This window comes from Iodobacter fluviatilis, assembly GCF_004194535.1.
GTDB lineage: Bacteria > Pseudomonadota > Gammaproteobacteria > Burkholderiales > Chitinibacteraceae > Iodobacter > Iodobacter fluviatilis_A.
The window spans coordinates 2,302,816-2,360,486 of record NZ_CP025781.1 but is presented as its reverse complement, the minus strand read 5'-3'; the positions used below and the strand labels follow the sequence as shown (position 1 = coordinate 2,360,486).

Below are 57,671 nucleotides of genomic sequence, written 5' to 3'. Positions count from 1 at the left end.
CTTATTAGCAAGTATTGGTTTTAAATTTGTAGAGATCCATTCTAAGGATAAAGTACTTAAGGTATTTTCTATTGATTTATAAAAAAATTCGCCAGAAAACGGAGTAAAATATTTACTGCTAAAAATATAAAGGCGCTGTTTGCTCACCCCCTAAAAAAACAATGGTTTTGCATAAAAAACGGGCCAGCTGGCCCGTTTTTTATGCGGCAATCAATTAAGCAATAATTACTTTCGCTTTTGCCACTACATTTTCTACAGTAAAGCCAAAGTGTTTAAACAATTGGCCCGCCGGTGCAGATTCACCAAAAGTATCCATGCCCACAACATCACCTTCTAGGCCAACATATTTGCGCCAGAAATCTGAAGTACCCGCTTCAATCGCTAAACGTGCCACACCGCGTGGTAATACTGCGGCTTTGTAAGCGGCATCTTGCCCATCAAATACATTGGTCGATGGCATAGACACCACGCGAGCAGCAATGCCCTCTGCCGCCAAGGCTTCAGCGGCTTTTATCGCCAGCTCAACTTCAGAGCCGGTAGCAATCAAGATAACAGCAGGATTTGCTACGTCTTTTAATACATAGCCGCCTTTCTTGATATTGGCGATGGTGGCTTCATCACGCGCCATAAACATTAAGTTTTGACGGCTGAAGATCAAGGACGAAGGCGTTGATTTTTGTTCAATCGCATGAGCCCAAGCCACCATCGATTCTACGGTATCGCATGGACGCCATACATGGTGGTTAGGGATGCAACGCAGAGTTTGCAATTGCTCTACCGGCTGATGCGTTGGGCCATCTTCGCCCAGGCCAATCGAATCGTGGGTATAAACGAAGAGGTTGTTGGTCTTCATTAGGGAAGCCATACGCAGCGCGTTCAGCGCGTATTCGCAGAACATCAGGAAGGTTGCGCCGTAAGGACGGAAACCGCCGTGCAACACCACACCATTCATAATGGCGCTCATACCAAATTCACGCACGCCGTAGCTGATATGGTTGCCGATCAGCTCATTGCCTTCACGCTTCAGTGAAACGCAGCCTTTCCAGTTAGTCAGGTTAGAGCCAGTCAAGTCAGCCGAGCCGCCTAAGAGTTCCGGCACTTGTGGCGCAAAAGCATTCAGCGCGTTTTGTGATGCTTTACGTGAGGCGATGGTTTCTGCCTTAGTATTTGCATCGCTTACTGCAGCTTTTACTACATCTTGCCAATTAGCTGGCAATTCATTACTCATACGGCGCTTGAATTCTGCGGCTTCCGCTGGGTAGGCTGCTGCGTACTTAGCAAACAAGACATCCCAATCGGATTCTAAACGAGCACCAGATTCTTTTTTGTCCCAGCCTGCGTAAACATCAGCAGGGATTTCAAACGGGCCGTGGTTCCAGCCAATGGCGGCGCGAGTCGCGGCAATTTCAGCATCGCCAAGTGGCGCGCCGTGGCAATCGTGGCTGGCCGCTTTATTTGGCGAACCTTTACCGATAATGGTTTTGCAGCAGATCAGTGTTGGCTTGTCGGTTACTGCTTTAGCAGCAACGATGGCTGCATCGAGCGCATCGACATCGTGGCCGTCTACAGAAATCACATGCCAGTTGTAAGCTTCAAAACGCTTAGGGGTATCGTCGGTAAACCAGCCTTCTACATGGCCGTCGATCGAGATACCGTTGTCGTCCCAGAATGCAATCAGCTTACCGAGGCCCCATGTGCCAGCCAAAGCGCATGCTTCATGGCTAATGCCTTCCATCAGGCAACCATCGCCAAGGAATACATAGGTGTAGTGATCAACGATATCCAGACCCGGCTTGTTGAAATCGCGAGCGAGGAGTTTTTCTGCCAGCGCAAAACCTACACCATTGGTAATACCTTGGCCCAGCGGGCCGGTCGTGGTTTCTACACCAGGGGTGTAATGCAGCTCTGGGTGGCCAGGGGTTTTGGAGTGGAACTGACGGAATGCTTTGAGATCATCCATCGATACATCGTAGCCAGTCAGGTGCAGCAAGGCGTATTGCAACATTGAGCCGTGACCGTTAGACAAGATAAAACGGTCGCGATCGGCCCAATGTGGATTCACTGGGTTAAAGCGCATGTGGTTGCCCCACAGCGACAAGCCAATTTCCGCCATGCCCATCGGCATGCCTGGGTGGCCTGAATTAGCCTTCTGAACTGCATCCATTGCTAAAGCGCGGATTGCATTTGCTAGATCGTTACGCGTTGCCATATCTTTTCCTTGTGTGTATTAAGCCAATCATCATCAAGTTTTTTTAGCGGCCGCTGGGGCCAAGCCTAAATCGCTGCCCCCATTATCACTGAGGGACTGTGTCCGCAACAATATCAAAATACCATATCATTTTTAACACGAGATAACGCGGGTAGCGTTGAGCTGACTCAAAGTGTTAAGGCGGGCTTTCGCCCGCCTTAGAATAAATTAAAACCCGTAGTGGTTTTTGCTTAACTGGTGTTACGTAGCGCCCCTCTTTTTAGTGCCTTCGGCACGTTGATTTAGGAGCGGGAATCCCCCGCGTGGGACTTCCTTTCTTAAACGGCCAAGAAAGGAAGCAAAACCGCAACCTCAAAAACACGAAAGCCCCTCGCTGCGGATAATCGGCTCGGCGAAAAAGGCTGCTCGGGAGCAAGCTCGCTACCCCTTTTCCGAAACCCCGTGCCGCTTATTCCTCGTGTCGCGGCTTCAAGGGGTGATTTAAGCCCCGTGCCATGAGCTGCGATATGAATCCAGACTTTTATGATTCAAAAATTCTTAAGTCAAAACCTGTTTTTCTCCGTGAACCACCGTATCCTCTGAAGACGAAGTGGTTCAAGATTTAGGTTTTAAGCCACTACTCCAAAACATAAGTCCCCGGGGCCGCCCCTTGTTGTGGATGAACACGACTAGATAACTTAGGTTTGACTTGCTCGCCGCACTGCGGCTTAAGCCACTCTACCCAATTGGGCCACCAAGAGCCTGCTACCTTTTTTTGCCGCGCTAAAAAGTTTTCGGCGCTTTCACCCGCTTTGGGCACGCCTTGCCAGTAGCTGCGTTTGGATGTGGGGCTAGGTGGATTGACGATGCCGATAATATGGCCCGATGTAGAGAGGGTAAACGTGACATCACCGCCGCTGCGATCAGCCAAGGTGTAGGTTTGCCGCCAAGGTGCAATGTGGTCTTCTTCTGCGCTCACCATAAACAGCGGCTGTTTGATTTGGCCTAAGTCGATTTTTTGCCCTGCTAGCTCTAAAGCATCGGGCTGAACGAGTTTGTTTTTCCAATATAATTCGCGCAAATAGGTGCGGTGCATTTTCATTGGCATACGGGTGGAATCCATATTCCAATATAAAACATCGAATTCACTTGGCGTTTGGCCTAGCAAATAATTATCAACCCAGTAATTCCAAATCAGGCTATTAGAGCGCAGCATTCTGAATGAGGCGGCCATATCTTTGCCGTCCAGATAGCCTTTTTTCTCCATCACGCTATCAATAAAATCAAGGCCTTCTTCATCCAAAAAGACTTCGATATCGCCGGGGTATTCAAAATCGGTGAGCGTAGTGAGTAAGGTTGCGGAAACCACTGGCACTTTGCCAGGCATCTGCCGATTTGCCCAAGCAAGGTACGTCGCAGCCAGCGTGCCACCAAGGCAATAGCCAAGCAAATGCACCTGCTCGCTGCCGCTGATTTCTTGTGCCACTTTAATAATTTGCGCTACACCATCGCTTAGATAATCATCGAAAGCCACATCGCGCATGCTGCTATCGGGGTTTTTCCAGCTGGTGATAAACACCGAGAAACCTTGGTCAACCAGATACTTCACCAAGCTTTTTTTCTCGTTAATATCGAGGATGTAATACTTATTAATCCATGGGGAGACCAGCACCAGCGGCACGCTATGCACCGTAGGCGTAGTCGCTTCGTAATGCAGCACTTCAAGCAAACGCCCGCGATACACTACCGAGCCTGCGGTCGTCGCCAGATTTTCACCCACTTTAAACGCGTTCATATCGGTCATGCTGATATCGCCACGCGCTTTGTCTGCCTTAAAGTTTTTATAGCCTGCAACGAGGCTTTCGCCATTGGTGCTTAATGCTCTGGCAATCGCTACAGGATTAGTCAGCAAAAAGTTAGTTGGGGCCGCTGCGTTAAGCACTTGCCTCAGCCAAAATGCACTGCGGTTACGCTCGTGCTCGCCCATATCTGGCGTAGCGTATAGCGCATCTTGCAACCAATGGGTATTCAGCAAATACCATTCTTTAATACCATCCCAATAGGGGCTGTCGCTCCAGATTGGGTCGGCAAAGCGCACGTCTTCTGGGTGAGGCGGGAAAACATCGCTATCTGCCTCGCCCCAGAAACGCCGAGCCATAAAGTTTTGCCACTTCGTTACATCATTCACATAACGAAACAAGACATTAGATAAGGCGTGTGGATTTTGTAACCATGCTTGCTGCGCTTTCACGGAACTTGCCATCAAGCCAAAGGGATCGGTCGATTGTCTTAATTTATGCTGTAAATCGGCGTAGCGCTTTGATTGTTCAGTAAAAAACGTTAACTCAGACATTGCCATCCCCTTGAGATCGTTCCTCTAGCTTAGGTTGCGCTGCAGCAGAACTCAATGTGTAAGATCAAACAACCAGCTGTTTTTTTAAGCTAAAAGCATGCATACCCATGCTTTGATGAAAGCTCGCCTCCGCCAGCCTGACACATGCCATGCCCGTCATTCCCAAGAGCCTCTGTCGGGAATCCAGTGGCTCTGCTGGATCCCCGGTAAATACACTCGGGGATGACGATCTTATTAATGATGCAATTTCGAGCCTAAGCCCATACAAAAAACAACAACACCCAAGCCCAGCCGTATACAGCCAAGCCTAAGCTGGCCAATGCCAACGCACCTAAACGCGGCCACCATTGCATGGTGCGCTGACTAGCCAAGCGCCAAAACAATCTGAGCGACCACAATAGCGCCAAGCTCAAAAGAACCGCTCTTACCGCAGGTGCCCAAGCGGTTGCCACGCCTTCATGCTTTAGTAAATTAACCGTCAGTGCCGACAAGCCCAAGAACACACCACAGGCTGCGGCAGGGATAAAGGATTGCGTCAGCTTATGCACGCTTAAAGCATCACGCTTAGGCAACATCCAATCAGCCAGTTTTAAGCACAGATAAAGACTACCGCCCAGAAACAACATGCTACAGCCGATATAGGCCACGATCAGGCCACCATCTAGCCAAGAGAAGCTATCGTTCACCTCGGGGTAATGCGTCAGAATCCACCAAGGCGCATTGTCTTGCAGTGGCCAGAAGATCTCGCGATTCACCAGCCACTCGGCCATCATCTGCTTGGCATCCACCAGCCACGGGCTGGCCGTCCACTGAAAAGCACCAACGGCAAGCCCCATCAGGCCAAATAAAATCAGCACCGTTTCCCAGCCACTGCCTTTGGAAAACTGGGTAATTTCAGCTTCAGGCGAGCGCACGCTCAAAGTAATTGCACCGCGATAATCGCTGCAACGCCCGCACATATGGCATTCAGTTGCGCCCTGCATATTGCGCATAGGCACCAAGGGTGCACAGTTAACTGGAATCACCTTCTGCTGCGGCGCTTTCCAAGCATCCACGTCCACCTTGTAATGCCAAGGAGCCAGCTTTGCCAACAAATTAAACACGCCATTCACAGGGCAAAGATAGCGGCACCACACCCGCTTGCTGCGCCCATACCAATAGCCTACGCCCACCGCCGCCACGGTTGAGCCACCCAATACCAACATCGCAGCCAAGGGATATTGGTAGACACTCAGCAGCTGGCCGTAGACGGTGGTACAGGCGAAAGCCACAAAGGGCCAACCCTGCCAGCGCATCCAGCGAGGAATCGGATGATTGCGCCCGCGCTCACTGGCCCATTCTGTCAGCATTCCTTCTGGGCAGAACCAGCCACACCAAACACGGCCCATCAGCAGCATGGAGATCAGTACAAACGGCCACCAGATTCCCCAAAATGCAAACTGTGCAAAGATCACCAGATGATTAAAAACCCGCGCGCTTTCATCAGGCAGGCTGACCAAAGTAGGAATAATCAGCAAAAATAAATAGAAGAAAACCACCACCCATTGCAGCTTGCGCAGCCAATGAGCGTGGTCCCGTAAAAAATTGCCGAACTGAGCGGTACGCGAATTCAAAATAGTCATTGCCCTGTACGACTCACGCGGCGCAGCAGCCAAGTGCTTGCAATCCAATAACCACTCCAAATCACCAGCAAAGATAAAGCGGGATGCGAGCGATAGCCTGCAAAATCAGCCAGCAATTTGCCGATACCCATACTTTCATCTAGCCAAGCCGAGCTATCCCAAAGCGGATCAATAATCGCTGGCAAAACATCCATACCAATCAAATGCTCTACGCCGGAGTTCAACATCGCGCCGGCCAAGAGCAGCAGCAAGATTTCGGTTACCTTAAAAAACCAGCGCCAAGAAATATATTTACCGCCCAATTGCAAGAGCTGAAATGTCGCCAGCGCAGCCACAAAGCCGCCTAAACCCGCCAGTGCTAACGCTCCGCCATTACTACTGCCTGCCACACTGCCGTATAAAAATACCACGGTTTCACTGCCTTCACGCGCCACCGCGAGCGCCACTAAAAACAACAAGCCCCACCAGTTTTTCTCTGCCGCATTACTGGCAAGGCCACCTTCTAATTCACGCTTAAGACTGCGACCATTTTTACGCATCCACACCACCATCTGCACTATCAGCGCAGCGGCCACGAGCGGCATTGCGGCCTGAAAATACTCCTGCGCCGTATCATCCAGCCAGCTAGAAACGCCCAATAAAGTCAGCGCCAGCAAGCCCGACAGCACCAAACCGAGGCCCACACCACCCCAGAGGTAAGCCATGCCACGCTTTCCCGCCACCGGATTGGCACGCAGCCAAGCGTATAAAATCCCCACTACCAGCAGCGCCTCTACGCTTTCACGCCAGACAATAAATGCGACTTGTTCCATAGTCTTTAACCTTTAAAAATTGCAACAACATATAAGACAAAAACCTAAATCTTGAACCACGGAGGACACAGAGAACACGGAGTTTCACGGAGAAAGACAGGCTTTGAATTAAGACGTTTTTCTAAGGTTTTGAGCATCCTCAAACCCTTAAGTAACCTCTAGTTTTACCTCTATCGTGACATAGGGCTTTACCCCCCCTTGAAGCCGCGACACGAGGAACAAGCGGGGCGGGATTTCGGCAAGGGAGCGAGGAACGAGCCAATCCCGCCCGCCGCCGACCCGATTGTCCGCAGCGGAGGGGCCTTTGTGCTTCGTGGGGTCGCCTTCTTTGCTTACTTTCTTGGCGAAGCAGAAATCACATACTTCGCGGGGATCCCGCACCTAAATCAACGTGCCGAAGGCACTAAAATAAAGCCCCCTTACTTCACCACAATCACGCCCCGCGCCTGCGGGTGGAAATCATCAAAGAAAATATATTCGCCAGCCGATGCGCCTTGAATCACCACAAAAGATTCCACGCCGGGGGCGAGGACTTTTTCTTTGCGCAGCGGCAGGCTTTCAAATTCGGCAGGTGACTTACCCTTATTCACTAAAATCAGCTTAAATTTAGTTTTGGCTGGCGCTTCGATGCGCGTTGGCGTGACCTTGCCATCATTGAGCTCCACCCTAAAAGTCAGTAAATCATCCGCACTCGCCATTAAGCTGCATGTGCTTAATAAAGCCACCACAATACGTCGCATAAAACCCCATCCAATAAACCAACAATATTTAAACCACAAGAAAGCACAAAGCCCCCAGCCAGCAGCCTGTTGGACTGAGCATCAGTCGGCGGCAAAGCTGAGGGCCTTGATCAGGCGATATTAATAACCACCCTTCTTGCCTGTTCCGGCATAGGTAAATTCATAGTTCAAATCAAAAGGCTTAAACCAAGGCGCAACGCCGGTTTCCTTATCCACATGGCGACCAAAGTGCGCGTGTGGGTTTTCGGATGGCGGCAAAATGGTGTATTTCAGCTTGTATTTGCCAGGGCCTTCCAGCTTGATATTGTCGCCATAATGCGGGCCATCGCTCGCCACCATGGCCATAAAATCGCCCTTGATGACATTCTTGCTGCCCACTTTTTGTAGCTCGTACTTAATCAATAAATACGGCATCCATTCGCCTTCACCAAAACCATTAGGATTGCCTTTGGCGGCGTGGATGTCGGCTTCAAGGTGGATATCCGAAGCTTCCGCCTTACGCATCATGCCATCCGGTTCCATTTTGACCGGCTGCAGATAAACCGCCGCCAGCTCCATACCATTTTTAATCGTCGGCTTACCAATTGGATATTCAGCAGCGTAGGCTTGAGCAGAGAGTGCCAGCGCAATCGCAGGGACCAGATATTTCATAAACACACCTTTATACTAAGGAAAAACAGCGATATATGTCGTATCCATCCTTGAATACGAACCACTATCAATCTTATTCCTATTGTACTAACTTAAAAAGGTTCTATTTACGATGTAAGTGGGTAACTACGTTTTTTTAATCTAAACCACAAAAACGCACAGCGATTACAGCCCGGTAACGCCCCGTAAGCAAGGCTAAATTAAATACACGGGGCGGGAGTATCCGTTAGGCCAACCCCGCCTTAAGCATGGCATCTAGCTGATTCAGCCTTTCTACCGTCCCCACATCCAGCCACAGCCCAGAAAATGACTCAGCCTGCAGCTGCGATTTCTCCATACTGCGCAGAAACGAAGGAAGCAGTGCTGCGGCTTGCCCTGCTGCGATATCTGCAAAAAACGCAGGGCGATAAACTGCCACACCTGCAAACGTCATGGCCTGATCACCCTCTTCGCACCGCTTTGCCTTGCCATGGGCATTAATCGTTAAATCACGGCCAGTAGGGTAATCCGCTTTTTTTACCATGACTAAATGCCCTAAGTTTTCACCTAGGTTTTGAGCAATCGTTGGCAAACTAGCAAAGTCATAATCAGTAAAAATATCCCCATTGATCACGGCAAACGGCTCATCCCCCAATAGCGGCAAAGCGTTGGCAATCCCGCCCGCTGTTTCCAGCGCGGTTTCTTCGGCTGAATACCGAATATTTACGCCGTAGCAGCTGCCGTCCCCTAAGCGCTCTTCTATCATGGCCCCCAGCCAAGCGTGGTTGATCACTACATCGGTAATCCCTGCCTCAGCAAGGCGGCGTAAATGCCAGCCAATTAATGGCGTGCCTCCAACTTCTAACAGCGGCTTAGGACAGGTATCGGTGAGGGGCGCATGCGCTCGCCGCGCCCTGCAGCAAGAATCATGGCCCTCATCAGAAGGTGAACCCGGTTGCAACAGGCTCGCCATGCAGGTTTAAAAGTAAGCGGCCCAGCGGCGTTAGCTCGCTGTAACGCAGGCAAACTTTGCGTACATATTCAAATACGCGGGGGATATCCGCCTGATACTGCTCTTTACCATCACGCGCTTTTAGTCTGGCAAACAAGCCCAGAATTTTGAGGTGGCGCTGTAAGCCTTGCCATTCAAAAGCGCGGTAAAAATCGCCAAAGTCTTCGTGCACCGGCAGGCCGGCAGCACGGGCTTGCTCCCAGTAGCGAATAGCCAAATCGAGCACAAAGCTCTCATCCCAAGCGAGATAAGCGTCTTTCAGTAGCGAAACTAAATCGTAAGTAATAGGGCCAAGTACCGCATCCTGAAAGTCAATCAGACGCAGCACAGCGTCTTGCACCATTAAATTTCTGGAATGAAAATCGCGGTGCATAAATAAGGTCGGTTGACTCAGATTGTTCGCTACAATCAGCGCACAGCTGCGCTCCCAAACCGCCAAATCCTTACCTTCCAGCACCACGCCATACTGATGGCCAAAATACCATTCACGGCAAATATCCATTTCGCGTTGCATAAACGCACCATCAAATGGTACCAATCCGGTGCTAGGGGTGTTGACCTGCATTTTCACCAGTAGCGCAATCGCTTGGCGGTAATAATTGGCGGCATTATCCGCATCGATCAAACTGGCAAGCGTTTGATAGCCTAAGTCCTCCAGCAGTACCCAGCCTTGTTCTAGGTTTTGCGCCAGCACAGCAGGCACCGGCAAGCCAGCAGTGGCAAGGCGTTGCTGCTGTTGCAAGAAAGGCTGACAATCAAAAACATCGGGCAAAGCATCCATAATAATCAGGCTACGATCGCTAAAAATAGCGCGCCAATAAAAGCGAACGCTCGCGTCAACAGCGGCCGTTTCTAAGGAAAGCGGAGCCTCGCCCATGGTTTCGGTCAACCAGCAATTGAGTGAATCTGTTCTAGTCATAGTCGTAAGTGCCAGCAATGCAGTAGAATCTGCGGATTCTATCAGCTCCTGATGGCCGCATGTCCGCGCCCCACATACCATTTCATTTTCGTCTTACCGTTATCGCCACGGCACTCTATTGTGCAATGGCGCATTCGGCCGAGCCTCTGCCTATTCAAGTCGAGGCCGACAACGTCGTCGGCACAGCCCAAGGGCAGACTGAGGCCAAAGGCAATGTTCAATTCCACCGAGGCGATCTTGATGTAAACGCTGAATGGGCCAAATTCGATCAAAAGACCAATCGCGTCACTGCGGGCGATCAAGTCAAAATGACGCGCCAAGGAGACGTGCTTAAAGGTAATCAGCTTGATTACTTGCTTGATAGCAAGCATGGCTCGCTAACCCAGCCTGATTACGCAATGGCGCAAGGCTTAGGCCGTGGTGATGCCGTAAAATTATTATTTGAAGGCGACGATAAATATCGCCTATCAGATGGCCGTTTTACCACTTGCCAACCTGGGGATAATGCGTGGTTTTTACACGCGAATGAGCTAGAGCTGGATTACACCACCAATAAGGGCGTTGCCCACAATGCGTGGTTAGAATTCAAAGGCGCGCCAATTATGTATATGCCGTGGATGAATTTTCCACTCAATAGCAATCGGCAAACCGGCTTTTTAGCGCCCTCATTTAGCACCAATAACCGTAATGGTTTTGAGTTTTCCACGCCGCTTTACTGGAATATCGCGCCCAATTACGATTTCACGCTCACGCCGCGCTATATGTCGCGCCGTGGGGTGATGCTGGGCGGCGATTTCCGCTATATGCAGCCTGATTACGCTGGCACATTAAGAGTGGAAGGGCTGAGCAATGATGACGTCTCTGGCTCTGATCGCAGCAGTATTGTATTTCAGCACCAGCACGCGCTAACTGATCGCCTAACGTTGAATTTAAATCTACAAAAAGTATCAGATGACGATTACTTTAATGATTTTGGTGACCGCTTAAGTGTAGCCTCTCAAACCAATTTACCGCGTGAAGCCGTGCTGAGTTATCGCGGCGACAACTGGCAGGCATTTGGTCGCTGGCAGCGTTTCCAGACCATCCAAAGCACCACCAATCCAGTTGATGAGCCTTACGCCCGCGTGCCGCAACTGGGGTTTTCGGCCAATCCGGAGTGGATACCTGGCCTGCAGCTTAGTATTGCAGGGGAAGCTACCGAGTTTAATCACTCGACCAAAATCAATGGTACCCGCGTTTGGGCCAAGCCTGAAATAAGCATGCCGTTTAATAATTCTTATGGATTTATTAAACCCAAGGTTAGCGTGCACGCAACGAGTTATCAATTACGCGCCAATGGCAACGATCAGCTCGACAGCACAGAAAACCGCGTTGTGCCAATTTTTAGCGTTGATAGCGGCCTGTATTTTGAAAAAGAAAACCAACTATGGGGCGAGGACTATACGCAAACCTTAGAGCCACGCGCTTACTATGCCTATGTGCCTTATAGGGACCAATCTAAGCTCCCTAACTTTGACTCGGCCATTACTGATTTTTCATTTGCGCAGATGTTTTCGGAAAACCAGTTTTCGGGTAACGATCGCATTAACGATGCAAATCAACTGACTTTAGCCGTTTCATCTCGGCTCTATGAATCCTCCACAGGGATTGAGCGGGTTCGAGCCACCATAGGCCAGCGTTTTTATTTTACCGATCAAAAAGTCACCTTAGATGCGCCTGGCCGGCTAGATGAGACGACCACTTCAGATTTATTACTTTCGGTAAGCGGCCAAGTTTGGCGTGATTTTATGGTGGGTTATAGCCTGCAATACAACGCCAAAGACAACCGCACGATTCGCTCCGATGTGAATTTTGGCTGGAGCCCAGGTGCTTTCCGTGCTCTCAATATGCGCTATGTACTCAATAGTAATAGCAATATTGAGCAACTGGATTTCTCCGGCCAATGGCCACTTGGGGGTGGATGGTATGCCATTGGCCGTGCCAACTATTCCCTACGTGACAACAAGGCTTTGGAAACTCTAGGCGGAGTTGAATATAATGCGGGCTGCTGGGCCTTACGTTTTGCTGCCCAACGCTACATTACCAATGACGGTACATTCAACACCAATTTCTTTGCCCTACTCGAATTGGGCGGGCTAGGTGGTTTAGGCAGCAATCCAATCGATGTGCTTCGCCAAACTATTCCCGGCTACACCGATACCTACAGCAAGGTCTACTGATTATATGAAGCTGCGCCACGTTTCCCGCGCTTTAGCGCTCGTTGCCCTGATTGGCACCGCCCATATTGCCTCGGCATCCATTCAAACCATTGACCGTATTGTTGCCGTAGTCAATAAAAGTGCGATTACCCAGCAAGAATTGGATGCGCGGATTAGCAGTATTCAAAAAAACATGGCCAGCCAACAAATCACGCCACCCTCGCCTAGCGTGCTGAAACAGCAGGTTTTAGATCGGATGATTTTAGAGCTGGTACAAGTTCAATACGCCGACCAAATCGGCATTCGTATTGATGATAGCCAACTAGAACGTGCGATTGGCCGTATGGCTGAGCAAAACAAAATGTCCTTGCCCCAGTTTCGTGAAACACTGGCCAAACAAGGCACAAGCTGGAAATCATTCCGCGAAGATATTCGCCGTGAAATCACCCTTAGCCGCTTAAGAGAGCGCGAAATCGATAACCGTATTGTTATCGGTGACAGCGAAATCGACGAATACCTCAAACTGAATCACGGCAAAGAGCAGCAAGAATTTCGCTTAGCGCATATTTTAATTCCACTACCAGAAAACGCGAGCCCTGAGCAAATTGCTGCCAAGCGCACCCGTGCACTCGCTGCAGTCAAAGAAATTGAATCAGGTAAAGATTTTGCCTCCATCGCGGCGGTTTACTCTAGCGCACCGGATGCCACCAGTGGTGGTAACTTAGGCTGGCGCGCGGCAGGCTCACTACCTCCAGCCTTTACCCAGCTACTAGAAAAATTAAAACCGGGTGAAATCACCGACTTAGTGCGCAGCCCAGGCGGCTTTCATATTGTGAAGCTGTTAGAAAAACGCAGCCAAGAACAAAAAACAATTGTGGAGCAAACGCACGCGCGGCACATCTTGATTCGCACCAATGAACTTGTTTCTGAAAACGACGCACGCCAGCGCCTAAACCAGCTAGTCGATCGCCTAAAAAACGGCAGCAAGTTTGAAGAGCTCGCCCGCCTCTATTCCGATGATGGCAGCGCCAGCAAGGGCGGCGATTTAGGCTGGCTCACCCCAGGCGAAACCGTGCCAGAGTTTGAAAGCGCGATGAATGCACTCAAGCCCAATGAAACCAGCGGCGTGATTCAATCCCCGTTTGGCTTGCATATCATTCAAGTGTTGGAACGCCGTTCTAAAGACATGACCGTAGAGCGTGAGCGTTTCCGTGTGCGAAATGAATTAAAACAGCGCAAGAGCGAAGAACAATTTGAAGACTGGATCCGCCAGCAACGCGACCGTGCCTTTGTGGATCTTCGTTTAAAGGATGAGTAAGCCCTTACGCATTGCTATTACCAGCGGCGAGCCCGCTGGTATTGGCCCAGAAATCTCCGCCATGCTGGCAGCTGGCGCGCCACTTGCTTGCCAGCTGGTGATTCTTTGCGATAAAGATCTACTCCAGCAAAGAGCAAATCAGTGCCATATCGCCGCCAACTGGCCAGATTACTCGCCAGATAGCAAGGCAGCAGTCTGTGTTTTACACATTCCACTGCGCACAGAATGCCACGCAGGCCAACTCAATCTGGGGAATGCTCGCTATGTACTGGATATTCTGGATAGAGCCAGCTCTGGCTGCCTAAGTGGTGAATTTGCCGCTATAGCGACCGCCCCTATTCACAAAGGGGTGATCAATGAAGGCGCTGCCTTGGGGCGTTTTTTCTATGGCCATACCGAGTACCTTGCCGAGCTATGCCACACCCCTCAAGTAGTGATGATGTTGGCCTGTAGCGAGATGCGCGTAGCACTCGCCACCTCGCATTTACCGCTTAAAGACGTGGCCGCCGCCATCACCGCCGAATCGCTCAGCACCACATTGCGTATTTTGCATAGCGATCTACAAACTAAATTTGGCATCGCTAAGCCGCGTATTATTGTGGCGGGGCTCAATCCGCATGCGGGTGAATCTGGGCATTTAGGCATGGAAGAGATAGAAATCATCTCTCCAGTATTGGAAGCGCTAAGGCTTGAGGGCATGACGCTAATCGGGCCATTACCCGCAGATACCCTATTTAATCGTAATATCCTCGCCTCTGGCGATGCCGTGCTGGCGATGTACCACGATCAAGGGCTACCCGTACTCAAATACGCGAGCTTTGGGTCTGGCATCAATATCACTCTTGGCCTACCGATAATTCGCACCTCAGTCGATCATGGCACAGCCCTTGATTTAGCTGGCAAAGGCAGTGCCGATGCAGGCAGCTTAATCGCCGCCACCCAGTTGGCGATCGAGCTGGCAACAGCCAGCCAAGGCTAAATATTATTATTTTATTGGGCGGCTAAAACCACCCCTCATGCTTTTACTTCGGCGGCTTATCCCGCCAAACCCACCAAACTATGCGTTCACGTTTTATGATTTGAGCGCTGCTGGAACTAATTAATGGCTTCTTCACATATTCCCCGTAAACGTTTCGGGCAAAATTTTTTACAAGACCAAAGCGTAATCAACGACATCATCAACTCCGTCAGCCCAAAAAAAGGCGATGTACTGGTTGAGATTGGCCCCGGCCTTGCCGCACTCACCATGCCACTAATGGATCGCACCGATACCCTACATGTAGTGGAAATCGACCGCGATATCGTGGCGCATTTATCAGAAAAGTTTTCCCCAGAAAAACTAGTTATCCACAATGTGGATGCGCTGAACTTTGACTTTGGTGCTTTAGCGGCAGAAATCGCCCTTGGTAGCAAAATCCGCCTGATCGGCAACTTGCCTTACAATATTTCCACCCCACTACTGTTTCATCTGGCTAGCTTCGGTGAATCTATTTTTGACATGCATTTTATGCTGCAAAAAGAAGTCGTTGATCGCATGGTGGCAGAGCCTTCCACCTCCGACTATGGCCGCCTTAGCATTATGTTGCAGTACCGTTTTAATATGGAACGCGTATTCGACGTGCCACCAGAAGCCTTCTTCCCTCCACCCAAAGTTGATTCATCCATCGTGCGTATGGTGCCTTGGGCTGAGCTGCCAAGTATGGCTAGCAGCTATGAGCACCTGCAAAAATTGGTGGCGCAAAGCTTTGGTCAGCGCCGAAAAACCCTACGCAACAACGTAAAAGGCATTGCCACCGATGCCGAGCTAGAAGCCCTTGCGATTCCTCCAAGCTGCCGCCCTGAAAACGTGACGCTTGCGCAATACGTAGCGCTCAGCAACTACCTAATTGCAGCGGGCCGATAAATTGTAAGGCGGGTTTAACTCGCCCCAAACATCGGCCTAGGGTCTGTCGGACTTAAGCGATCGTAGCGAGGGAAAGACCGGTTTGAGACAGATTTCGTGGGTTTTTGAGGCGAATAGCTGGCTATTCAACGAGAAAATGCGTGAAATATGGCCAAATCCGGCTTTTCCGTAGTAGATCAGTCTTAAGTCCGACAGGCTGCTAGGGTTTCCCCGCCTAGCCAACACCACCTCATATTTAACAGAATCAGGCCTCTTGCCATGACCCAATCCAAGCCGATGATCAAATTTAATCATGTAAATAAATGGTATGGCCGTGACCACCACGTGCTCAAAAATATCAGCCTAGAAGTGAAACAAGGCGAGGTCGTCGTGGTTTGCGGCCCATCTGGCTCAGGTAAATCCACCCTTATTCGCACGATCAATCAACTAGAGCCCATCAACGATGGCGAAATCTGGGTTGGTGATGTACAAGTCACTAGCCCTAAAACCGATATCAATAAGCTACGTGCCGAAGTTGGATTTGTATTTCAGCACTTTAATCTCTACCCACATTTATCTGTGCTAGAAAACATCACGCTTGCCCCAATTCAAGTAAAAGGCATGAGCAAGGCTGACGCCGAGGCACAGGCACTCACCCTACTCGAACGCGTGGGCCTTTCGGATAAAAAAGACGCCTATCCATCTAATTTATCGGGTGGGCAGCAGCAACGGGTGGCGATTGCCCGTGGACTCGCCATGAACCCCAAAGTCATGCTGTTTGACGAGCCTACCTCTGCACTTGATCCAGAAATGATCGGTGAAGTATTGCAAGTGATGAAAACTTTGGCCGAATCTGGCATGACGATGATGGTAGTGACCCACGAAATGGGCTTTGCCCGCGAAGTGGCAGACCGCGTATTATTCCTCGATCAAGGCGTGGTTTTAGAAGATGCTCATCCAGAAACCTTCTTTACCAACCCGCAGCACGACAGGGCTAAACAATTTCTACGTCAGATTTTAGCGCCTATGCAGCAGTAATATTTGTAAGTCATAATAAAAACGGCCCCATGTGGGCCGTTTTGTTTGAAACACTAGGGAGTATCCCCACAGGTCATATTCTTTCAGCATGCCTATACTGAAAACAATACAGATCCCCGCTATTGATGGAGAACACTCATGAAGAAATTGTTGCTTGTTTTGGCTGTAGCTACTCTTTTTACCGCAACAGCGCAAGCTGAAGAATTAACCGGTACTTTAAAAAAGATTAAAGAAACAAAAACGTTGGTGCTAGGCCATCGCGACTCATCCATTCCCTTCTCCTATCTAGACAATAGCCAACGCCCAATTGGGTACTCGGTTGAAGTAGCAAATCACATTGCAGAAGCCATCAAGAAAAAACTCAATATGCCATTTATTGAAGTTCGCTATAACCTAGTGACTTCACAAACCCGTATTCCATTAGTACAAAATGGTACGGTTGATTTGGAATGTGGCTCCACAACTAATAATGTAGAACGCCAAAAGCAAGTTGCCTTCTCTAATGGGATTTTTGAAATTGGCACGCGCTTACTAACCAATAAAAAAACCGGCATTAAAGAATTCACTGATTTAGCGGGTAAGAATGTGGTAACCACCGCAGGTACTACTTCAGAACGTCTAATTAAAAAGATGAATGAAGAAAAGAAAATGAATATGAATATCATCAGTGCTAAGGATCACGGTGAATCCTTCCTGATGCTGGAATCAAACCGTGCAGCGGCCTTTATGATGGACGATGCGCTGTTGGCAGGTGAAATTGCTAAAGCAAAATCACCAACAGATTGGGCGATTGTAGGCACCGCCCAATCCAATGAAATCTATGGCTGCATGCTACGTAAAGATGATCCACAGTTTAAAAAACTGGTTGATGAGTCCATCGTTGATCTTTATAAGAGCGGCCGAATCAAAGCCGTTTATGCGCGCTGGTTTACCCAACCCATTCCGCCAAAAAACTTAAATCTTAATTTCCCAATGAGCGAAGATCTGAAAAAATTGATCGCCAACCCAACAGATAAATCCGCAGAACAGATGTAAAAGGCCGGTTTTATTTAGCCAAAAACATCAGGGAGGCTTTAGGGCCTCCCTGATTCCTTCGGAGACAGCGTATGAATTACAACTGGGATTGGGGCGTTTTTTTTAAGCCCACCGGTATCGGTAGTGAAGTTTATTTAGATTGGTTTGTTTCTGGTCTTGGCTGGACACTTGCACTGGCTTTATCCGCGTGGATTATTGCGCTGATTTTAGGCACAGTAATGGGCGTAGCACGCACGCTGCCAAATCGCTGGATTTCTGGTATTGCCAGCGCCTATGTAGAGCTGTTCCGTAATATTCCGCTGCTTGTACAATTGTTTATTTGGTATTTCTTAGTACCAGACTTTCTACCTGAATCACTGCAAATTTGGTTTAAACAAGATATTAAACCATCCACATCCGCCTTTATCAGCGTGGTTGTTTGTTTAGGCTTATTTACCTCGGCACGGGTTTGTGAGCAGGTTCGCACCGGCATTCAAGCACTCCCTAAAGGGCAAGTTAATGCAGGATATGCACTGGGTTTAAATATTGCTCAGACTTATCGCCACGTGTTATTGCCGCAAGCGTTTCGTATTATTATTCCACCACTCACGTCAGAATTCTTAAACGTGTTTAAAAATTCATCCGTTGCCTCCTTAATTGGGCTGATGGAATTACTGGCACAAACCAAACAAACGGCTGAATTTACCGCTAATTTGTTTGAAGCATTTACCCTTGCCACCATTATTTATTTCACACTCAATATGAGCTTAATGGTGTTTATGCGCTGGGTAGAAAAGAAAACCAGCGTGCCTGGCCTGATGTCGCTGGGAGGAAAATAAAATGGATTTATCAAATATCGTTCCAGCCCTGCCAGGCCTTGTTGAAGGCATGATCCTCACGCTAGAGCTGCTTTTTTTTGCCGTTTTAGGAGGTGTAGCCTTAGGCACTTTGTTGGCTCTGGCACGTATGTCGAGTAATCCAGTTTTATCCAAACTGGCTGGTTTTTATGTTAATTATTTCCGCTCCATCCCACTCCTTCTGGTCATCACTTGGTTTTACTTTATGGTGCCCTTTATTATTGGCTGGATTACTGGAAGGCCCACGCCAATTGGTGCGTTTACCTCCTGCTTAATCGCATTTATGATGTTTGAAGCCGCTTATTACTGCGAAATTGTACGGGCAGGAATTCAATCGATATCAAAAGGCCAAGCCAATGCAGCCTACGCCTTGGGAATGACTTACAGCCAAGCAATGCGCTTAATTATTTTGCCGCAAGCCTTTCGCAAAATGATGCCTTTACTCTTGATGCAAAGCATTATCTTGTTTCAAGATACATCCTTGGTTTATGCCGTCGGCCTGATGGATTTTCTCAATACCGCCCGCTCTAAAGGCGATATTGTTGGCCAGCCGCATGAATTCTTACTACTTGCTGGTGCGGTTTACTTCCTGATTAGCTTTAGTGCATCCATGATTGTGAAGCGTTTGCAGAAAAAACTTGCAGTATGATTACCGGTAAAACGGTAGCGTTACCCATACACTCGCTGACGCCATGCTTCAGCACCGTTTGCAAAAGAGGTTAGCAGTATGATTTCAATTCAGAACATCAATAAATGGTACGGTAGCTTTCAAGTGCTAACCGACTGCAGCACCGAAGTAAAAAAAGGTGAAGTCATTGTAGTTTGCGGGCCTTCTGGCTCAGGCAAATCTACGCTCATTAAGTGTGTTAACGGCTTAGAGCCATTTCAGTCAGGCAAGATTCTGATTGGCGACACCTCAGTGGGCGATCCTAAAACTGATTTACCAAAATTACGCTCTAAAGTTGGCATGGTTTTTCAAAACTTTGAGCTGTTCCCACACTTATCCATCACAGATAATCTCTGCCTTGCTCAGCAACGCGTACTCGGCCGCAGCATGGATGAAGCGATGGAAAAAGGCCTAAAACTGCTTGAGCGTGTTGGCCTCAAAGCCCAAGCCAGTAAATATCCAGGCCAACTTTCTGGCGGCCAGCAGCAGCGCGTAGCCATCGCCCGCGCGCTCGCAATGGACCCGATAGCCATGCTGTTTGATGAGCCAACCTCCGCACTTGACCCAGAAATGGTCAATGAAGTATTGGATGTGATGGTAGAGCTAGCTCAAGAAGGGATGACCATGATGTGCGTAACCCACGAAATGGGCTTTGCCCGTAAAGTGGCCACACGGGTGATCTTTATGGATCAAGGCCATATTGTGGAAGACGCCAGCAAGGACGAATTCTTTAACCAAACCCGCTCCGAGCGTGCGCAACTATTCTTATCCAAGATTTTGCAGCACTAAACGCAGCTTGCTCCAAACAACGCCACGCTCTATGCTTGGCGTTTTTTTTGCCGTGCTTGCCCATATTTCAAATACTTACCAATGCCTAAATAAATATGACTTAGAACCGAAAGGCAAGGAATGACAAGGAGGTATACAATCCCGCCTTTACAAGGTGCTCAACACGAGTGAAACGGGAAACAGGTTTAAATCCTGTGCTGCCCCTGCAACGGTAAGCAAGCGTAAATACACCTACAGCCACTGTCTAAATAAGATGGGAAGGCGGTGTATTGATCTATCGGTTTTTCCAAATCGATAGTGACTCTTGCAAGCCCGGAGACCGGCCTTAGACCTTTGCTGACACTCAGCAAAAGCAACCAACGCGCGGCAGGGTGCACGAAGCGGGTGAGATTCATCGCGCTTTGGCCGTGCATCATCTCCTGCTCCCCCTGCTGCTATCATCGCCACACAGCGGGTGTGGCACTCAGGAGAGAGTCATGCTATTTCGTATCGCCCCATTAAGCCTTTTAATCGCCAGCATCTGTGCACAAGCTGAGACGATTCAACTACCCGCCGTTGTTACTACCGCAGCCCGCTTACCACAAGCCGCCAAAGAAGTCATCGGCGATGTAACCGTCATTGATCAAAAAGCCATTGAAACAGCAGGTGCAATCAGCCTGCCAGAATTACTCGCTCGCCAGCCGGGTGTGCAAATCTCCAGCAATGGTGGCGCAGGAAAAAGTAGCAGCATATTTATCCGAGGCAATAGCTCAAAACATACTTTGGTGCTGATTGATGGTATTCGTTTTGGCTCTGCCACATCAGGCAGCGCAGCGCTGCAACACATACCCCTTGCACAGATCGATCGTATTGAAATTTTGCGCGGCCCAGCGGCCAGCATGTATGGCTCAGATGCGATTGGTGGCGTGATTCAAATCTTTACCAAGCCAGGCCAGAAAGGTTTCCACCCTAGCATTGAGATTGGCTATGGCAGCAATAATACGGTGGATGCCAATGCCGGTATTTCAGGTGGTAACGAAGATACCCGCTATACATTGAGCGTGGCTCATTTCAAAACGGAGGGGATAAATGCCATTACAAATCGTCAAAACTCGAGCTTTTACGATGATAACGATGGCTATGAAAACAATAGCGTGGCTTTATCTGTAAGACACAAAATCAATGAAGAGAATGAATTAGGGGCAAGCCTGCTGCAAGCATGGGGCAAAAATCAGTACGACAGCTCAGTCAGCGATGCCAATGACAGACCTTTGGCACAAAGCTATGACTACCGAGAAGAAAGCAAAAATGGCAGCGCTAATATTTGGACTAAAAATCAACTGATGCCCAATTGGAGCAGCATGCTCAAATTTGGCTATAGCATCGATGAAAATAAAAACTTCACGCCCAAAGCCTTTAACGACTACACCGATAAAACATCCAAAATCCAGACCACCCAAACCCAATGGTCATGGATGAATGATTTTGATACCCGTGCAGGTACATTCCAGCTGGGCGCAGAAACTTTAGAGCAAAAAGTAAGCGGCGATCAAAAATACGATCAGGATCAACGCAGAATTAATAGCTTGCAAGCAGGCTATTTGGGCCGCTTCAATATTTTCTCTATGCAATTCAATGCACGCAGCGATGACAACTCCTTGTCTGGGCGTAAAAACACCGGCAGCGCCGCATTTTCTTTAGAGCTAAGTGATGCTTGGCAAGTAGGTACCAGCTTTGGTACTGCATTTAAAGCGCCAACATTTAATGATTTATATTGGCCCAACTCAGGCAACCCAAATCTATTGCCTGAACAATCAATAAATAAGGAAATGTTTGTGCGCTTTAATGGCAAAGAGCTCAGTTCATCTTTAACTGTGTACAAAAACCGTGTCTCAAACTTAATCCAATGGGCATCGGCGCCAACACTCACTAATCCAGACAGACGGATCCCAAGTAATGTAGCACTAGCCGAAATGCAAGGCGTAACGCTCACGACCGATTGGAAGGCAAACGAGATGCAGGCAGGCTTGAGCTACGATTATCTAAAAGGCAGCGATGAATCGAATGGTGCCAACAAAGGTAATGAATTAGCCCACCGAGCCAAATACTCTGGCCAAGTCTATGCAGGCATCACTCTGGATGCCTGGACGCTGCGCGCCGAAGTACAGGCGCAAAGCAAGCGCTTTGATGATGCTGCCAATAAGAAAGAATTAGCAGGCTATGCCCTGACTAATCTTTCGGCAAGCTGGAAAATCAATCCAACATGGTCGATGCAAGCCCGCATCAACAATGTATTTGACACCAAATACGAGCTGATAAAAGATTACGGCACACTGGGCCGTAATGCCATGCTGAATCTGCGCTGGCAACATTGAGTACCGAGCTTATTCTAGGTGGGGCGCGTAGCGGCAAAAGCAGCTACGCGCTGGCCAAAGCACTGGCCTATGACGGGCCAGTGTTTTGGCTGGCAACCGCTCAGGCATTTGATGCGGAGATGCGGGATCGCATCCTGCAGCACAAGGCCGAGCGCCCCGCGCATTGGCAAACGCTGGAAGCGCCATTGCAACTCGCCACGGCACTCGCACAAAGCCAAGATCAATTTTGTGTGATTGACTGCCTCACGCTGTGGGTTTCTAACTGGCTTTGTCTGGATGATCTGGCAGGCTGGGCGCAAGAAAAGCAGGCCTTTATAGCTGCCGCTGCCGCACATCGCGGTACGCTTTTATTGGTGAGTAATGAAGTGGGCTTTGGCATTGTTCCTGATAATGCCTTGGCTAGATTATTCCGCGATGAGGCTGGCCGCTTGCATCAGGATATCGCCAAGCAAGCTGCAAACGTTACGCTGGTGGTCGCCGGAATCCCTATGCCGGTGAAGCGCAGCGGATGTTGAATCTGAACCCATCTCACTGGCTATTCGCCTTCGCCCTTGGCCTGCTGCTAGAGCTATGCTTGGGCGAGCCTAAGCGCTTTCATCCGCTGGTGGGCTTTGGCTGGCTAGCGTCTTGGCTGGAGCGGCGTTTTAATCTGTCAGAAAAATTACATGCAACAACTTGTCGAAATATCCCAGAAAACCGTCATCCCCGAATGTTTTTATCGGGGATCAAGCAAAGTCGCTGGATTCCCGCCTTCGCGGGAATGACGAAGCTTTGGGAGGCCTTAAATATCTTGCGCGGAGCGCTGGCGTGGCTCTTGCTTATAAGCGCATCGCTGGCCGCCTTTGCCTTACTAAAAAATTTCACAGGCTGGTGGGCCGATGCTTTGGCACTGTGGTTTGCACTTGGCGCGCGCAGCCTGTTTGAGCATGTTCGGGCCATCGCTAGGCCATTAAGCACGGGCGACTTAATCACAGCTCGGTTGGCCCTTAGCCGTATTGTCAGCCGCAATTGCACAGAATTAGACGAAACAGGCATTGCCAAAGCGGGCCTTGAATCCACCTTAGAAAACGGCGCAGATGCGATTTTTGCCAGCCTGTTTTTCTTTGCACTTTTTGGTGGCTATGGCGTGCTGCTGCACCGGCTGGCCAATACGCTGGACGCCATGTGGGGCTATAAAACCGTACGCTTATTTCACTTTGGCCGCATTGCAGCGCGGGCCGACGATGTACTCAACTTTATCCCAGCCCGCCTCACCGCACTCAGCTACGTCCTACTCGGCCATAGCCGCAGCGGGTTTTCCTGCTGGCAAAACCAAGCGCCACTTTGGGATAGCCCCAATGCCGGCCCCGTAATGGCAAGCGGCGCTGGCGCTTTGCAAGTTTCTTTAGGCGGCGAGGCAACGTATCACGGCGAAATTCATTCCCGCCCACAGCTGGGCTGCGGCCCCGTGCCAACCGCCCATGATTTGCCGCGCGGCATTGTGCTGGTGCAAAAAACGCTGGCCCTGTGGATCGCTCTTTTATTAGGAGGCGCATTGTGGTTGCTATAAATCAGCCCCAACACGGCGGCGATCTACAACGCGCAGTGGCGGCCTTTAGCGGAGATTTAGCCGACTGGATCGATTGCTCCAGCGGCATTGCCCCCTGGGCCTATCCCTTGCCTGCCGTGCCCGATCACATCTGGCAGCGCCTACCCGACCAGGATCAAGCACTGCTGCTTTCGGCGCAAAAGTATTACGGCTGCGAGCAACTGCTAGCGCTGGCAGGTAGCCAAGTCGGCATCGCCCTGCTACCCAAACTACGCCCTGCATGCCGCGTTGCCATCATCAGCCCAACTTATGCTGAGCATCATTGGCAATGGCAGCAGGCTGGGCATGAGGTCAGCGCAATCAGCAGTGAACAAGTAGATGAATACTTAGAAAGCAGCGCCATTGATGTACTGATCGTGGTCAACCCAAACAACCCCAGCGGCCAGCAAATCAGCGCCGCCGCCTTACTCGATTGGCACGAAAAACTTGCTCAACAGGATGGATGGTTGATTGTTGACGAAGCCTTTGCCGATTGCGCCCCCGCAGCCAGCCTGCTGCCACAGGCGGGCAAAACCGGGCTGATTATTCTGCGCTCCATCGGTAAATTCTTTGGCCTAGCGGGCATTCGTCTAGGCTTTATCGCCTGTGAAAAGCGGCTTTTAGAAGAAATAAATCGAGCCCTTGGCCCTTGGCATATCAGCGGCCCAGCACTATGGGCAGGGCAAATCGCCTTAAGTGATAAGACTTGGCAAGCCGCGCAGCAACAGCGCCTACTCGCTAATCAGGAATGGATGATAGACACGCTCAGCGAGGCAGGTTTAGCCCCCAGCGGCAGCCTGCCCCTGCTGCACTGGTGCCCGACGCCTAACGCCAAAGCACTGCATCACCAACTCGCCAAACAAAAAATATGGTGCCGCCTGTTCGATCAAAACAATCACCAGGGCCTGCGCTTTGGGCCGGTGGCTGAATATCAGCAGAATTTATTTAAAACTCGACTGATGGCGGCGCTAAGGATATGGCACGAAATCACTTCCCGAAATTAAGCCCGTCATTCCCGAATGTTTTTATCGGGAATCCAGCAGCGTAGCTGGATTCCCGCCAAAGTCGCGCGGGAATGACGACGTTTAAAAATCGGGAAAATAATGTGAGCAGCATCCTGTATTCATGTCACTACTAGTGGCACGGGGCTTAAATCTCCCCTTGAAACACGCCGTAGCGAGGAACAAGCGGGGCGGGGGATCGCTTGGGAGCGAGGCAGCGAGCCAATCCCGCCCGCCGCCGACTCGATTGTCCGCAGCCTAGGGGCCTTCATGTTTCGTGGGGTCGCCTTCTTTGGCTTCGTTTCTTGGCGAAGCAAGAAACGAGGGCCCACGCGGGGGCTCCCGCACCAAAACACCGTGCCGCAGGCACATAAATAAACATAACAAGCCCCAAAACAGGAGCCATCACCATGACCATCAACACCGAACGCAATGCCCGCCACGCCGCCCGTATGGCGCGTAAAAAAGCCGTCATCGACGCGCATATTGCCGAAGCCAATATCGACACCGGCATCATGATTTTGCTCACCGGCAATGGCAAAGGCAAATCGTCATCCGCCTTTGGCATGGTCGCGCGCGCCATTGGTCACGGCCTAAAAGTAGGCGTGGTGCAGTTTATTAAAAACCGCACCGATACCGGCGAAGAAGCCCTGCTCGGCAAACATTGCGAATGGCATGTGATGGGCGATGGCTTTACTTGGGAAACGCAGAATTTTGACGCTGACAAACTCAAATCTGAAGCGGCTTGGGCCGTGGCTGCCCGCATGCTGAACGATGCCAGCTACGATGTCGTTATTTTAGATGAGCTGACCTACTGCCTCAGCTACAAATATCTAGATAAAGACATCATTCTTAAAGACCTAGAGTCCCGCCCAGAAATGCAACACGTCGTTGTCACAGGCCGCGCCGCAGTGCAAGAGCTACACGAGATTGCCGATACCGTAACCGTGCTGGGCGATGAAAAGCACGCATATAAAGCCGGTATCAGAGCGCAAAAGGGTTTGGAATGGTAAGCGCCGCTACTCTGCTGATTGCAGCGCCTTCTTCGGGCAGCGGCAAAACCACCATCACGGCAGCCTTGGCTTGGCATCATCGCCGCTTGGGCCGCAAGGTACGGGTATTTAAATGCGGGCCGGATTTTCTCGACCCGCAGCTGCTGGGCTACGCCAGTGGCGCTCCGGTGGATAATCTGGATTTATGGATGGTGGGCGAAGATTTATGCCGCCAGATGCTGGCCGATGCGGCGCAAGACGCCGATGTGATTTTGATCGAAGCCGTGATGGGCCTGTTTGATGGCGAGCCTTCCGCTGCCGAGCTGTCCACCCGATTAGGTCTGCCGGTGCTGGCGATTATCGACGCCAGCGCCATGGCGCAAACCTTTGGCGCGTTGGCTTTCGGGCTGGCGCACTATAAAAGCGACCTGCCCTTTTATGGCGTGCTGGCAAATAAAGTGGCAGGGGACCGTCACGCGCAAATGTTGCAAGAATCCGCCAAGCCTGAGCATTGGCAAGGCTGGCTAGGCAAACACGAAGCCCTGCCTGAGCGGCATTTGGGCTTGGTGCTGCCGAATGAAATTCCCGATTTGGCGCAAAAACTCGACGCATTAGCCGATGCTTTAGCCAGCCAGCCGATTGCAGCTTTGCCGCCAGTCATCGATTACAGCACCTCAGCACGCCCAGCATTAGCGCCGCTGCTTGCGGGCAAACGCATCGCCATCGCCCGCGACGCGGCATTTTGTTTTATTTACCCTGCCAATTTAACTTGCCTGAGCGAAATGGGCGCAGAGCTAGTGTTTTTCTCCCCGCTTGCCCATGAAGCCCTGCCGGACGCCGACGCGCTCTACTTGCCCGGTGGCTATCCAGAACTGCACGCAGCAACACTCGCGGCTCATCCAAGCATCGCCGCCGATTTACGCCACTGGTTAGCAGCCGACAAACCGGTATTTGCAGAATGCGGCGGCATGCTGGCGCTTTGCGAATTGTTAACCCTCATGGATGGCGCCTCACATAAAATGTGGGGCGTTTTAGACGCCACAGCGACCATGCAAAAACGCCTTTCAGCACTCGGCATGCAAGCTTTTGACTTAGGTGCGGGCGAGCTACGCGGCCACACATTCCATTACTCAACATTAGAAAGCACGCTGCAGCCATTACTCCATGCCACGCCTTGCCGCTTGGGCAGCCAAGGTGAAGCAATCTATCGCCAGGGCAGCCTCACTACCAGCTATGTACATGCATGGATGATGAGTAACCCCGCTGCTAGCGCGGCTCTTTTCGGAACTACAGCATGAAACACATCCGCTATGCGGCTTTTGCCAGCTTACTACTCGCCCACGCCGCCATCGCCAGCGTCAGTGTAGAAACGATCTATCGCCAAGCCAGCCTCACCGCCAGCTACTTGCATGCATGGGTGATGAGCAAGCCCGCTGCCAGCGCCGCATTATTTGGAACTACCGCATGAAACACATCCGCTATGCGGCTTTTTCCAGCTTACTACTGGTCCATGCCGCCATCGCCAGCGTCAGTGTAAAAGACGACCGTGGCCAGGAAATCACCTTAGCCAAGCCCGCGCAACGCATCATCAGCCTTGCCCCGCACGCCACCGAAGACTTGTTCGCCATCGGTGCAGGCAAGCTCGTTGTTGCCGCGGTGAATTACAGCGACTACCCGCCAGAAGCGAATAAAATTGAGCGTATCGGCGGCTATAACGGTTTTGATCTGGAACGCATCCGCGCCTTAAAGCCCGATCTAATCGTGGCATGGCAAAGTGGCAACCCCGCCAAGCAGCTGGCGCAAATCGAAACCCTCGGCCTGCCGGTTTTTTATACTTTTTCTAAAAAACTAGAAGACGTACCCAGGGTGATGGAGCGTTTAGGCGTGTTAACGGCCAAAGAGGGCGAAGCACAAGCGGCAGCCAATAAATACCGCAGCAGCCTTGCCGCACTAGAGAAAAAATACGCGGGCAGAAAGCCTGTGCGTGTTTTTTATCAGGTATGGGACAGGCCTTTGATGACGATTAACCGCGAGCAAATTACTACCGATGCAATGCGCCTTTGTGGCGGCGTCAATGTCTTTGCCGACCTGCCTGCACTGGTGCCCACCATCGACGACGAGGCAGTACTCGCCGCCAATCCGGACGTGATCATCACCAGCGGCGAGCCGGGCAAAAAAGACAACGGGCTGAATCGCTGGAAACGCTGGCCCAATCTGAAAGCCAATAAACACCTCTACATCCTGCCCAAAGACCTGCTCAGCCGCATGGGACCAAGATTGGTAGATGGCACAGAAAAGCTCTGCGAAGCGATTGATAAAGCGCGTTAAACCTGTTTTAAACCCACATCTTGAAACACGGAGTTAAGGAGAACACGGAGTTACACGGAGAAAAGCAAAAACTCTAATAATAGGGCGACTATAAAAAATGCCTAATCCACAGTTGAGGAGAAAAGCCAAAAATCTGAAACTCCTGATTTTCTCCGTGAAACTCCGTGCCCTCTGTGTCCTCCGTGTTTCAAGATCTGGGTTTTATTTATTATTCTCAGCAATTCAAGATTTGGTTTTTTAGGCAAAGTAATTATGAAGCATTCCCGCCTTACCCCCGCCAGACTCACCCTTACGCTGCTTGTGCTCAGTGGCCTGCTATTGATCACCGTTATTATTAGCCTCTGCTTTGGTAGCACCAGCTATCGCCCTTGGCAATTACTGGGCAATGGGCCTGATGCCGCACTGGCTCGTGATGTCGTACTCGAGCTACGCCTGCCACGCACTCTGGCAGCGATTGGCGTTGGCGGTTTACTGGCGCTGGCCGGTGCATTGCAGCAGGTTTTACTTAGAAACCCGCTCGCTGATCCTTATATTCTCGGCACATCAGGCGGGGCCAGCGTAGGTGCTTTGTTAGCGATGCTATTCGGCGCAGGCCTAGCTACAGTCAACTTAGCCGCGGGCTGCGGGGCATTACTCAGTATTACACTGGTATTTATTTTGGCACGCAAAGATCGCTCCAGCAGTCAGGCACGCTTACTCTTAACCGGGGTGGCGATTGCCTCTTTCTGTGGAGCGCTATCCAGCTTATTACTTAGCCTTGCTCCCGATGGCCTCTTGCGTGGCATGGTGTTCTGGATGCTGGGCGATCTTGCAGGGGCACGATGGCAACTGGCATTACCGCTGCTCTTGGCGCTGCTTTTACTGGTCTGGCCATTAGCACGTCAGCTGAATGTGCTTAGCCAAGGCGCACAAACCGCCCATGCACTCGGGGCCAATACGCGTAAATTGCAATGGCTGCTTTACTTTGTGGCTGCAGCGGCAACAGCCATCGCGGTGACCACAGCAGGGATGATCGGCTTTATCGGCCTGATCGTTCCACACGCCTTGCGACTGGTTTTAGGCCACGATCAACGACTGCTCTTACCTGCCGTGGCCCTCACAGGCGGTACCGTTTTACTTGCTGCTGATATCACTTCGCGCATTCTTCTTGCTCCACAACAGCTCCCCGTTGGGGTAATTACCGCACTGGCCGGTGTACCGGTGTTTTTATGGCTGTTGCAGCACCGGGGAGTCGCACGATGAGCCATTTATCTCTTCGCTCCTTGGCCATCCAACAAGGCGAGCGCCTGCTTTGCAAAGATCTGAATCTTGAAATTAGTAAGGGCGAAAGCTGGCTTATTTTGGGTGAAAACGGCTGTGGCAAAAGCACTTTACTCGCCACCTTGGCGGCATGGCTCAAGCCTGCGGCAGGCAAGATCCTGCTCAATCAACGGCCATTAAAAGAATGGCCAGGTCATGAGCGGGCCAAAGAAATTGCATGGCTTAGCCAACAGGATGACTGCCCTTTTCCATTATCTGTCATCGAAAAAGTTCTCAGCGGCCGCCACCCTCATCAAGGGCCATGGGATTGGGAAAGCCAAGAAGATCTGCGCCTCGCCGATGAGCAATTAGCGAGGCTCGATTTAAGCGATCTAAAACACCGCGACCTTGCCACGCTATCAGGTGGCGAGCGCCGCCGAGCGAGCCTTGCTGCGACGCTCGCTCAACAAGCCCCATTAATTTTGCTCGACGAGCCCTTGTCACAGCTTGACCTGCGCCACCAGCAACAGGCCCTTTCGGTACTGCGCGAAGAAAACCAAGCGGGCAGAACATTGCTGATGGTTAGCCACGATCCAAACCACGCCCAGCAATGGGCAAGCCATGTGCTGCTGATGTTTGGCGATGGGCAATGGCTTGCTGGGCCGACATCCGAAATCATGAATAGTAAGAACCTCAGCGCGCTCTACCGCACCGAAATCCGCAGCGCCAGCATCGAAGGGCAAGAGTGGTTTATTCCTCTGCCCCGCTGAGCCAAAATCTTGAACCACGGAGAACGCTGAGAACACGGAGTTGCACGGAGAAAAGCAATTCATAACGGAGCTAAGGATTTACTAGAAAATAACGCCCCTAGTTTCTCTACCGTCATTCCCGAGTGTTTTTATCGGGAATCCAGCCGCGCTGCTGGACTTCTATATCCAGAGAGATAAGGAAAGCAACTGAAATCCGCCCCCTAAGGTTTTCTCCGTGTTCTACTTTTAATCTCAGTGCTCTCCGTGTCTAAGATCTTAGGTTTGAGTACTTCTAACTCTCAACCTTGCAAAAGGCAAAACCATGCCCACTCTTATGATTCAAGGCTGCACCTCTGACGCAGGCAAGACCACCATTGTTGCTGCGCTCTGCCGCATTCTCTTGCGCCGAGGCATCAAAGTCGCACCGTTTAAGCCACAAAATATGGCGCTCAATAGCGCAGTCACTAGCGATGCAGGCGAAATTGGCCGAGCCCAAGCCATGCAAGCCGTTGCAGCAGGCATTGCCCCACATACCGATTTCAACCCGGTATTACTCAAGCCTTCCAGCGATTGCCGTGCCCAAGTTATTATTCAAGGTAAAAGCATTGGCAATTTAGATGCAGTGGATTACCACGCCTATAAACAAACAGCAAAAAAAGCCGTGTTTGAATCATGGGGGCGCTTAAAAGAGCAGTATGAATGGGTGATTGTTGAAGGCGCGGGCAGCCCTGCCGAAATCAATTTACGCGCAGGTGATATTGCCAATATGGGCTTTGCCGAAGAGGCAGATTGCCCAGTCTGGCTAGTCGCCGACATCGACCGAGGCGGCGTCTTTGCGCACTTTGTCGGTACGCTCGCCTGCCTATCACCCTCAGAGCAAGCCAGGATTACCGGCTTTATCATCAACCGTTTTCGAGGTGATTTAAGCCTGTTGCAAGGCGGAATTGATTGGCTGGAGCAAGAAACCGGCAAGCATGTTATCGCCGTTGTTCCGTATTTGCATGGCCTAGATATCGCAGCGGAAGATGCAGTGCCCCGCACCGCAGGCAATGGTGGCGACTTTAAAATCATCATCGCCACCCTGCCACATATATCCAACCACACCGATTTTGACCCACTGCGCCGTATTACTGGCGTCGATTGCAGCTACGCCACGCCCAATCAGCCCTTACCCGCAGCCGATCTACTGATCATCCCCGGCAGCAAAAACACCCGCGGCGATCTAGCATGGCTACGCCAACAGGGTTGGGACAAGCAAATTGAGAAACACCTGCGCTTTGGCGGCAAAGTTATCGGCATCTGTGGTGGCTACCAAATGCTAGGCCAAACCATCGCCGATCCACTCGGGCTGGAAGGCGAGGCAGGAGATTCCAAAGGGCTGGGCTGGCTACCTATTAGCACATCGCTAGAGCAAGACAAACAACTGCGCAATTTATCTGGGCAACTCATTGCGAATGGCGAAGCGGTAACAGGCTACGAAATCCATCATGGCGGAACCCAAATCCTAGATTCAACCGCCATTTTACTGATTAAATACGCTAACGAACACGATGGCGTCATCACCGATCAAGTACTTGGCTGCTATCTGCACGGCTTATTTGATTCCAGTGCAGCATTAAAATCACTACTCGCATGGGCTGGCCACCAAGTCGCAGAAGTCGTTGATCACCAACAGCTGCTGGAGCAAGAAATAGACCGCCTGAGTGACGCACTAGATCAAGCTATAGACTGGGACAAAGCAAAACTAGCTGGCCTCAATTAGTCATGTAGGTCGGGTTAACAGCTTTATCACGTAACCCGACAGCAAACCACAACAGGTAGTCGTTACGCGGCAGCCAACATTTCTTCGTAAGCGCTCAGCCGTACCATCACTATATCGCTTATTTTTCTGCTAGGGACTGCAGGGGGAGTAATTCATCGATGCGGCTGCTTGGCCAAGTGGGTAACTTTTCTAAGTGTCGGTGAACCAAGTGTAATGGTCTAATCCCAGCAGACACCTCGATAGGGCATTATTCATCCTAACAAGGAAATAACATGACTTCTAAACGTACTGAGTATGATGCCAGTTTTAAGCTGGAAGTGTCCCGCATGGTCGTCGATCAAGGCTTGACCGTTACCCAAGTCGTCAATGATATGCAGGTCGGACGAACTTCAGTTGATCGCTCGGTGGCATAATATTCAGCTGAGAAGAATAGCTCGTCTGGCATTGGTAAACCACTCTCCGCTGAGCAGCAACGCATCCGGCAGCTTGAATCTGAAAATCGCCAGCTTAAATCGGATAACGAACTATTAAAAAAGGCACCAGCCTTCTCTGCCCGCGAACTGAAATAAGCCACGACTTAATTGATCAGAGGCAACGGACGGCCTCGGTGGCGCAAGCATGTCGCGTTTTGAGCGTGAGTCGCGCGGGCTATTACGCGGCGAAAAAGAAGACTAAATATGCAACGATTTGCACGACGAGCGTGCATTTGAAGGCGGTGTTTGCCGAGAGCCCGCAAACTTCGGGTAGTTGCCGATTACTGACTGAAATGCATAAAAAAGGCATGCAAATTGGGCGCTATAAAATCAGGCGGCTCATGCGTGAAGCTGGCTTAGTGCCTGTTTGAAAAAGAAAATTCGTGAGCAGCACCTGTTGACGCCGACGGAAAACTGACCCATTGCAGCGAGTTCTATCGATTCAAAATTGACCCAGAGGTGCTTTACTTATTCTGCTTAACTCTTGAGCAGAGGATAAAAGGTGATCACCATGGAAATGATGGGCAAAATCTGTAGGATGTATTTTCGAGATAATCTGTCGCTGCACTCAAAGCAAAACCCCCGCTACTTTCGAGCACGGGGGTTTTGTTTACTACGTTTTTACTACTAATGGGGTGTCTGGCAATGACCTACTTTCACACAGGTAATCTGCACTATCATCGGCGCTAAGGTGTTTCACTGTCCTGTTCGGGATGGGAAGGAGTGGGGCCACCTTGCTATGGTCACCAGGCTTAAACGGTATCTACTTGCTCATTATGCTCAGCAAGTAATCTAATTTGTTGTAGCAAAAAACAACTGCTTCACTAATAGCAAAACCCCCGCCTCTTTCGAGTACGGGGGTTTTGTTTACGGCTTAGGTTGTCTGGCAATGACCTACTTTCACACAGGTAATCTGCACTATCATCGGCGCTAAGGTGTTTCACTGTCCTGTTCGGGATGGGAAGGAGTGGGGCCACCTCGCTATGGTCGCCAGACTTTAACGGGTTAACTCGTTGCACTTATTGCTCTGCAACGCGTTCAGTTCAATAGAAGAAGTAATATATTGCTTTGTATTGCTTGTTTCTCAAATTTAGTTTTCTAATCTGGGTAGATTATACCGTCGCACACACGCGCTTCAGGTTATAGGATCAAGCCTTACGGGCAATTAGTATCGGTTAGCTTAACACATTACTGCGCTTCCACACCCGACCTATCAACGTCCTGGTCTCGAACGACCCTTTAAAAGGCTTAAAGCCTTGGGGAAATCTCATCTTGAGGCGAGTTTCGCGCTTAGATGCTTTCAGCGCTTATCTCTTCCAGATTTAGCTACCCGGCGATGCCACTGGCGTGACAACCGGTACACCAGAGATCTGTCCACTCCGGTCCTCTCGTACTAGGAGCAGCCCCCCTCAAATTTCCAACGCCCACTGCAGATAGGGACCAAACTGTCTCACGACGTTTTGAACCCAGCTCACGTACCACTTTAAATGGCGAACAGCCATACCCTTGGGACCGGCTACAGCCCCAGGATGTGATGAGCCGACATCGAGGTGCCAAACTCCGCCGTCGATGTGAACTCTTGGGCGGAATCAGCCTGTTATCCCCGGAGTACCTTTTATCCGTTGAGCGATGGCCCTTCCATTCAGAACCACCGGATCACTATGTCCTGCTTTCGCACCTGCTCGACTTGTCTGTCTCGCAGTTAAGCCGCCTTATGCCATTACACTATCAGTACGATGTCCGACCGTACCTAGGCGACCTTCGAGCTCCTCCGTTACAATTTGGGAGGAGACCGCCCCAGTCAAACTGCCTACCATGCACGGTCCCCGATCCGGATAACGGACCAAGGTTAGAACCTCAAAGGGGTCAGGGTGGTATTTCAAGGTCGGCTCCACGCAGACTAGCGTCCACGCTTCAATGCCTCCCACCTATCCTACACAAACCACTTCAAAGTCCAATGCAAAGCTACAGTAAAGGTTCACGGGGTCTTTCCGTCTAGCAGCGGGGAGATTGCATCTTCACAAACATTTCAACTTCGCTGAGTCTCAGGAGGAGACAGTAGGGCCATCGTTACGCCATTCGTGCGGGTCGGAACTTACCCGACAAGGAATTTCGCTACCTTAGGACCGTTATAGTTACGGCCGCCGTTTACTGGGACTTCAGTCAAGAGCTTGCACCCCATCATTTAATCTTCCAGCACCGGGCAGGCGTCACACCCTATACGTCGTCTTTCGACTTTGCAGAGTGCTGTGTTTTTGATAAACAGTCGCAGCCCCCATTTCTCTGCGACCCATTTCAGCTCCAGCCGCAAGGGCTTTCACTTAATATGGGCTCACCTTCTCCCGAAGTTACGGTGATAATTTGCCGAGTTCCTTCTCCTGAGTTCTCTCAAGCACCTTAGAATTCTCTTCCTACCCACCTGTGTCGGTTTGCGGTACGGTCAATATAAAGCTGAAGCTTAGAGGCTTTTCTTGGAAGCATAGGATCAATCACTTCAGTCCGAGGACTTCGTCGTCACGTCTCAGCGTTATAGCAGCCCGGATTTGCCTAAGCCACACGCCTACTCGCTTAAACCACCTATTCCAACAGATGGCTGACCTACCTTTCTCCGTCCCCCCATCGCACTTTATATCGGTACGGGAATATTAACCCGTTGTCCATCGACTACGCATTTCTGCCTCGCCTTAGGGGCCGACTCACCCTGCGCCGATGAACGTTGCGCAGGAAACCTTGGGTTTTCGGTGTGCGGGCTTTTCACCCGCATTATCGCTACTCATGTCAGCATTCGCACTTCCGATACCTCCAGCATCCTTCTCAAGACACCTTCGCAGGCCTACGGAACGCTCCTCTACCATATGCACATCGTGCATATTCGCGTCTTCGGTTATCAGTTTGAGCCCCGTTACATCTTCCGCGCAGGACGACTCGACCAGTGAGCTATTACGCTTTCTTTAAATGATGGCTGCTTCTAAGCCAACATCCTGGCTGTCTATGCCTTCCCACCTCGTTTTCCACTTAACTGATTATTTGGGACCTTAGACGGCGATCTGGGTTGTTTCCCTCTTGACCATGGACGTTAGCACCCACAGTCTGTCTCCCATGCTCGCACTTGACGGTATTCAGAGTTTGCCATGGTTTGGTAAGTCGCGATGACCCCCTAGCCATAACAGTGCTTTACCCCCGTCAGTGATACATGAGGCACTACCTAAATAGTTTTCGAGGAGAACCAGCTATTTCCAAGTTTGTTTAGCCTTTCACCCCTATCCACAGCTCATCCCCTAATTTTGCAACATTAGTGGGTTCGGACCTCCACTGCGTTTTACCGCAGCTTCATCCTGGCCATGGATAGATCACTTGGTTTCGGGTCTACGCCCAGCAACTATGCGCCCTATTCGGACTCGGTTTCCCTACGCCTCCCCTACTCGGTTAAGCTTGCTACTGAACGTAAGTCGCTGACCCATTATACAAAAGGTACGCAGTCACCCCATTTTGCAAGGGCTCCCACTGTTTGTATGCATCCGGTTTCAGGTTCTATTTCACTCCCCTCCCGGGGTTCTTTTCGCCTTTCCCTCACGGTACTGGTTCACTATCGGTCGATGATGAGTATTTAGCCTTGGAGGATGGTCCCCCCATCTTCAAACAGGATTTCTCGTGTCCCGCCCTACTTGTCGCATGCTTAGTACCAACCAATCTCTTTCGTGTACGGGGCTATCACCCACTGTCGCCAGACTTTCCAGACTGTTCCACTAAAGTTTGATTTATCACATGCAGGCTCTTCCCATTTCGCTCGCCACTACTTTGGGAATCTCGGTTGATTTCTTTTCCTTCGGCTACTTAGATGTTTCAGTTCGCCGAGTTCGCTCTACATCACCTATGTATTCAGTGATGAGTGACCCAAAAGGGCCGGGTTTCCCCATTCGGATATCACGGGATCAATGCTTATTTGCCAGCTCCCCCGTGCTTTTCGCAGGCTAACGCGTCCTTCTTCGCCTATCATCGCCAAGGCATCCACCAGATGCACTTAGTCGCTTGATCCTATAACCTCAAACACGTATTAACAAAGTTAATACAATTCAAAGTATCTGATTTCGCTTTGTTTGCGACACTTAAACCTCAGTTCTGACTTCGAGATTTAAGGTTTCATACAATCTACCCTTATTTATTTCTAAATTTGAGTATTACTTCTTCTATTTTTTTAAAGATCAAAGATACGTCTTGCTGATTTTAGAAACCAGAAATAAATGATCGTCTCAAGCGATGAATCTCTCTTGAGACAGTGATTTATTTCTATTTTCTGAACTTCATTTTTCCACCACTCTAAAAGAATGGTGGAGGCTAACGGACTCGAACCGTTCACCCCCTGCTTGCAAAGCAGGTGCTCTACCAGATGAGCTAAGCCCCCAATAATTCCGCACATACTCAAATCAAATTGGCTGCTCAATAAATTCATTAAGCAATCACCTTTCTGGCCGCAATAGTCAAGTGAGGCTAGAAATAAAATAACGCCGTGTACGTTTCAGTACACAAGTTATTTTATGACGACGCATCACGCAGGCTAGTGCGGATTAGAATGGTGGGTCAGACAGGAATCGAACCTGTGACCCCCGCCTTATCAAGACGATGCTCTAACCGACTGAGCTACTGACCCAATGTGATTTCGTATCTTCTTTTCTACAGCCGATGAGTGTGAGTACTCAATCCAAAAGACTTCTCTTGAAAGGAGGTGATCCAGCCGCAGGTTCCCCTACGGCTACCTTGTTACGACTTCACCCCAGTCATGAATCCCACCGTGGTAAGCGGCCTCCTTACGGTTAGCCTACCTACTTCTGGTGAAACCCATTCCCATGGTGTGACGGGCGGTGTGTACAAGGCCCGGGAACGTATTCACCGCGACATGCTGATCCGCGATTACTAGCGATTCCGACTTCATGGAGTCGAGTTGCAGACTCCAATCCGGACTACGATCGGTTTTATGAGATTAGCTCCACCTCGCGGCTTGGCAACCCTCTGTACCGACCATTGTATGACGTGTGAAGCCCTAGCCATAAGGGCCATGAGGACTTGACGTCATCCCCACCTTCCTCCGGTTTGTCACCGGCAGTCTCCTTAAAGTGCCCAACTAAATGGTAGCAACTAAGGACAAGGGTTGCGCTCGTTGCGGGACTTAACCCAACATCTCACGACACGAGCTGACGACAGCCATGCAGCACCTGTGTTCAAGTTCCTTGCGGCACTCCCCGATCTCTCAGGGATTCTTGACATGTCAAGGCTAGGTAAGGTTTTTCGCGTTGCATCGAATTAATCCACATCATCCACCGCTTGTGCGGGCCCCCGTCAATTCCTTTGAGTTTTAGCCTTGCGGCCGTACTCCCCAGGCGGTCTACTTCACGCGTTAGCTGCGTTACTAAGGAACGAATTCCCCAACAACTAGTAGACATCGTTTAGGGCGTGGACTACCAGGGTATCTAATCCTGTTTGCTCCCCACGCTTTCGTGCATGAGTGTCAGTATTAGCCCAGGGGGTTGCCTTCGCCATCGGTGTTCCTCCGCATCTCTACGCATTTCACTGCTACACGCGGAATTCCACCCCCCTCTGCCATACTCTAGTTGACCAGTTTGCAATGCAATTCCCAGGTTGAGCCCGGGGCTTTCACATCACACTTAATCAACCACCTGCGCACCCTTTACGCCCAGTAATTCCGATTAACGCTTGGACCCTACGTATTACCGCGGCTGCTGGCACGTAGTTAGCCGGTCCTTATTCTTCCGGTACTGTCATCCCTAAGAGGTATTAGCCCCTAGGATTTCCTCCCGAACAAAAGCGCTTTACAACCCGAAGGCCTTCTTCACGCACGCGGCATTGCTGGATCAGGCTTGCGCCCATTGTCCAAGATTCCCCACTGCTGCCTCCCGTAGGAGTCTGGACCGTGTCTCAGTTCCAGTGTGGCGGATCGTCCTCTAAGACCCGCTACAGATCGTCGCCTTGGTGAGCCTTTACCTCACCAACTAGCTAATCTGATATCGGCCGCTCTAATAACGAGAGGTCTTGCGATCCCCCTCTTTCCCCCTCAGGGCGTATGCGGTATTAGCTATCCTTTCGGATAGTTATCCCCCATTACTAGGTACGTTCCGATATATTACTCACCCGTTCGCCACTCGTCAGCGGTGCAAGCACCCTGTTACCGTTCGACTTGCATGTGTAAAGCATGCCGCCAGCGTTCAATCTGAGCCAGGATCAAACTCTTTAGTTTAATCGCTAAGCTAGTACTTACTGGCTTACTTTATTCGGCACATCCATCGCTGAATGCGCCTTACTAATGCAAGCACTTGTTTCGCTTCCGAATCAAGCACTCACACTCATCGACTGTATTTTTTTAAAGATCATTCGCTACTGCTAGAACACCGTGTTGCTGTGTGCGCTGCAGCGAGAGGCCGAAATATACGGGCCTTGGCCTGTGAGGTCAACTCCTTCAGAGTAATAAAACACAGCAAACACATAAGATACTGATTTAAAAAGGATCTATTTTATGAGTTTTGATAACATTCAACTCAAAAATGTATAATAATCCAATCCCCCCACGCAGCTTTACCCCCCCCTAATGAATTATGCATTTTTATGGTTTTATTTAAAAAATGTCGCTTAATAACTAGGCAGCCAAGCATCCCCTCATTGCATTGCAGATACAGAGACCTCCCCCACTCTTCATTTCGATAAGAAATACGCCACCGAAGCGACACGCTAGAGCCGTTGCAAAACAAACCTCACGCAGGCTAGTGTAGGTCGGGTTAGCGGTTGTATGCGTAACCCGACAGTAAACCACAGCAGGTGGCCTGTAAAGGCTCAATCGCTCCACCGCCTTGACGCTTAAATTTCTGCTAGCAGTCGTAGCGGCAGTAATTCATCGATGCGGCTGTTCGGCCAAGTGGGGAGCTTTTCTAGGGTGTCGGTTAGCCAGGCCATCGGGTCGAGGTCGTTGAGTTTGGCGGTGCCCAGTAGCGTTTGAATCGCGGCGGCGCGCTGGCAGGCCCGTTCGCTCCCAGCAAATAGCCAGTTCTTTTTGCCAATCGCAATCGGGCGAATGCTGTTTTCAACCGGATTGTTGTCGATTGGCGCGATGCCGCTTTGAGCGTAGCGTTCAAGCGCCGCCCAGCGCCGTTGGCTGTAAATGATCGCTTTAGCCAGGGCGCTATTGGCCGCGACTTTGCTGCCGGCTTAATCCAACCAAATCTTGAATTCGAGCAATTTAGGCTGCGCCGCTTGCTGGCGTAGCGATCGGCGTTGTTCGGGCTCGAACGTTTTAGCTTGTGCTTCCAGTGCATACAACTCGCCAATCCGGAGCAGAGCCTCAAACGCCACGGGACTGCCGTTGGCTTGATGTAATTCGAAGAATTTACGTCGTGCGTGCGCCCAACAGCCCAGCTCAATTATGCCGGTTTTGAACAGCGCTTTGTAGCCGCCGTAATCGTCGACCATCAGTTGACCTTGCCAATCAGCCAAGAAATCGCGTGCATGTTGACCCGACCGACCACCTTGATAATCGAACAAAATGATCGGCGCACTGCCATTCAAGGGCGTGTTGCGATACGCCCATAAATACGCAGTTTTGGTTTTGCCTTTGCCCGGATCGAGCTGTTTGACCGGCGTTTCATCGGCATGCAGCACCGTTTCGCCTTTCAGTCGTTCACGCAATCGATCCACCAATGGTTGCAACCACCAGCCGACGGTGCCGACCCAACTGGCCAGCGTGGTTTCCGCTAAAGGTACTTCGCTGCGTTCGGCGATTTGCCGTAACCGATAAAGCGGCAAATGATCGACGAATTTACTCACCATCACCCAGGCCAAAGTCGCAGCCGTGGGCAAACCACCGTGAATGATCGCCGCCGGAATCGGCGCAGCGGTCATCGTTTGGCAACGACGGCAGGCGTATTGCGGGCGAATGTGGCGCAACACGCTAAACACCGCCGGTTGCACATGCAGTTGCTCGCTCATGTCTTCGCCGACTTTAACCAAACCCTGACCACATTCGCCGCAGGTGCATGATTCAGGTTCGTGAACAATATCGGTACGCGGTAAATGCGCAGGTAATGGCTGGCGACCAGCGCGAATGCGCGGTTTTTTATCACTGCCTTCGGGGTTGGTTTGGACTTGTTCGGCGGCGAGTTTGGCTTCCAGCGCTGCCATATCGGCATCGAGGGCTTCTTCAAACAAATCCCGCTGCTCGGTACTCATCACCTCGTTCTTGACACCGTAACGCATGCGGCGCAAATACGAGATTTCCATCGTCAGCACTTCGATGGTTTGCGTCTTGTTTTGAATGTCAGAAACGTATTGCTTGAGTTGTTGATCTTGCTGAGTGACTAATTCAGTATGTTGCGCAAGGAGTGCCGACTGCGCCAAAATCGCCGCGCGGACTGCGGCAGGCAGGTTTGAATTGACGAGTTCTTGAGCAAGATCCATGCATTGATTTTACAGAGTATTACCCTATTAGTCAGATCTTGCATGCTGTATAGGGCAATACTGCGACAGAGATTAGATTCATCATGATCGTAAATTAGTAGGCGTATTCTGGTAGCGGTGGCGGCGAAAGTCGTTGCCAATCGACCCCACTCACCAACCATTGCCACTGCGCCGCATCCAACGTAAATAGCGCATCGCCCGCTTGCGGCCAAACAAACCGACCATGATGCAAACGCCGCTGGGCCAACCACACGCCAGAGCGATCCCACAGCAACACCTTCAAGCGATTACTGCGCTGATTGCGAAACGCATACGCTGCACCCTCAAGTGGAGAATGCTGCAAACTGGCGTGAATTTTGGTAGATAAACCCTCAATGCCGAGGCGCATATCGACCGGTTCGACGACCAATTGCAGCAAAGTGAATGGCGGCATCATGCCAAAGCGCGCAGCAGATTCGCCAACCAAATGGCGCATGTGTTGGTCGGCAAGGTCAAATCGACGCCATTGGCCAAACGCAGCTGCAATGTTTCGGCGCTGGGCGTTGGCCATTGCGTCGCCACCATCGTAAGCGGGGCAATAGCGGGATTTGTAATCGGCGTTGCAGGTTGCAAAGCACTCGGTAAATTGGGCTGATGACGTTTCACCCAATTAGAGAAAGTAGCGCGCTTATAACCATACTGACGGCAAAACTCAGCTTGAGTCAGCGCACTGGCCTGCCAAATTTGCACCGCTTCCAAGCTAAGATCAGATCGGCGAATACCCATGCTACAGCTCCAAAGATAAAAAGCGCAGCATGCCAGAGTTAATCGAAAAATTGCTGTGGTACGGCTGAGTGCTTACGCTTTATCGCGTAACCCAACACGCAAACCACAGGTGCTTAGTCATTACGCTAGGGCGCCTTTTTTCCGCCCAAAAAAAAACCCCCGCCTCTTTCGAGTACGGGGGTTTTGTTTACTACGTCTTTACTACTAATGGGGGTGTCTGGCAATGACCTACTTTCACACAGGTAATCTGCACTATCATCGGCGCTAAGGTGTTTCACTGTCCTGTTCGGGATGGGAAGGAGTGGGGCCACCTCGCTATGGTCGCCAGACTTTAACGGGTTAACTCGTTGCACTTATTGCTCTGCAACGCGTTCAGTTCAATAGAAGAAGTAATATATTGCTTTGTATTGCTTGTTTCTCAAATTTAGTTTTCTAATCTGGGTAGATTATACCGTCGCACACACGCGCTTCAGGTTATAGGATCAAGCCTTACGGGCAATTAGTATCGGTTAGCTTAACACATTACTGCGCTTCCACACCCGACCTATCAACGTCCTGGTCTCGAACGACCCTTTAAAAGGCTTAAAGCCTTGGGGAAATCTCATCTTGAGGCGAGTTTCGCGCTTAGATGCTTTCAGCGCTTATCTCTTCCAGATTTAGCTACCCGGCGATGCCACTGGCGTGACAACCGGTACACCAGAGATCTGTCCACTCCGGTCCTCTCGTACTAGGAGCAGCCCCCCTCAAATTTCCAACGCCCACTGCAGATAGGGACCAAACTGTCTCACGACGTTTTGAACCCAGCTCACGTACCACTTTAAATGGCGAACAGCCATACCCTTGGGACCGGCTACAGCCCCAGGATGTGATGAGCCGACATCGAGGTGCCAAACTCCGCCGTCGATGTGAACTCTTGGGCGGAATCAGCCTGTTATCCCCGGAGTACCTTTTATCCGTTGAGCGATGGCCCTTCCATTCAGAACCACCGGATCACTATGTCCTGCTTTCGCACCTGCTCGACTTGTCTGTCTCGCAGTTAAGCCGCCTTATGCCATTACACTATCAGTACGATGTCCGACCGTACCTAGGCGACCTTCGAGCTCCTCCGTTACAATTTGGGAGGAGACCGCCCCAGTCAAACTGCCTACCATGCACGGTCCCCGATCCGGATAACGGACCAAGGTTAGAACCTCAAAGGGGTCAGGGTGGTATTTCAAGGTCGGCTCCACGCAGACTAGCGTCCACGCTTCAATGCCTCCCACCTATCCTACACAAACCACTTCAAAGTCCAATGCAAAGCTACAGTAAAGGTTCACGGGGTCTTTCCGTCTAGCAGCGGGGAGATTGCATCTTCACAAACATTTCAACTTCGCTGAGTCTCAGGAGGAGACAGTAGGGCCATCGTTACGCCATTCGTGCGGGTCGGAACTTACCCGACAAGGAATTTCGCTACCTTAGGACCGTTATAGTTACGGCCGCCGTTTACTGGGACTTCAGTCAAGAGCTTGCACCCCATCATTTAATCTTCCAGCACCGGGCAGGCGTCACACCCTATACGTCGTCTTTCGACTTTGCAGAGTGCTGTGTTTTTGATAAACAGTCGCAGCCCCCATTTCTCTGCGACCCATTTCAGCTCCAGCCGCAAGGGCTTTCACTTAATATGGGCTCACCTTCTCCCGAAGTTACGGTGATAATTTGCCGAGTTCCTTCTCCTGAGTTCTCTCAAGCACCTTAGAATTCTCTTCCTACCCACCTGTGTCGGTTTGCGGTACGGTCAATATAAAGCTGAAGCTTAGAGGCTTTTCTTGGAAGCATAGGATCAATCACTTCAGTCCGAGGACTTCGTCGTCACGTCTCAGCGTTATAGCAGCCCGGATTTGCCTAAGCCACACGCCTACTCGCTTAAACCACCTATTCCAACAGATGGCTGACCTACCTTTCTCCGTCCCCCCATCGCACTTTATATCGGTACGGGAATATTAACCCGTTGTCCATCGACTACGCATTTCTGCCTCGCCTTAGGGGCCGACTCACCCTGCGCCGATGAACGTTGCGCAGGAAACCTTGGGTTTTCGGTGTGCGGGCTTTTCACCCGCATTATCGCTACTCATGTCAGCATTCGCACTTCCGATACCTCCAGCATCCTTCTCAAGACACCTTCGCAGGCCTACGGAACGCTCCTCTACCATATGCACATCGTGCATATTCGCGTCTTCGGTTATCAGTTTGAGCCCCGTTACATCTTCCGCGCAGGACGACTCGACCAGTGAGCTATTACGCTTTCTTTAAATGATGGCTGCTTCTAAGCCAACATCCTGGCTGTCTATGCCTTCCCACCTCGTTTTCCACTTAACTGATTATTTGGGACCTTAGACGGCGATCTGGGTTGTTTCCCTCTTGACCATGGACGTTAGCACCCACAGTCTGTCTCCCATGCTCGCACTTGACGGTATTCAGAGTTTGCCATGGTTTGGTAAGTCGCGATGACCCCCTAGCCATAACAGTGCTTTACCCCCGTCAGTGATACATGAGGCACTACCTAAATAGTTTTCGAGGAGAACCAGCTATTTCCAAGTTTGTTTAGCCTTTCACCCCTATCCACAGCTCATCCCCTAATTTTGCAACATTAGTGGGTTCGGACCTCCACTGCGTTTTACCGCAGCTTCATCCTGGCCATGGATAGATCACTTGGTTTCGGGTCTACGCCCAGCAACTATGCGCCCTATTCGGACTCGGTTTCCCTACGCCTCCCCTACTCGGTTAAGCTTGCTACTGAACGTAAGTCGCTGACCCATTATACAAAAGGTACGCAGTCACCCCATTTTGCAAGGGCTCCCACTGTTTGTATGCATCCGGTTTCAGGTTCTATTTCACTCCCCTCCCGGGGTTCTTTTCGCCTTTCCCTCACGGTACTGGTTCACTATCGGTCGATGATGAGTATTTAGCCTTGGAGGATGGTCCCCCCATCTTCAAACAGGATTTCTCGTGTCCCGCCCTACTTGTCGCATGCTTAGTACCAACCAATCTCTTTCGTGTACGGGGCTATCACCCACTGTCGCCAGACTTTCCAGACTGTTCCACTAAAGTTTGATTTATCACATGCAGGCTCTTCCCATTTCGCTCGCCACTACTTTGGGAATCTCGGTTGATTTCTTTTCCTTCGGCTACTTAGATGTTTCAGTTCGCCGAGTTCGCTCTACATCACCTATGTATTCAGTGATGAGTGACCCAAAAGGGCCGGGTTTCCCCATTCGGATATCACGGGATCAATGCTTATTTGCCAGCTCCCCCGTGCTTTTCGCAGGCTAACGCGTCCTTCTTCGCCTATCATCGCCAAGGCATCCACCAGATGCACTTAGTCGCTTGATCCTATAACCTCAAACACGTGAAAAATATTCGCCAAGCTACTGCGAAGTACAATGACTGCGTTAAAAAACGACTCGAAATCCTCATTTACATACGTAAACTCCGGTTTCTCGTCTTTTTTTGCCTTGTCCTTGCACTTCTCGCCACGTCTGACAAAGATTTTTATGGCCGAAACCAATCACATCTTTAAAGTATCTGATTTCGCTTTGTTTGCGACACTTAAACCTCAGTTCTGACTTCGAGATTTAAGTTTTGATACAATCTACCCTTATTTATTTCTAAATTTGAGTATTACTTCTTCTATTTTTTTAAAGATCAATGTACTGGCTTGCTGTGAAGCAATCAGAACTAATGTGACTTTTTAATCGCATTAGTGCTCAATCCTTCAATCACAATCCTTAAACCTACAGTCGATGAGTGTGAGTACTCAATCCAAAAGACTTTTCTCTTGAAAGGAGGTGATCCAGCCGCAGGTTCCCCTACGGCTACCTTGTTACGACTTCACCCCAGTCATGAATCCCACCGTGGTAAGCGGCCTCCTTACGGTTAGCCTACCTACTTCTGGTGAAACCCATTCCCATGGTGTGACGGGCGGTGTGTACAAGGCCCGGGAACGTATTCACCGCGACATGCTGATCCGCGATTACTAGCGATTCCGACTTCATGGAGTCGAGTTGCAGACTCCAATCCGGACTACGATCGGTTTTATGAGATTAGCTCCACCTCGCGGCTTGGCAACCCTCTGTACCGACCATTGTATGACGTGTGAAGCCCTAGCCATAAGGGCCATGAGGACTTGACGTCATCCCCACCTTCCTCCGGTTTGTCACCGGCAGTCTCCTTAAAGTGCCCAACTAAATGGTAGCAACTAAGGACAAGGGTTGCGCTCGTTGCGGGACTTAACCCAACATCTCACGACACGAGCTGACGACAGCCATGCAGCACCTGTGTTCAAGTTCCTTGCGGCACTCCCCGATCTCTCAGGGATTCTTGACATGTCAAGGCTAGGTAAGGTTTTTCGCGTTGCATCGAATTAATCCACATCATCCACCGCTTGTGCGGGCCCCCGTCAATTCCTTTGAGTTTTAGCCTTGCGGCCGTACTCCCCAGGCGGTCTACTTCACGCGTTAGCTGCGTTACTAAGGAACGAATTCCCCAACAACTAGTAGACATCGTTTAGGGCGTGGACTACCAGGGTATCTAATCCTGTTTGCTCCCCACGCTTTCGTGCATGAGTGTCAGTATTAGCCCAGGGGGTTGCCTTCGCCATCGGTGTTCCTCCGCATCTCTACGCATTTCACTGCTACACGCGGAATTCCACCCCCCTCTGCCATACTCTAGTTGACCAGTTTGCAATGCAATTCCCAGGTTGAGCCCGGGGCTTTCACATCACACTTAATCAACCACCTGCGCACCCTTTACGCCCAGTAATTCCGATTAACGCTTGGACCCTACGTATTACCGCGGCTGCTGGCACGTAGTTAGCCGGTCCTTATTCTTCCGGTACTGTCATCCCCAAGAGGTATTAGCCCCTAGGATTTCCTCCCGAACAAAAGCGCTTTACAACCCGAAGGCCTTCTTCACGCACGCGGCATTGCTGGATCAGGCTTGCGCCCATTGTCCAAGATTCCCCACTGCTGCCTCCCGTAGGAGTCTGGACCGTGTCTCAGTTCCAGTGTGGCGGATCGTCCTCTAAGACCCGCTACAGATCGTCGCCTTGGTGAGCCTTTACCTCACCAACTAGCTAATCTGATATCGGCCGCTCTAATAACGAGAGGTCTTGCGATCCCCCTCTTTCCCCCTCAGGGCGTATGCGGTATTAGCTATCCTTTCGGATAGTTATCCCCCATTACTAGGTACGTTCCGATATATTACTCACCCGTTCGCCACTCGTCAGCGGTGCAAGCACCCTGTTACCGTTCGACTTGCATGTGTAAAGCATGCCGCCAGCGTTCAATCTGAGCCAGGATCAAACTCTTTAGTTTAATCTCTAAGCTAGTACTTACTGGCTTACTTTATTTTGAACATCCATCGCTGGATGTTCATCACTCATGTAAGCACTTGTTTCGCTTCCGAATCAAGCACTCACACTCATCGACTGTATTTTTTTAAAGATCATTCGCTACTGCTAGAACACCGTGTTGCTGTGTGCGCTGCAGCGAGAGGCCGAAATATACTGTTCAACGTGGATTAGGTCAACCACTGCCGTGCAATAAAAGCGTAAAAATTTGCTAAGTCATTGATTATCATAATAATCTAAAAGTATAAAAAGCATCTTATTTACTATAAAACAAAAACGCCACGATTCACTCGCGGCGTTTTGTTGCTTTAAGGACTTAAATCGCTACTGATTTAGCGTTTGATTCCATACACTTTGCCATTTGGCAGGGTGATGGTGATATCGCTAGGCACAGTCAGCGGCATAAATACGCGCATGCCGATGGTGATGGTTTTGCCTGCACTAAAATCCGCAACACCCCAGCCTGACTCTTTCATCGCATACGTTAAGCGATGGAAGCCGTTTGGTAAACCGCCCACATTGCCTGTTTTAGTGCCGGCGGTTGTGGCTGCCCATGTGCCGCCGCTATATATATCTACTAAATTCTCTACACCATTGCCAGCAGGTGGATCGCTAGGTTTGAGGTATTGAACTTCAGAAGGAATCAGCGGTGTTGATGGTGCGACGTTAAATGAAACTTTGGCTCCGCTTAAGTTAACCGTTGAGTTGTTTTTCAACTTCAGGCCAATAGCAAGTGGGTAGTTATCATCCCCTTTAGGCTTATAGCCAACCATATCAACGCTTACGTCAAGCAAATCCGCTGGGCGGGCAAAGCTCTCATCACCTGCTTTAGTGCCGTAAGGTGCCGCAGAGCGCAGCTTGCTCGCCGCCAACTTAGTCAGCGTGCTACCCATAGAGTAATAACCCAGTCCATTTTCTGATGGCTTGCTGTAGTCCCCTGCCATTTCCCAGAACATGATGCCGCCTGCGCCCTGATCAATTGCGTACTGAACTTTTGCAGCAAAAGACTGCTCATTTTCAGTCGACAAGAACACCTTGGTGGTTGGATTCCATAACCAAGAGGATTTAGCCACATCATCGTAATGCTCTTGATATGTGCCACGTACTTTGGCTTCTGGGCGGCTTTGATCATGACCATACTGAGTAAAGTAAGGTGCGCTCAAACCATCGCGTAGATTATTAACGTGCCACAACGGATTAACCCCGGCAAACATTTCATTGCCAGCAGCGTCTTTATCAAACCAGAGATTATCAATACCCTGAGCACCTAAACCGCAAGGCGCACCCGCTTTTGCACTTAATGCATCTGGGCCTAGATTACCGCCGGTACCGAGATAGCATTTTTTCTGGTCGGCTAGAGCAGACAGCCCCCACAGACCATTAGTGCCGCCCGCTACATTTTGCGAACCACGAGTGTAGTAAGGCAAGCCGATGTTAATACGGCCACCCGCAAGCGCTGTGCGGAAGTACTTATATGCCCAATCAATATTTAAATAGCCTTGCGAATTGTAATAATGCGCGTCGCCACCCGAGTAAATCTTGGCATCAGCAATCTCATTGTCTTTGCCAGTATCGTAGAGCGGTGCATTATGGCCAACGAAGTGATTCCATGCGCCATGCAAGTCATACGTCATCATATTGACGTAATCGAGATACTTAACCGCCTGCATCGCTTCCATACCGCGCAATAAGTAACCGGATGATGGTGATGCAATGGTCAACATATAATACTTGCCACTGGCCGCTGCAGCCTTATCCAATTCGGCACGCAGTGTTTTGGTTAAGGCCATATAGCCTTTCCACAATTCACCCCGTTTTGCATTGCCAATCTTCCAGTCTTCCGGATTACCCGCATCGCTCATTGAAGTTGGATATTCATAATCAATATCGATACCGTCAAAACCATACTTAGTCACGAACTCAGCCGCCGACTTAGCAAAAATATCGATTCGATCCTGACGAACAGCGCCTGTTACAGGATCAGTGGTCAGTGCGTAGAAACCACCGCTTACGGTACGACCATCTGCTTCATTATAGAAGCCACCCGTTTCTGCCCAGCCACCGACAGACATTAAGAGCTTCACGCCAGCTGCTTTATTCTTTTGCAGCATATTAAAGTGGCCTTTGTACGGCAGATTTGGATCTAGCGCGTACTTAGGATCACCGTTTTTATCAGCAAAAGTCAGGCCTGTAGCAGAGTTGGCTGGATTAGCTGTATCACCTACCGATACTTTCCAATTGGCATCAACGTGAGCGAAGGCATAGTTCACGTGAGTGACATCATTCCAAGGAATATCTGCGGCCAGATAAGCATTCGGGCCTGCACTACGCCAGCTCGTAAAGTAGCCAATACTACGACGCTTCATATTATTAGGCAGTTTTTCACGGCCATTAACATCGTAGACATCACAGTAAGGCACATTTGCCACTTCAGTCACTAAGCCCTCTGGCTGACAAGCGGCACTAGGGGTTGGGGTTGGGGTTGGGGTTGGGGTTGGGGTTGGGGTTGGGGTTGGGGTTGGGGTTGGGGTTGGGGTTGGGGTTGGGGTTGGGGTTGGGGTTGGGGTTGGGGTTGGCGTACCATCAACAACGACCTCCCAAGGGCCCCATTGTTCAGCGCCCGGTATATTGCCTTGTGTCCACCATTTAGCTTTCCAATCTTTTCCGGCATAGTTCACCGTCTGGCCCCCAGTGTATGCGACAGAAGCACTCCATGTAGGAGCCGAGAAAGCTTGCGCGGCGACAAAAGCAGCAGGTATGGCTGCCAGCATAAAGCAACTAAGTTGCGACATAATTTTTAAGTCTCCATCCATCTCTATGAATTGGCGTTATCTACAAGCATCAACTGGTATTAATGAAGTAAATACGGATCTATTATTTTTGTAAGAAACACAAGAGAAAATCGCCCACAAACTTTAAATGTAAGCGAATTACATATGTGTAATACTGATTAGTAACCATGCTTTTTTTCTTGTCAATAGCTTGAACAAACATTTACGCCAAGACAATAAAAAATGCCATCGGCCATCAACAAAAACTACATCCTCGCTAGGACACAAACAGATGACTCTCAAAAAAATTGATACAACTCTTTGAAATAAATAGACTCACATAAAAACACTAAACCCACACCAGAGAAAACACAAACAATAAATGTAGTTACTAGCTAAAAAAAATGTAGTTGATATCAAAAAAACATCTGCATTTTTGCTACAAAAACACCTAACCACATAATTAACCTTATTGAATACATGTAAAAAAACTTTCGATTACCTTTCCAATAGCCTCAAGTCTGATTGCCGTTCCATACTCAATATCTAATCTTACAAAAAACCAAAAGACCACTAAAATGGCACAGGCATTGGCTGAAAAGTGGATCCATCAAAAAAATGATCGTGATCAATACCTTGCTGATCTGCGCTGCATCTGATAGAAACTCGGCTAACTCTTTCAATGCCACTCCCTATGCTGATCCGCAAACTATTTAAATTTGAAAACGCGCACATCGTCCGCAACTGCTCTAGCGAGCGCTGTCGCAGCTCGATCCACGGCCATAGCTATCGGGTTGAAATACTGCTTGAAGCGCACGCGCTTGATCACGGCCAGATGGTGTATGACTTTGGCCTAATGAAAGGCACCATCCGTGACGTCGTGGACGCCTTTGATCATGCCGTGTGTTTTTGGGATAAGGACGACGCGGAATACATCCGTCTATGCAAGCAGTTCTCTAGCCGCTGGATTGCGATGCCGGTCTCCCCATCTGCAGAGCAGTTTGCCCGCATGTTCTTTGTGATTATCGATGCGCTACTACAGCAAACGGTGATGGCCAATGGCGAGGCCGATGTAAAACTGCACTCGGTGATCGCCCATGAGACCGATACTGGCTACGCCCAAGCCTTCCGTGAAGATGCGGCAAATGAGCGGATGGGGATGATTCGTTTAGAAAATGTGGTGTTTTCTGAGCAATGCCAAGCAGAATGGAAAGACCCTGAAATGTATAACAAGCTGCTAGCTGGCGGCCACTTCGCTAACCCGCCAGTACCAAGACAGGTTGAGATTTAAAAGCTCACAAAACAAAAAAGCGCGACCTAAGGGCCGCGCTTTTTTGTTGCTAGGGCTAATCTTCAGCCTTACATTTCTACCTGCATCCCCATCTCAACCACCCGATTTGGTGGAATTTTAAAGAAGTTAGTCGCGCGGGCCGCATTACGGCTCATGATGGTAAATAGGTTCCTACGCCACCAGCTCATCGCTGGGTATTTAGCCTCAACAATCGTTTCTCTAGAGAGGAAGTACGACGTTTGCATCGCGTCGAATTCCAGCTCGGGCTGCAATAACTCAACTTGCGCCAAAATTGCCGGCACACTGGCTTCTTCTTTAAAGCCATAAGTCGCAATAATTTGGCAGAAGCTCTCACCTAATTTACGCACCACTACACGCTCACGCGCGGCCACATAAGGAATATCTGTGGTCAGAATAGTCATAAATACAACGCGCTCGTGCAGCACCTTATTGTGCTTTAAGTTGTGCAGCAAGGCGTGCGGCACCGAATCGCTACTCGCAGTCATAAAGATTGCCGTACCTTCTACACGTTGCGGAGGGCTAGACTCCAGCGCCTCGACGAAACCTTCCAGTGGCAATTCACCATCATGCATACGCTCGCTGAGCAGCTTGCGGCCAAACTTCCATGTTGTGAGTAAGGCAAAAACAATCAAGCCGATAAGCAACGGGAACCAGCCCCCCTCGTGCAATTTGAGTAAATTAGCAGAGAAAAACGCAAAATCAATCACCAATAAGAACAACAGCACAAACCAAATAAGTACACGCTTAACGGTAGAGGCACCCCGTCCTAGCACTATAAACGCGAGGAGTGTAGTGATCACCATGGTGCAGGTCACGGCAAAACCATAAGCTGCCGCTAGATTACTAGAGGTGCGGAATGCCAGCACCAGCAGAATCACCGATACCAATAAGAACCAATTAATTTGTGGAATATAGATTTGGCCAATCTCGTTTTCAGAGGTGTGCTGAATCTCCATACGCGGGCAAAAGCCAAGCTGCACAGCTTGACTAGTCATCGAATACGCACCCGAGATCACCGCTTGCGATGCAATCACCGTGGCACACGTTGCCAGCACGACCAAAGGGGCTAATGCCCAACTAGGCGCCATCAAAAAGAATGGATTTTTAATGGCCTCTGGGCTGTGTAGTAACAAAGCCCCTTGGCCAAAGTAATTGAGCACCAAGGCAGGCAAAACCAACATAAACCAAGCATAACGAATAGCTGGCCGACCAAAGTGGCCCATATCCGCGTATAAGGCTTCAGCTCCCGTCAAAGACAGCACCACTGCGCCAAGCAGAACAAACGCTAAGCCTGGCTCTGAAGCAAAAAAATGCACCGCATGAATCGGGTTCATTGCTGCCAAAACATCTGGAGATTTAATAATATTCCAAATCCCTAGCGCGGCTAAAACACCAAACCAAATCAGCATAATCGGGCCGAAGAGCTTACCAATGCTGGCGGTTCCCTTGGCCTGTACCATAAACAGTGCGATCAATACAATAATGGTAACGGGGATAATATAGGCATCTAGCTGATGCGAAATCACACCGATCCCTTCTAGTGCTGACAGCACCGATACCGCAGGGGTAATCATGCTATCACCGTAAAATAACGCCGCGCCAAACAAACCCAAGCCAACAATGATTGCGTATTTACGCGATCCTGGCTGCGCCGAGCGCAAGGCTAAAGCCATCAAGGACAACACACCCCCTTCGCCACGGTTATCCGCCCTTAAGATAAACACCACGTATTTCAATGAAACCACCAGCATCAAGCCCCAGAAAATCAGGGATAAAATGCCCAACACATTAAAAGCCGACAGAGTTAAGTCTGCATGGTTAAAACACTCTTTGAGCGTATAGAGCGGGCTGGTACCGATATCGCCATAAACGACGCCAATGGCACCAATGGCCAAGCCGGCTATTTTTTTGGGATCGCGATCCAAATTAGATGCAGAAGACATATATTTTAAAGCTCAACAGAAGGTCGGCGGATTATAGCGCTGGCTTTTGCAAAGCAGCTGACTTTTCGGATAAAGTTTGCGGCAGTGCAATATGGGACCAATCAAAAAAAGGTCCAGGATCCGTTTTTCTACCTGGCGCAATTTGGCTATGTCCAAGTACAAACTCTAGTGGATAGTTATGCGCCAATGCCAGTAATAAAGTGTTTAGCATCAAGTATTGAGCCGCCTCAAATGGTAAGAAATCTGAGCCTTCTAACTCGATACCAATCGAGAAATCATTGCAGCGCTCCCGTCCTTGCCAGCTTGACACCCCTGCATGCCATGCTCGTTGCGAGCAAGGTACAAACTGCAACAACTCGCCACTACGGCGAATTAAAAAGTGTGCTGACACACGTAACTTGGCTAACTCTGCATAGTCGGGATGCGCGTTTGGGTCTAGTGTATTGGTAAACAACCGCTGAATATCATCCCCAGCAAATGGCTGGCCAGGCGGCAGATGAATATTATGAATGACCACCATATCCACCGGCATGCCCACACTGCGCTCATCACAATTGGGGCTCTTTATTTTGCGAGCCAGATCGCACCAACCTAAAGCATCAAACTGCATTATTGAATTCCTAAACGATCAAGCCGATAGCGCAGGCTGCGGAAAGTCAGCCCTAGAATCTTAGCCGCCTGAGTCCGATTAAAGCGCGTTTTTTCTAAGGCCTCCAAAATAGCCTGCTTCTCTACCCTATCCATATAATCTTGCAGCGGGTATTTATCGCCTAAATCGCTCTCCGCCACGGCCTCATCGCTGGGGCTTAGCTGCAAATCTGCGGCAGTAATTGCATGGCCATCTGCCAAGGCAAGCGCACGCTCCAAGACGTTTTCCAGCTCACGTACATTGCCTGGGAAATCATAGCGCTGCAGTGCGGTTAGCGCATCACTGGAAAAATCAGGCAAACTTTGGCCATTAAGCTTCGCCAGCCTAGCCAACACATGGCGAGCAATCACTAGCACATCGCTGCCCATTTCCCTTAAAGCGGGCATGCGCAGCTCAATCACATTCAGCCGGTAGTATAAATCCTGCCTAAAACGCCCCGCCTCCACGCATTGGCTTAGGCTTTGGTGCGTGGCAGAGATAATCCGCACATCTAAGGCGTCTTCTGCGGTTGCACCTAATTTGCGCACTGTGCGCTCTTGAATAACCCGCAATAGCTTGACTTGCATCGCCAACGGCAGATCCGCTACTTCATCCAAAAACAAGGTGCCGCTATTGGCGGCATGAAAAAAGCCATCTCGGTCTTCGTTTGCGCCAGTAAATGCGCCTTTTTTATGCCCAAAAAACTCGCTTTCCATCAGGTTTTCTGGGATGGCTCCGCAGTTCACTGCCACAAAGGGATGATTAGCACGGCTAGAGCTGGCGTGAATCAAACGAGCGGCACGCTCTTTTCCAGAGCCAGATTCACCCGTGACATACACCGGCGCTTGGCTTTTCGCCAATTTTGCGATGAGCTCTAAAGCGTGTTGAATCGCGGTAGATTCGCCCAGCAAGGGCCGGTCTTGTTGAAGATGAATAGGCGCATCGTCTAGCGCTAGCGCAGATTTAACCAAAGCCCGCAGCTGATCCAGCGCCACGGGCTTGGCCAGATAATCAAACGCGCCTGCTTTTAACGCCGCCACGGCGTTATCGGTGCTGCCATAGGCGGTAATCACCGCCACGGGCACATCCAAGCCTTTATTTTGGATATGCCGAATAATCTCTAAACCCTCGCCATCGGGCATACGCATATCAGTTAGGCATAGCTCATAAATGCCCTGATCTAGCTTGCTGCACGCCTCTTTTACCCCGTAGGCACAATCAACATCTAAACCCATTTTGAGCAGGGTTAATTCAAGCAACTCAGCCAGATCACGTTCATCATCCACAACCAACACGCGCTTACTATTTTTACTCGACTTCCTTGCCATATTTCTTCCTAAATTTACGGGCCAACGCAACGCAGTATCATTGCGGCAGCTAGCTGCCTATCAGGTATCGCTGATCAAAACCTAAACGGGCGATTCATAAGGTAGAACCGCGTCTTGGCGATGAATATAGCCAAAGATAATCCGAAAACACACGCCTCCCAAAGGAGGAGCGATGTATTCCAGCACAGCACCATTTGCCGCGCAAATTTCACGGGCAATATATAAACCTAAGCCCGTACCTTTTGTTTCGGTCGTAAAAAAGGGCTCAAACAGTTGAGTTTGCGCGTCGGGCGCAACGGTAGGCCCATCATTAACCACATCAATCAACCAATACTGACTTTCACTCCAAACCCGAAAACTCAAACTACCATCTTTCTTTTGGCAATAGCGCCAGCCATTACGGGCTAGATTCCACATCACTTGATGTAAATGCCCTGGGTCAAAACGGATTTCTGCTTCAGCAGGACAATCCAAAGCCAGTACAGCATGGATTTCTTCTTGCAACTTAAACTCTTCAACAAAAATATCCAACCAGTCTGCCAGCTTTATTTGCGTCATTTGCACGCGATCACGCCGATTAAGCTCTAAAACATCTTTGACCATATGCTCTAAGCGCTGGCTATTATCATCAATAATCCGCGTTAAACGCTTCATCAGCGTATTTGCATCCGCTTCTTCGCCTAATAATTGCGCGGCATGGGTAATGGCGCTAAGTGGATTTCTAATTTCATGCGCTAAGTTGGCAGTTAATCTGCCCAAAGCCGCCAGCTTTAATTGCTGAGCCTCGCGCCGTAATTTATCTAAATCTTCTAAATAAACCAGCACATTGCCCTGTGAATCGTTTGAAAGTAAAACAAAACGCGGCCTTAGTGTTTTACGGGTTAAGGCCGTGATAATTAAATTAGGGCTATCGATGGGATTAGCCCGCCAGCGCGCCAGCGCAACCGCCACCACCGGCATGGCGTGAATCAACATTCCTTCTGGCCGCATACCCGCTAAACGAATCGCCTGCTCATTACACTGCCGAATTTCCCCTTTTGCGTCGACCACCAACACACCATCAGAAACATTCTGCAAAATTCGCTGGTTAAGCTGCCCTAAATTAGCCAAATCAATGCCACGCTGCTCTGCCAAAGCCTCGCTAGCCTGAGCAAATCTTGCCAAGCGATGCGCCAACCAAGCCACGGCAAAAGAAGCAACACATAAAACAGCGGGAGAAAAGTAATCACTAGCACTCGCATTACCCTGCCAGATCTGCCACGTTTGCTCGCTTAATAAAGCAATACTCGCCATTGCAGCGTGAAATAAGGTCATGCGCCCGAGTGAAATCAACCCTGCTGCGGCCAAATATGGCAGCAGCAGGGTGCCGATCCCACTGCGTAAACCACCAAACAAATGCATCATGCCCACAATAAACAGCACATCGATGGCAACTTGGATACTCAGCTGAATTTCAAAACCTGGGCGGCGGCGGTGAACCCCCCAAGCAAAAAGCAACGCTAAAACGCTATCGACCCCTGTCAAAATCAAAAATGAACGCCATTCTTCTAGCCCCGCAATTGGCTTATATGCCAGCCAAAATACGCTACAGAAAATACCCAGATTGGAAAGTAAGCGAAAAATATTAAGTAGCGCCAACGAGCGCCAGTGCATTTCAGTGTGAAAAGCGGAGGTATTTTTCATGGGAACAGGAAGGGAAAGAGACGCGGGCAAAGAATGTGAGCTTTGCCCGCGTTGTTGATAGAACTAATGGCCCGAAAATCGTATGGCGCGGGCCACACGTTCAGGTGCTTCTTCAAAGAAACGTGTCAGTTCAAAAAGAGCCGATTCATACACCGCACGCTTAAATTCAATCACCGAATCTAGTGGTGACCAATACTCAGTCCAGCGCCACGCATCAAATTCAGGATGCGTAGTGCGGCGCAAGCACACATCAGAATCGTGCCCTGTCAGGCGAAGCAAAAACCAAATTTGCTTCTGCCCTCGGTACGTACCACGCCATTCGCGGCGAACCCAGTTTGTCGGCACATCGTACTTCAACCAGTCCCTTGTGCGGCCAATGATTTCAACATGCTGAGGGCCTAATCCGACTTCTTCCATCAGCTCGCGATACATCGCCTGTTCGGGTGTTTCACCCTGTTTAATACCGCCTTGCGGAAACTGCCACGAATGCTCTCGCACTCGTTTACCCCAGAACACCTGGTTTTGCCGGTTGATGATGATGATGCCGACATTAGGCCGATAGCCATCACGATCGAGCATATCCTTACCTGCATAAATTACTTAGTTAACTGATTTTTCCACATCCTACCCTGCTTGGAAACAGGTATTGCGCCCAAACCGCGACTTAATCGCAGAATCTATATAAATAGTTTTCTGTCATTGTGCGGATTCATCCTTGCAAGATCACTCACAAACTCCGGAAACTCAAGCCCCAATTGGGTTTCAAGTAATTTAGCACGCTCTGCCAACTTATCCCACGTCGGGTTGTTCTGACCACAGCGAAAAGCAAATGCAATGACGTTTCCTTTCTGTCTTGCAGGTAAACACAGCACACGGCCTTCAAAAACTTCACCT

40 protein-coding genes, 2 tRNA genes, 7 rRNA genes, 2 pseudogenes and 1 riboswitch (2 of these 52 only partly in view) are annotated in these 57,671 nt (G+C 50.0%); of the genes and pseudogenes, 24 read left to right on the top strand and 27 right to left on the bottom strand.

The genetic code is table 11. From position 1 onward, the window contains the following. A protein-coding gene (locus C1H71_RS10595) for a GNAT family N-acetyltransferase (protein WP_130106524.1) crosses the window boundary here: on the top strand, window positions 1-82 show its end. It extends 386 nt beyond the left edge of the window; 82 of the gene's 468 nt are visible here — the last part of the coding sequence; its start codon lies beyond the left edge, outside the window; it ends in the stop codon at window positions 80-82. 132 nt (window positions 83-214) lie between these two features. On the opposite strand, the gene tkt is transcribed toward C1H71_RS10595, so the two are convergent. The 8 genes and pseudogenes from tkt to C1H71_RS10555 form a co-directional block, all read right to left on the bottom strand. Next, window positions 215-2,209, bottom strand: coding sequence for a transketolase (tkt, locus tag C1H71_RS10590; RefSeq protein WP_130106523.1), 1,995 nt, complete (start codon window positions 2,207-2,209; stop codon window positions 215-217). 616 nt (window positions 2,210-2,825) lie between these two features. Next, entirely contained in the window at window positions 2,826-4,541 is a 1,716-nt protein-coding gene (locus C1H71_RS10585; RefSeq protein ID WP_262488266.1) for a PHA/PHB synthase family protein, read from the bottom strand. A gap of 254 nt (window positions 4,542-4,795) precedes the next feature. Beyond that, on the bottom strand, window positions 4,796-6,211 hold the full coding sequence (locus C1H71_RS10580; protein ID WP_262488265.1) for a 4Fe-4S binding protein: 1,416 nt from the start codon (window positions 6,209-6,211) through the stop codon (window positions 4,796-4,798). Beyond that, window positions 6,160-6,975: an FTR1 family iron permease gene (locus tag C1H71_RS10575; RefSeq protein ID WP_130106521.1), complete on the bottom strand. Its 816-nt coding sequence runs from the start codon at window positions 6,973-6,975 to the stop codon at window positions 6,160-6,162. Before C1H71_RS10575 ends, C1H71_RS10580 begins: the two co-directional genes overlap by 52 nt. 419 nt (window positions 6,976-7,394) lie before the next feature. Beyond that, window positions 7,395-7,715: a cupredoxin domain-containing protein gene (locus tag C1H71_RS10570; RefSeq protein WP_130106520.1), complete on the bottom strand. Its 321-nt coding sequence runs from the start codon at window positions 7,713-7,715 to the stop codon at window positions 7,395-7,397. A 120-nt stretch (window positions 7,716-7,835) separates the two neighbouring features. Beyond that, window positions 7,836-8,366: an iron transporter gene (locus C1H71_RS10565; protein ID WP_130106519.1), complete on the bottom strand. Its 531-nt coding sequence runs from the start codon at window positions 8,364-8,366 to the stop codon at window positions 7,836-7,838. Window positions 8,367-8,592: 226 nt separating this feature from the next. Further along, window positions 8,593-9,284 (bottom strand): annotated as a pseudogene (murU, locus tag C1H71_RS10560) (N-acetylmuramate alpha-1-phosphate uridylyltransferase MurU). Continuing rightward, the gene (locus C1H71_RS10555; RefSeq protein WP_130106518.1) at window positions 9,284-10,276 is read right to left on the bottom strand and encodes an aminoglycoside phosphotransferase family protein; all 993 of its coding nucleotides are present in this window, start codon (window positions 10,274-10,276) and stop codon (window positions 9,284-9,286) included. Before C1H71_RS10555 ends, murU begins: the two are co-directional and overlap by 1 nt. 59 nt (window positions 10,277-10,335) lie before the next feature. On the opposite strand from C1H71_RS10555, the gene C1H71_RS10550 reads away from it, so the two are divergent. The 22 genes from C1H71_RS10550 (at window position 10,336) to C1H71_RS21945 (ending at window position 32,875) form a co-directional block, all read left to right on the top strand. Continuing rightward, entirely contained in the window at window positions 10,336-12,495 is a 2,160-nt protein-coding gene (locus C1H71_RS10550) for an LPS-assembly protein LptD (RefSeq protein ID WP_130106517.1), read from the top strand. A gap of 4 nt (window positions 12,496-12,499) precedes the next feature. Then, the gene (locus tag C1H71_RS10545) at window positions 12,500-13,792 is read left to right on the top strand and encodes a peptidylprolyl isomerase (RefSeq protein WP_130106516.1); all 1,293 of its coding nucleotides are present in this window, start codon (window positions 12,500-12,502) and stop codon (window positions 13,790-13,792) included. Then, window positions 13,785-14,771, top strand: a complete 987-nt coding sequence (pdxA, locus tag C1H71_RS10540; protein ID WP_130106515.1) for a 4-hydroxythreonine-4-phosphate dehydrogenase PdxA — start codon at window positions 13,785-13,787, stop codon at window positions 14,769-14,771. Before C1H71_RS10545 ends, pdxA begins: the two co-directional genes overlap by 8 nt. Before the next feature lie 123 nt (window positions 14,772-14,894). Beyond that, the gene (gene rsmA / locus C1H71_RS10535) at window positions 14,895-15,695 is read left to right on the top strand and encodes a 16S rRNA (adenine(1518)-N(6)/adenine(1519)-N(6))-dimethyltransferase RsmA (RefSeq protein WP_130106514.1); all 801 of its coding nucleotides are present in this window, start codon (window positions 14,895-14,897) and stop codon (window positions 15,693-15,695) included. Between the two features lie 276 nt (window positions 15,696-15,971). Further along, window positions 15,972-16,712, top strand: a complete 741-nt coding sequence (locus C1H71_RS10530; protein ID WP_130108194.1) for an amino acid ABC transporter ATP-binding protein — start codon at window positions 15,972-15,974, stop codon at window positions 16,710-16,712. Window positions 16,713-16,850: 138 nt separating this feature from the next. Then, window positions 16,851-17,747, top strand: a complete 897-nt coding sequence (locus C1H71_RS10525; protein WP_130106513.1) for a glutamate/aspartate ABC transporter substrate-binding protein — start codon at window positions 16,851-16,853, stop codon at window positions 17,745-17,747. A gap of 71 nt (window positions 17,748-17,818) precedes the next feature. Continuing rightward, on the top strand, window positions 17,819-18,565 hold the full coding sequence (locus C1H71_RS10520; RefSeq protein ID WP_130106512.1) for an amino acid ABC transporter permease: 747 nt from the start codon (window positions 17,819-17,821) through the stop codon (window positions 18,563-18,565). 1 nt (window position 18,566) lies between these two features. Beyond that, a complete protein-coding gene (locus tag C1H71_RS10515) occupies window positions 18,567-19,232 on the top strand; it encodes an amino acid ABC transporter permease (protein ID WP_130106511.1) in 666 nt (221 codons plus the stop codon). A 78-nt stretch (window positions 19,233-19,310) separates the two neighbouring features. Further along, window positions 19,311-20,039: an amino acid ABC transporter ATP-binding protein gene (locus tag C1H71_RS10510; RefSeq protein WP_130106510.1), complete on the top strand. Its 729-nt coding sequence runs from the start codon at window positions 19,311-19,313 to the stop codon at window positions 20,037-20,039. A gap of 135 nt (window positions 20,040-20,174) precedes the next feature. Further along, window positions 20,175-20,381: riboswitch (cobalamin riboswitch) on the top strand. A gap of 134 nt (window positions 20,382-20,515) precedes the next feature. Then, the gene (locus tag C1H71_RS10505) at window positions 20,516-22,393 is read left to right on the top strand and encodes a TonB-dependent receptor domain-containing protein (protein ID WP_130106509.1); all 1,878 of its coding nucleotides are present in this window, start codon (window positions 20,516-20,518) and stop codon (window positions 22,391-22,393) included. Then, window positions 22,390-22,908: a bifunctional adenosylcobinamide kinase/adenosylcobinamide-phosphate guanylyltransferase gene (gene cobU, locus C1H71_RS10500; protein WP_130106508.1), complete on the top strand. Its 519-nt coding sequence runs from the start codon at window positions 22,390-22,392 to the stop codon at window positions 22,906-22,908. Before C1H71_RS10505 ends, cobU begins: the two co-directional genes overlap by 4 nt. After that, window positions 22,902-23,942 (top strand): CobD/CbiB family cobalamin biosynthesis protein, encoded by a 1,041-nt coding sequence (locus C1H71_RS10495; protein ID WP_130106507.1) that lies wholly within the window; start codon window positions 22,902-22,904, stop codon window positions 23,940-23,942. Before cobU ends, C1H71_RS10495 begins: the two co-directional genes overlap by 7 nt. Next, window positions 23,930-24,964: a threonine-phosphate decarboxylase CobD gene (gene cobD / locus C1H71_RS10490; protein WP_188053196.1), complete on the top strand. Its 1,035-nt coding sequence runs from the start codon at window positions 23,930-23,932 to the stop codon at window positions 24,962-24,964. The genes C1H71_RS10495 and cobD overlap by 13 nt, the downstream gene beginning before the upstream one ends. 407 nt (window positions 24,965-25,371) lie before the next feature. Then, window positions 25,372-25,974 (top strand): cob(I)yrinic acid a,c-diamide adenosyltransferase, encoded by a 603-nt coding sequence (cobO, locus tag C1H71_RS10485; RefSeq protein ID WP_130106505.1) that lies wholly within the window; start codon window positions 25,372-25,374, stop codon window positions 25,972-25,974. Continuing rightward, window positions 25,968-27,251 carry a cobyrinate a,c-diamide synthase gene (locus tag C1H71_RS10480; RefSeq protein WP_130106504.1) on the top strand — a complete coding sequence of 428 codons (1,284 nt, stop codon included), beginning with the start codon at window positions 25,968-25,970 and terminating at the stop codon, window positions 27,249-27,251. The genes cobO and C1H71_RS10480 overlap by 7 nt, the downstream gene beginning before the upstream one ends. Further along, window positions 27,248-27,421: a hypothetical protein gene (locus C1H71_RS20655; RefSeq protein ID WP_188053194.1), complete on the top strand. Its 174-nt coding sequence runs from the start codon at window positions 27,248-27,250 to the stop codon at window positions 27,419-27,421. The genes C1H71_RS10480 and C1H71_RS20655 overlap by 4 nt, the downstream gene beginning before the upstream one ends. Then, window positions 27,418-28,281 carry a cobalamin-binding protein gene (locus tag C1H71_RS10475; RefSeq protein ID WP_130106503.1) on the top strand — a complete coding sequence of 288 codons (864 nt, stop codon included), beginning with the start codon at window positions 27,418-27,420 and terminating at the stop codon, window positions 28,279-28,281. The genes C1H71_RS20655 and C1H71_RS10475 overlap by 4 nt, the downstream gene beginning before the upstream one ends. A gap of 252 nt (window positions 28,282-28,533) precedes the next feature. Continuing rightward, window positions 28,534-29,523: a FecCD family ABC transporter permease gene (locus C1H71_RS10470; protein ID WP_130106502.1), complete on the top strand. Its 990-nt coding sequence runs from the start codon at window positions 28,534-28,536 to the stop codon at window positions 29,521-29,523. After that, a complete protein-coding gene (locus C1H71_RS10465) occupies window positions 29,520-30,290 on the top strand; it encodes an ABC transporter ATP-binding protein (RefSeq protein WP_188053192.1) in 771 nt (256 codons plus the stop codon). Before C1H71_RS10470 ends, C1H71_RS10465 begins: the two co-directional genes overlap by 4 nt. A gap of 301 nt (window positions 30,291-30,591) precedes the next feature. After that, on the top strand, window positions 30,592-32,031 hold the full coding sequence (locus C1H71_RS10460) for a cobyric acid synthase (protein ID WP_188053190.1): 1,440 nt from the start codon (window positions 30,592-30,594) through the stop codon (window positions 32,029-32,031). 272 nt (window positions 32,032-32,303) lie between these two features. Next, window positions 32,304-32,444 carry a hypothetical protein gene (locus C1H71_RS20650; RefSeq protein ID WP_188053188.1) on the top strand — a complete coding sequence of 47 codons (141 nt, stop codon included), beginning with the start codon at window positions 32,304-32,306 and terminating at the stop codon, window positions 32,442-32,444. A 194-nt stretch (window positions 32,445-32,638) separates the two neighbouring features. Next, on the top strand, window positions 32,639-32,875 hold the full coding sequence (locus tag C1H71_RS21945; RefSeq protein WP_374704434.1) for an IS3 family transposase: 237 nt from the start codon (window positions 32,639-32,641) through the stop codon (window positions 32,873-32,875). Window positions 32,876-33,141: 266 nt separating this feature from the next. Here the strand turns inward: C1H71_RS21945 and rrf (C1H71_RS10450) are convergent. The 13 genes and pseudogenes from rrf (C1H71_RS10450) to C1H71_RS10390 all read right to left on the bottom strand — a co-directional run bounded on the left by rrf (C1H71_RS10450) (window position 33,142) and on the right by C1H71_RS10390 (window position 49,904). After that, window positions 33,142-33,255: ribosomal RNA gene (gene rrf, locus C1H71_RS10450) — 5S ribosomal RNA — on the bottom strand. A 130-nt stretch (window positions 33,256-33,385) separates the two neighbouring features. Then, window positions 33,386-33,499, bottom strand: a 5S ribosomal RNA gene (rrf, locus tag C1H71_RS10445). Between the two features lie 149 nt (window positions 33,500-33,648). Next, window positions 33,649-36,539 (bottom strand): 23S ribosomal RNA (locus C1H71_RS10440). A 291-nt stretch (window positions 36,540-36,830) separates the two neighbouring features. Beyond that, window positions 36,831-36,906 (bottom strand) — tRNA-Ala (locus tag C1H71_RS10435). Between the two features lie 169 nt (window positions 36,907-37,075). Beyond that, window positions 37,076-37,152 (bottom strand) — tRNA-Ile (locus tag C1H71_RS10430). Window positions 37,153-37,220: 68 nt separating this feature from the next. Further along, window positions 37,221-38,754: ribosomal RNA gene (locus C1H71_RS10425) — 16S ribosomal RNA — on the bottom strand. The 16S, 23S and 5S rRNA genes sit together here with 2 tRNA genes alongside, the layout of an rRNA operon. A 614-nt stretch (window positions 38,755-39,368) precedes the next feature. After that, window positions 39,369-40,961 (bottom strand): annotated as a pseudogene (tnpC, locus tag C1H71_RS10420) (IS66 family transposase). Between the two features lie 94 nt (window positions 40,962-41,055). Further along, a complete protein-coding gene (gene tnpB / locus C1H71_RS10415; RefSeq protein WP_223145843.1) occupies window positions 41,056-41,436 on the bottom strand; it encodes an IS66 family insertion sequence element accessory protein TnpB in 381 nt (126 codons plus the stop codon). Then, entirely contained in the window at window positions 41,394-41,726 is a 333-nt protein-coding gene (tnpA, locus tag C1H71_RS10410; protein ID WP_130106500.1) for an IS66 family insertion sequence element accessory protein TnpA, read from the bottom strand. The genes tnpB and tnpA overlap by 43 nt, the downstream gene beginning before the upstream one ends. Before the next feature lie 215 nt (window positions 41,727-41,941). Continuing rightward, a 5S ribosomal RNA gene (rrf, locus tag C1H71_RS10405) occupies window positions 41,942-42,055 on the bottom strand. 149 nt (window positions 42,056-42,204) lie between these two features. Further along, window positions 42,205-45,095 (bottom strand): 23S ribosomal RNA (locus C1H71_RS10400). 448 nt (window positions 45,096-45,543) lie between these two features. Next, window positions 45,544-47,077, bottom strand: a 16S ribosomal RNA gene (locus tag C1H71_RS10395). A 367-nt stretch (window positions 47,078-47,444) separates the two neighbouring features. Then, window positions 47,445-49,904, bottom strand: coding sequence for a glycosyl hydrolase family 18 protein (locus C1H71_RS10390; protein WP_188053184.1), 2,460 nt, complete (start codon window positions 49,902-49,904; stop codon window positions 47,445-47,447). A gap of 673 nt (window positions 49,905-50,577) precedes the next feature. Here C1H71_RS10390 and C1H71_RS10385 point away from each other — a divergent pair. Further along, window positions 50,578-51,174, top strand: a complete 597-nt coding sequence (locus C1H71_RS10385) for a 6-pyruvoyl trahydropterin synthase family protein (RefSeq protein ID WP_130106498.1) — start codon at window positions 50,578-50,580, stop codon at window positions 51,172-51,174. Window positions 51,175-51,242: 68 nt separating this feature from the next. Here the strand turns inward: C1H71_RS10385 and C1H71_RS10380 are convergent, their stop codons facing one another. The 6 genes from C1H71_RS10380 to C1H71_RS10355 form a co-directional block, all read right to left on the bottom strand. Then, on the bottom strand, window positions 51,243-53,138 hold the full coding sequence (locus C1H71_RS10380; RefSeq protein ID WP_130106497.1) for a potassium transporter Kup: 1,896 nt from the start codon (window positions 53,136-53,138) through the stop codon (window positions 51,243-51,245). A gap of 31 nt (window positions 53,139-53,169) precedes the next feature. Further along, window positions 53,170-53,748, bottom strand: a complete 579-nt coding sequence (ampD, locus tag C1H71_RS10375) for a 1,6-anhydro-N-acetylmuramyl-L-alanine amidase AmpD (protein WP_130106496.1) — start codon at window positions 53,746-53,748, stop codon at window positions 53,170-53,172. Next, complete coding sequence (locus C1H71_RS10370; protein ID WP_130106495.1) at window positions 53,748-55,094, bottom strand: sigma-54-dependent transcriptional regulator; 1,347 nt, start codon at window positions 55,092-55,094, stop codon at window positions 53,748-53,750. Before C1H71_RS10370 ends, ampD begins: the two co-directional genes overlap by 1 nt. A gap of 81 nt (window positions 55,095-55,175) precedes the next feature. Further along, entirely contained in the window at window positions 55,176-56,777 is a 1,602-nt protein-coding gene (locus tag C1H71_RS10365) for a two-component system sensor histidine kinase NtrB (protein WP_130106494.1), read from the bottom strand. 63 nt (window positions 56,778-56,840) lie between these two features. Next, window positions 56,841-57,356, bottom strand: coding sequence for an RNA pyrophosphohydrolase (locus C1H71_RS10360; RefSeq protein WP_130106493.1), 516 nt, complete (start codon window positions 57,354-57,356; stop codon window positions 56,841-56,843). Between the two features lie 98 nt (window positions 57,357-57,454). Further along, a protein-coding gene (locus tag C1H71_RS10355) for a fused MFS/spermidine synthase (RefSeq protein WP_130106492.1) crosses the window boundary here: on the bottom strand, window positions 57,455-57,671 show its 3' portion. 566 nt of this gene lie beyond the right edge of the window; only the last 217 of its 783 coding nucleotides appear in the window; its start codon lies beyond the right edge, outside the window; its stop codon occupies window positions 57,455-57,457.

Excerpts from the sequence above, each read along its gene's own strand:
- tkt (WP_130106523.1), bottom strand. The coding sequence starts at position 2,209 with ATGGCAACGCGTAACGATCTAGCAAATGCAATCCGCGCTTTAGCAATG.
- C1H71_RS10585 (WP_262488266.1), bottom strand. The coding sequence starts at position 4,541 with ATGTCTGAGTTAACGTTTTTTACTGAACAATCAAAGCGCTACGCCGAT.
- C1H71_RS10575 (WP_130106521.1), bottom strand. The coding sequence starts at position 6,975 with ATGGAACAAGTCGCATTTATTGTCTGGCGTGAAAGCGTAGAGGCGCTG.
- C1H71_RS10570 (WP_130106520.1), bottom strand. The coding sequence starts at position 7,715 with ATGCGACGTATTGTGGTGGCTTTATTAAGCACATGCAGCTTAATGGCG.
- C1H71_RS10565 (WP_130106519.1), bottom strand. The coding sequence starts at position 8,366 with ATGAAATATCTGGTCCCTGCGATTGCGCTGGCACTCTCTGCTCAAGCC.
- C1H71_RS10555 (WP_130106518.1), bottom strand. The coding sequence starts at position 10,276 with ATGACTAGAACAGATTCACTCAATTGCTGGTTGACCGAAACCATGGGC.
- C1H71_RS10550 (WP_130106517.1), top strand. The coding sequence starts at position 10,336 with ATGTCCGCGCCCCACATACCATTTCATTTTCGTCTTACCGTTATCGCC.
- C1H71_RS10545 (WP_130106516.1), top strand. The coding sequence starts at position 12,500 with ATGAAGCTGCGCCACGTTTCCCGCGCTTTAGCGCTCGTTGCCCTGATT.
- pdxA (WP_130106515.1), top strand. The coding sequence starts at position 13,785 with ATGAGTAAGCCCTTACGCATTGCTATTACCAGCGGCGAGCCCGCTGGT.
- rsmA (WP_130106514.1), top strand. The coding sequence starts at position 14,895 with ATGGCTTCTTCACATATTCCCCGTAAACGTTTCGGGCAAAATTTTTTA.
- C1H71_RS10530 (WP_130108194.1), top strand. The coding sequence starts at position 15,972 with ATGATCAAATTTAATCATGTAAATAAATGGTATGGCCGTGACCACCAC.
- C1H71_RS10525 (WP_130106513.1), top strand. The coding sequence starts at position 16,851 with ATGAAGAAATTGTTGCTTGTTTTGGCTGTAGCTACTCTTTTTACCGCA.
- C1H71_RS10520 (WP_130106512.1), top strand. The coding sequence starts at position 17,819 with ATGAATTACAACTGGGATTGGGGCGTTTTTTTTAAGCCCACCGGTATC.
- C1H71_RS10515 (WP_130106511.1), top strand. The coding sequence starts at position 18,567 with ATGGATTTATCAAATATCGTTCCAGCCCTGCCAGGCCTTGTTGAAGGC.
- C1H71_RS10510 (WP_130106510.1), top strand. The coding sequence starts at position 19,311 with ATGATTTCAATTCAGAACATCAATAAATGGTACGGTAGCTTTCAAGTG.
- C1H71_RS10505 (WP_130106509.1), top strand. The coding sequence starts at position 20,516 with ATGCTATTTCGTATCGCCCCATTAAGCCTTTTAATCGCCAGCATCTGT.
- C1H71_RS10495 (WP_130106507.1), top strand. The coding sequence starts at position 22,902 with ATGTTGAATCTGAACCCATCTCACTGGCTATTCGCCTTCGCCCTTGGC.
- cobO (WP_130106505.1), top strand. The coding sequence starts at position 25,372 with ATGACCATCAACACCGAACGCAATGCCCGCCACGCCGCCCGTATGGCG.
- C1H71_RS10480 (WP_130106504.1), top strand. The coding sequence starts at position 25,968 with ATGGTAAGCGCCGCTACTCTGCTGATTGCAGCGCCTTCTTCGGGCAGC.
- C1H71_RS20655 (WP_188053194.1), top strand. The coding sequence starts at position 27,248 with ATGAAACACATCCGCTATGCGGCTTTTGCCAGCTTACTACTCGCCCAC.
- C1H71_RS10475 (WP_130106503.1), top strand. The coding sequence starts at position 27,418 with ATGAAACACATCCGCTATGCGGCTTTTTCCAGCTTACTACTGGTCCAT.
- C1H71_RS10470 (WP_130106502.1), top strand. The coding sequence starts at position 28,534 with ATGAAGCATTCCCGCCTTACCCCCGCCAGACTCACCCTTACGCTGCTT.
- C1H71_RS10465 (WP_188053192.1), top strand. The coding sequence starts at position 29,520 with ATGAGCCATTTATCTCTTCGCTCCTTGGCCATCCAACAAGGCGAGCGC.
- C1H71_RS10460 (WP_188053190.1), top strand. The coding sequence starts at position 30,592 with ATGCCCACTCTTATGATTCAAGGCTGCACCTCTGACGCAGGCAAGACC.
- C1H71_RS20650 (WP_188053188.1), top strand. The coding sequence starts at position 32,304 with ATGACTTCTAAACGTACTGAGTATGATGCCAGTTTTAAGCTGGAAGTG.
- tnpB (WP_223145843.1), bottom strand. The coding sequence starts at position 41,436 with ATGCGCCATTTGGTTGGCGAATCTGCTGCGCGCTTTGGCATGATGCCG.
- tnpA (WP_130106500.1), bottom strand. The coding sequence starts at position 41,726 with ATGGGTATTCGCCGATCTGATCTTAGCTTGGAAGCGGTGCAAATTTGG.
- C1H71_RS10390 (WP_188053184.1), bottom strand. The coding sequence starts at position 49,904 with ATGTCGCAACTTAGTTGCTTTATGCTGGCAGCCATACCTGCTGCTTTT.
- C1H71_RS10385 (WP_130106498.1), top strand. The coding sequence starts at position 50,578 with ATGCTGATCCGCAAACTATTTAAATTTGAAAACGCGCACATCGTCCGC.
- C1H71_RS10380 (WP_130106497.1), bottom strand. The coding sequence starts at position 53,138 with ATGTCTTCTGCATCTAATTTGGATCGCGATCCCAAAAAAATAGCCGGC.
- ampD (WP_130106496.1), bottom strand. The coding sequence starts at position 53,748 with ATGCAGTTTGATGCTTTAGGTTGGTGCGATCTGGCTCGCAAAATAAAG.
- C1H71_RS10370 (WP_130106495.1), bottom strand. The coding sequence starts at position 55,094 with ATGGCAAGGAAGTCGAGTAAAAATAGTAAGCGCGTGTTGGTTGTGGAT.
- C1H71_RS10365 (WP_130106494.1), bottom strand. The coding sequence starts at position 56,777 with ATGAAAAATACCTCCGCTTTTCACACTGAAATGCACTGGCGCTCGTTG.
- C1H71_RS10360 (WP_130106493.1), bottom strand. The coding sequence starts at position 57,356 with ATGCTCGATCGTGATGGCTATCGGCCTAATGTCGGCATCATCATCATC.